This window comes from Mycobacterium neumannii, from assembly GCF_002245615.1.
GTDB classification, from domain to species: Bacteria; Actinomycetota; Actinomycetes; order Mycobacteriales; family Mycobacteriaceae; genus Mycobacterium; species Mycobacterium neumannii_A.
In genome coordinates this window covers 1-56,995 of record NZ_NKCO01000031.1, presented here as the reverse complement: position 1 = coordinate 56,995, position 56,995 = coordinate 1, and the positions used below count along the sequence as shown (strand labels likewise).

Here is a 56,995-nt window from a genome sequence, read left to right as displayed (position 1 = left end):
CAATCCAGCAGACCCCGCTACCGCGCGGGAGCGGTTCCGCCAGGCGGTCAGCATGGACCCCGGGATGTGCGACGCCTGGCTGGGGCTCATCGCCACCGGCGATCACTCCAGCCAGACACTGCGCCACGCCCACGAAACCAGCGCCACCGTGCACCGCGAGACGCGGCGCCTGGGTCTGCAGGACACTGCTCTGGAGGCCTCGGTGCCCTCGCCGGGCTTCATCGAGGTGTTCCCCTACACCGCGGCGACGATCACCCTGGCCTACATCGCGGCGCTGCTGAGCGAGAAGGACTACGACGCCGCCGAGAAGCTGCTGGAGTCCTACGACACCGCCCGCGAACCCACGCAGACGCCCATCTGGCGCTGCCTGGGCACCACCTTGCACTACGTCACCCAGCGCTGGACCGACGTGCTGGACTGGGCCGACCGGCCGGTTGCCGGGACCCTGAGGGCCGTGGACGCCGCCACCGACCTGATGGCCGGGCTCGCTCACGTCAGTCTCGGCGAGTTCGATGCCGGCCTAGTCGTGCTCAAGGGCGTCCCCGCCGATCAAGTCAGCCCGCACGCCGCCGCCCTGGCGGCCCTCTACCGCGGCTTCGCGCTGCGTCTGTTGGGCCGGGAGGACGACGCCCGCGTCGAGTTTGGCAGGGCCAGCGTCGGCGGGCGCATTCTCCCCGAGGCCTCCTCGGCTCTGGCCGACCCCACCTTCGGACCCAGGACCACCACCGCGCAGGCCATCACTGCCCGGACCAGCCGCTGGGATCCGGAGTCCGGGCCGACCACCGAGGAGCTGCGCCAAGCCGAGCAGGCTCAGGCTGCTGAAGCCGTCCTCGAGAAGGCCGAGCGGGACCTACAGTCCTTCATCGGCCTGGGCAAGGTGAAGGCCCACGTCTACAAGCTTAAGAACGTGCAGATTTACGACCGGGCGATGGCCGCGCGCGGCGAGGGAGTCGGGCAGCGCAACGCGCTGCACATGACCCTCGTCGGTCCCCCGGGAACGGCCAAGACTTCTATCGCGCGGGTCATGGGTGAGATGTATTTCGGCCTGGGCATCCTGGACTCTCCAGACTTCATCGAAGTCTCCCGTCCGGACCTCGTTGGCGGCGTCATCGGCGAAACCGAGGTCAAGACCCGCCAGTATTTGGAGAAGGCCAAGGGCCGCGTCTTGTTCGTCGATGAGGCCCCTGACCTGTACAAAGCCGACAACGAGCGTGATTTCGGGCGTATCGCACTCGACATCATCATGAAGTTCGCCGAGGACCACCGCGACGACACCATGATCGCCCTGGCCGGCTACGCCAACGGTATGAACCGGCTGCTCTCGGCCAACCCCGGTCTGCGGTCGCGGTTTCCCACCCAACTGGAGTTCAGCTCCTACAGCGCTGAGGAGTTGGGCCAGATCGCGGCGATGTTCGCCGAGAACTTCCGGGTACTGGTGCATCCCGGCGCGGCCGCCGCCTTTGACCGGTACACGAGCTGGCTCACCGCAACCTCGACCAACAATCCCGAGAACCCGGCGGAAATGCTCGTCGACATCGCGGGCAACGGCCGCTACGTGCGCAACGTGGTGTCCGAGGCGGTGGAGAGGATGAAGGCGCGGATCGTTTCCGACCCGTCGATCGACTTGGCTACCGCTGACTCGGATCTGCTGCGGACCGTCGTGGAGGCCGATATGACCGACGCTCTGCGCGAGGTCCTCATCAGTGCAGGAATCCAGACCCGCGAGCAAGGGTAACCGTGGCACGCGATGCGGAAGTTGCCGCGCTGAGGGCCGTCGAGGACGCCTACCAACGGTGGACGGTCATTAGTGATCAGCTGCACCGGGAGGTCGGCGAAGCCGCCGAGCGTCACGCCGGCGCACCGGTGGAGTCATTGCGCGCCGATTTCAACGCCCAGCTCGCCGTGACCCGCGCGGTGGCCGCTTTCGCCCGCACGTGTGCCCAGGCCGGGCCCGATGTCGACGGGCTGCCCGGCGCAGCCTTCGTCCAGGCTCTTCACCATGTGGGGAACCAACCTGGTCTCGATCAGGCCTTGGTGGAGCTGACCCACCAGTGGCAGTCCTGGCTGGCAGACATCGGCAGATGGATGCCGAAGACCGACAGCCCGCCGCCGGCCCGGCCCACCTCGCCGGAACGCAGCAGAGTCTTGGCCGCAGTGAACGATTGGTGGGGCTTTGCTGCCGATCGGCTGCATGAACAGCTTGTCGACTCGCTGACCGCCCAGGGGCACCGCGTCGCCGAATCGCTGACCACCGGCTCTGACGGCGAGCTGGTTCAGTCAGCACACGTGATGTTCGAGCCGGACCGGTCAAGCGAGGCCTCCGGCGCGCCCAAACGCGGGGCGCGAGCGCGTTTGCACGCACTGTTCGGGCCTCACAGAAGGCGCTGAGGGCCACGGATGATTGGGAAGGCAGCACCGGACACGCCCCGCCTCACCGGCCGGGCCACCCCATCAGTAGGCGATGCTGTGTCTATGTTTGCGGTGGGCTCGCTGGTGGCGGGGTATCGGATTGAGCAGGTCCTGGCCACCGGCGCCACGGGGACGGTGTATGTGGCGAAGAATCCGACCTTGCCGCGGCGCGACGCGCTCAAGGTGCTCAGCGCCGACCTCTCCGGTGACGAGGCCTTCCGTGAGCGGTTCGTGCGCGAAGCCGATATCGCCTCGCTGCTGGACCACCCGAACATCGTGTCGATCCATAACCGCGGCGAAGCCGAGAACGGCCAGCTGTGGATCGCAATGCAGTACGTCGCCGGCACCGATGCGGAGGCTGCGCTGCAGGCCGGGACCATGACCGCTGCACGCGCTGTCCGCATCGCCGGCGAGGTCGCCAAGGCACTGGACTACGCCCACCAGCGCAACGTGGTTCATCACGACGTCAAACCGGGGAACGTACTGCTCGCTCACGGGTCGCCGGACGATGAGCAGGTGCTGCTCAGTGATTTCGGGGTGGCGAGGGCAGCAGGTGGCCCAGACGATGGCAGCGACGACTCAACGCTGGCGGTGACACTGGCCTATGCCGCTCCTGAGGTCATCACCGGCGACGCGATCGACGGCCGAGCTGACATCTACTCACTGGCCTGCACGCTGTTCCGTCTGCTGACCGGCAAGCAGCCGTTTTACAACGCTGAGGGAACAACCGCCCTGGCGCTCGCGCACCTGCACCAGCCCCCGCCCCGGATCTCCGATCATCTGCCAGAGGCGACCCGCCAAATGGATGTGGTCATGGCCAGGGCGCTGGCCAAGAATCCGGCCGACCGTTTCAACTCGGCACGCGAGTTCGCCGCGGCCGCGGCGGCGGCCGCGGGCTCGCTCACCGAGCGCCCCGTGCTGCCGGCGGCCCGGCCCGCCTCTCCATCGAATCGATTGCAGCCCAACAGACCTGAACTGGCGAGAAGCTTCGACGAGGCAATACGGGTGACGCCTACGCCACGCAAGCCTCGCGTGCAGCGTCCGCTGGTCATCCTGTGGTCGATCGTCGCCGTGGTAGTCACGATCGCCGCCGTGCTGTGGACGATTCTGATTTCGCGCTGGACGGGATCGGATGCGCCGGAGGCGGCGGCCCCGGCGACGTCGACCCCGGCCACGTCGTCAGCGACCGCCGCGGCGGCGGCGCTTGCTGAGCTGCTTCCGCCGGGTTATCCGCCCGGCAGGTGTACACCTGCGCCGACTGACGCGGACGTGACCGCGGCGATGTCGTGCGGCCCCAACACCGATCCTGGCGGCCCTACCACGTCGAGCTACACGCTCAGCGGGGATGCCGCTGCTCTGGAAGCGTCTTTCACCGACACCGTGAATCGGTCTACTCCCCGGATCTGTCCGCCCAACATTCAGTCTCCGGGGCCATGGCGGCGCAACGACAGTCCCACGGTGGTGCGCGGCACGGTCTTCTGCGGGCTCCAGGCCAACCAGCCTGTCGTGGTCTGGACCGAGGACGACGAGCTGTTACTCAGTGTTGTTCGAGCCGAGACGCCTGGGGCCACCCTAGAAGGGCTCTACGCCTGGTGGTCCTCGCACTCTTAGCGGTGCTCTCGGCGGTGTTCAACTGGGCAGAATCCTCACTTGAACACGACCCGTGCTGTTACCTATGCCGACGCCTTTGACGTCCGCTGGCGCCGCCTGCGAGTCTCAATCGCTCCGTCGTAGATTTCGAGGAAGACACTCCAGTCGGGGATCTGGACTCGCCGCCCGGCGGTGCCGCGCAGCAGCAGCTGGGCCTCTTCGAGACTCTGGGGGAGCAACTCCTGCCAGTCGATGATCGAGCCCAGTTGTGAGGACTGCGAACGACTTCCGCCGTTGGGCTCATACGACTCGGTGCGCCGCGTCCCCAAGCCCTGCCAGTGTGAAGCCTGTTCGAGGAGATGGCGTTCGTGAGCGCCGTACATCACCACGGTGCCCGGGAAGATGTCGCGCAGCGCGTCGGCGTATTTCGGGCCAAACACAACGTCGAAGTGGCTGGAGGCCTGCACGGTGGCCATGATGTTGACGCCCAAACCGGCGGACTCGCCGACGTAGTTGAGCAGCGCCGGCAGCGGGCAGGAGTTGCACACTTCGTCGAGTTGGAGCAGCAGCCGGTGTTCGAGCTGGTGCTGGGCCGTGCGCTTGCGGAAGTGTCGGATGATGGAGTCGATAAGTGCCACGGCTGCGCCAGCAACGGTGCCGGTGTTGGGGGCGATGACAAACAAGCTCGCGTCAGGGTCATCCAGCATCGAGACATCGAACGATTCGATGCTGAGTTCGTCGACACCGCTAAGGCGGTCTAGATGCTCGGTGGTGCTCAGCCCGAGACGCACCCACGGCGTCACCGCTTTGGACACGGTGATCGCCACACTGTCCCGCATGCGGCTGTTGAAGGTCAGCACGCGCTGCATTGGGTCGGACAGCATCGGGTGCGGGCACAGCGCGGCGGCGGTCATCCACGATGGAGTGGCGTGCAGCGACAACTGTGTGGTGGCACCGCCGTCTTCGTCGTCCTCGATGCCGAGGTTCTCGACGGCTTCGAGCACCCAGGGCATGCCCTGGCTGTTGCCCTGCGGGCTGGCCGCATAGAGCAGGCAGGCCAAGGGGCGGCTGGCAGTGGACTCCCACAGTCCGCCGGCGGCTACCGTTTGTCCGCTTGACGCACCGCCGAACCCCACACCGGAGGTCGCGAGCATGGTTTCCGCGACGGTCAGCGCTTCATCGGCGGACGTGATGGACATGGTGGGGTCACTGACCATGGAGCGCACGCCCTCGGGCCAGACGAGGGTCTTTTCCGGCCGCAAGTCGATGACGCCGGTGGGCCCCAGGCCGCGGCGCATCAACACCAGCTCGGCGAGGTCCTCCTTACTGGAGACGGAGACGAGCGGGCCGGGGTGCAGCACCGCGGCCGGGGCCAGCAGGCGCCGTGTCTTACCGGTTCGAGTGGGTGCGCTGATCGCCAGATGTGGAGCGCCCTGAACCTTTTCGTACTGTTCGTTGTCGTTGACGACAAGTCCGCAGTAGGGGCTGTACGGCTCGGGGTGCTTGCTCATGCGGTTCATCGTCGCGGGGATCGTGCGCGCCAGTCCACCACCAGAGCCGGATTGGCCCCTAAGTTGGATGACAGCAGCAAGAAGGAGTGACGCCAGATGAGCAGCCATCGTGGGACAGCGGTCCGCGAAAAGAGCGCGGGGGCGCTGGGCGCCTTAGTTCCGGCCGAGGAGAACGGCACCGATGCAGGCGGGCAGCCGACACCTCACCCGGCAACGCTCTACTTCGCGGCGCGACTGCGTGAGCTGATGGACGGGCTGGCTGTCCGCAGTCTGGAGACCGGCCGGACGCGCAAGCTGACAGTACGACGGTTGCAGCAGCTGCTGCATGAGCAGGCACCTGAGTTGGCGGTTTCGCAGACGCACATGTACCGCTACGTGCACGGTGAGGCCAGACCGAGTGTGCCTCTGGTCTACGAGCTGGCGGTGCTTTTTGGGGTCGCGCCGACCTACTTCCTTCCAGACGACCTGCTGCCCGAAGATTGAGCGGTCCACGGGGATAGCTGGTTTAGAGGCTTAGGTCGTCGTCATCGAGAGCCTGCCCGCGCTCGCCGTGATGGAAGGCCTGCCCGCGCTCGTCGTGATCGAGAGCTTGCTGTCCGCGCTCGTCGATCGTGTTGGCCGGCACGTTCCAGCCCAATGCGATCTGACGGCGCTGAGCCGCTCGAACGGCGCGCGCGGCGTTGTCGTACTGGGTGAGGACCTGGCGCCACTCGTCGCCTAGTTGGGTGCGGCCGAGACGGTCGGCCAGCGTGACCGCCGGCACCGGGTCAAGCAGCGGGTCGGCAGGTGCGGACGGCGCGGTCGTGAGGGTGGTGCTCCACGGCAACGCATGGGTGAGCAGCCGCAGCGCTGAGGAGCCTGCGCCGCGGCTGGCTTCCGGGTCGAGCAGGATGACCCGAGCGTTGGACGCGGCGGCGTGACGGGCGATATCTGCGAGCTGCTGGGGGTCTGCAGCGGCTGGGTCATCGACGACGACGATGGCTCCCGGTGGTAGTGCCCACTGCTGGCCGCTGACGTGCTGGTGCGCGTGGCTGACCGTGGTGATGGTGTCGGCCAACTCCGCGTCGCGAGCGGGTGCCGCTCCGGTGTCCGTGGTCGAGAGCCACAGCACCTTGCGGTCGTTAGCGTTAGCGGTGTTGCGCAGTGTGTAGAGCGACGCCGCGGTTTCGCCGTCGGTGATGTCGGCCCGGACGACGCTGATCCGATAAGGCTGTGCGGCAAGCGCTTTGAGTCGCTCCGCGTTGTGCGGCTCGTGGCCTGCCAAGGCCGCCGCGGGGATGACGAGGGGCGTGCGGCTGGGGTCGACGTCGCTTGCGACTTGGAGTAGGGCCACCTCCGAGCGCGCCGTTTCGAGCAAGCGGTCGAGTGTGTCGGAGGTCGCGGTCTGGGCGGCGGCGAAGGCGGTCGCGACGTCGCGCTCAGCGCGCTCGAGGTCGCGGCGCAGCACCTGCCGCCGGTCGCGCAGCTGCGCGCGGGCGGCCAGGTCCGCGCGCTCGGCGTCGCCTCGCGCTTTGGCGATGTCGTGCTCGGTGACGATCTTGTGTCCGCCGGCGGCCGCGGTGCGCGCGGCCTGCGCCTGGGCGAGGGCCTGCTGGAATTGCATCGAGGGCGGCTCGTCCGGCAGTAGCTCGGTGTAGAATGCGACATCTTGTCGGGCAGAGGCAATGTCGAGCGCGTCGGCGTCGGGGTTGGCCTGCAGGAGTGCGAGCTGAGTGCGGGCATGCTCGACCATGCGCAGTTTGTCGTTGTAGACGGCATCGGCGTCGGACCACTGCTCCATCACCGCGGTCACTGCGTGGGCATAGGGTCGGTCGGCGTCGACCTGGCGGCGCATCCTTAACAGCTCGTCGGCTGCGCCGCGCAGAGCCGGGCCGTTTCCTGCTCGAATTTCTGCGTCGAGGGATTTGATGGCGGCGCTGACGTCGCGGTATTCCTCTTGCAGGGTGGTAATCCATTCCATGGTGATGCCCAATTCCGGTATGGGGCGGTTTGCTGTGAGGTCTTCGAATTGCAGGTCTCCGAATTCCTCGGACGCGTATTCAGATAGGTCCTCGGGCGGGGCGATGTCGAAGTAGTCGTCGAAGGGCGGGGCCTCGTCGACCTCGGCGAAGGGGCTTTCCGGGTCGGGCGGAAAGAGTGCTTCCTCGTCGGGGTGGAGCGGAGCGTCCTGCGGCGTGGGTAGGTCGTCGACGTCGATGCCTAGACGCGCTTGCAGCCGGTGGGTGAAGGCGTCGACGGTGTAGGTGATCAGGCGGGCGTAGTCGCCCGGCGGGATCCGGTGGTCGGCGTCGGTGGCGTCGGCGAGGTGTTCGGCAGCGACATGGAGCAGGTCGCGTGGGGTCCAGGTGTTCGGGTCGGCGGCGCTGATGGCGGCGACGAGGCCGGGCCAGGCCGGATCTGAGGTGATGGTTTCAGCCAGCGCCGTTCCGAATACGACATCGATATCTGTGACCCACGGTGGGCGTAGCCGCGAGTGCGTGGTGGCCAGGGTCGCGGTCGGGGACAGGGCTCCCGCGATGCGCCACCACAGCGCGGCGGCGGGCAGCTCGTCGGGCAGTGGTCCCTGGCGGGCGGCGGTGGTGATGATCTGGCGTAGGTCGGGGGTGGTGCGGGTGGCCTGGGCGAGCTGGGCGGCCAGTTGTGGCCAGTAGGCATCGGCGCGTAGGCGGGGGTCGATGGCGTCGATGAGGTCGTTCCAGCGGGTGGTGTCTGCACTGCGGCGGCCGATGTCGGCGGCGGCGTAGCGCTGCAGGGTGGCCTGCATGTCGCGGGTCCGCACGGGGTATTGGCGCGCACCGGTGAGGCGGGTGTCGGTGTCCTCGACGCCCGTGGCGGCGCGGAAGACGGCGATTTCAGCGGTCAGTGCCGGATTGACGGTGATCAAGGGGCGTGCCCAGGCGGGGGCGGTCGCGTTGGTCCAGGCCCGTGCGCGGTCGCGGATCTGGTCGGCCAACCCCTCGACCAGCTGTTCACGGCGGGTCAGGTACGCGCCCCAATGCGGGTCATTGGCCAGCGCGGGCGGGATGCCGGGAAGCCAGCGCAGCACCCCGATGCCGGCGGAATGTGTACCGGCGGGGTCGATGCGGTGATCGAGAACCGCGGCGGGGTCAGCGGCGTCGTCGACGCTGCCTTTGGCCAACGCGTCGGTCAGCAGTTGGCGAGGATCGGCGCCACCGATGGCCAGGACGGAGAGGTTGCGCCGTAGCACCGGCCAGGCTTCGCGCTGGCTGAGCCGGGGGATCACGTCGTCGGCGATGGCATCCAACCGGTCCCGAGCACCGGCGCCCAGTTGATTTTCGGCCGCGACACCCAAGGCGTCGTAGAACATGTCGGCCGCAGCCTGCAGTCGGGTCGCCGGGTCCTCGGCGCGGCGGGCTTCGGTGGTGGCCGACACCTGTGCGCCGTCGCGGGCCAGGGTGCGGGTCAGGACGTCGACGGCGGTGTCAGGGTGGGTTGCCTTGGGGGAGAGCAGTCGGTGCGGATCGCCTTCGGCAGTGGACAGGTACAGGTGGTTTTCGTCGGTGGCGCGCGTCATCGCGACGTAGAGGTGCTGGCGGGTCAGCATGTCGGAGCCGACGATGTGGCAGGTGCCCTTGGTGTCGCGCCGTCCTGCGGTCAGGCCTTGGGCGGAGTCAATGGTGGCGGCGTAGCCCAGCGTGACGTGTTCGGCGATGTAGTCGGCGGGCAGCGTGACGATGCGTCCGCTGCGTAGGTGGCGTGCTTTTACGCTGCCATCGGTGAGAACTTCGGTGATGGTGTAGCGGTAACCGTTGCGCACGAAATCGTTGCGCCCGATGGTGATCCGGCGGTTGTTTTTGCGGGTGCGGATGGTGTCTCCGACGTTGGCGTGCAGGTGATCGGCCAGCATCACGCTGGCCGAGTCGGCAGCCTCGGGATCGGCGGCCAAGCGGTCGGCGCGGGCGCGGGCGTTGAGTTCGTTGATGACGTCGTTGGTCGGGGCGAGCAGGATGGAGTCCCCGCCCGCCGCGAGGTCGGCCCGCCATGCCTGATAGGCCATGTCGGCGGCAGTCTCGTCGGTGCCGACATGGATGCGATGGTGGTCGATGTAGAAGCCGATGCCGGCCGGGTCGGCGTCGTGCAGCGCGAGCCCGGCGGCGGCTTCGGCGGGGGACTTGAATCGCACGACTTCGCTTAAGGTGAGCGCGTCGGTGGCTTCGGCGATGTCACGCAGAACACCGCCGGCGGAGATGGACGACAGCTGCCCGTCGTCACCGACCAGACGCACGCTCGCGCCTTTACGTAGCGCGTCGGCAATCATGGCGTCCAGGCCCGCGGTGGCGGCCTTGCCGGCCTCGTCAACGACGATGAGAGTGACGGGGCCTACGTGGGTGAACCAGTCGGGCACACCGGATATCGCGGCCTTGTTTGGATCGGCGGACCAGACGTACTTGTCGAGCGTGTCGGTGGTGGCGCCCAGGTCTTCTCCAAGCACGATGGCCGCGTCGGCGGTGGGGGCCAAGCCGATCACGTGTCCGCCCGAGCTGCGCCACGCATGGGCCAACGCCGCCATGGCCGTGGTCTTGCCGGTTCCCGCTGGCGCCAGCGCCAGTGCGACACGGCGTCCGGAGGTCGCCATCTCTGATACCAAGGCTGCCTGGCCGGGGTTGAGCGTGCGTCCTCGCGCGGCTGAATCTGCGAGCGCCAGTTCGACATCGGCGGCGGTGGTGGCGCGTCCGTCGCAGCGCTGCACCGCGTCCAGAATGCGCCGCTCGGCAGCGAGGGTGTCGCGACTGGTGTAGAGCGCCACACCGTGGCGGGAGTAGACGCTGGCACCGTCGCGGCGACGCAGCGCGACAGGCTCGCTCAACTCGGCGTCGGTGACGCGAGCGTGGGGCACCGAAAAGGCCTCACCGAGCGCGGTATCGGTGAGCCGTTCGATCAGTGCGACATCGTGCGCCACGTCGTGGTTTCGAGCGATGCGCAGCGCCTCGGCGCGCACGTGGTGCCGCTGCCAGGTGGAGCGGGCTTCTGACACCGTGGCGACGAGTTCGCCAGCACGCGACGCCACCCATTCCTCGTCGATGACGGGTGCGGTGCGGGTTCGGTTGGGGCCGGCCAGGACACCGGCCAGCATGCTGTGCAGCCCGTCGCGTCCAAGGACCTCCACGGCTTGCGTGCGCCACACGTCGCGCTGCTCGGCCAGCGAGCGCGGTTCGTGCTTTGCTTCGCGCGATTCGAGCGTCGCCTGCTGGGCCAACGCGATGATTTCGGTGTTGGTCGGTTCGCGTCCGTGATCGGCCTGAAACTGCTTGGACAGCTCGGCGGTGCGCGCCTTGATTGCGGCCCGCCGGCTCGACCACCGGGACATCAGTTCTGCTGACATTCCGTCGATCTCTCGGACCGGCCGTTTCCCTCGTCCGCGGGACTGTTCGACGAACGGCACGCCCAGGGTGGCGATCATGTGCGCTTCCAGGCGGGTGTTGTACAACTCCGACGCTGCGACGGTCACACGGTGCAGCGGTTGGCCATCCAGGGCGAGCCATCGACGCACGCCGTTGGCGTCGATGTGGGACACCTTGTTCGAGATCGCGACGTGGGTATGCAGGTCGGGGTCACCGGCACGAGAATCGCGGTGGGTGAACGCTGCGGCGATGAGCCCTTCGGTGTCGACCTGGGCGACTCCGCCAGCGCCGGTGCGGGTGAAAGTGGCTTGATCTTGCAGCCACTCCAGCACGTCGGCGACCGCTGCATCGTGGGCGGCCTCAATCTGCTCAGCCACCGGCAGCGGAGCGATGGCCCATAGTGCGGACACGGATTTCACCGGTGAGAACGTCAGGTCATATCCGGCGACAGCGGTCGTGCGCGCACGGGTGTTACGCGCGATGAACCCCGACAGTTCCCGGTCATCAGCGGGCGGGCGGCCGTACTCCTCGCCGAACAGCTCCAGGGCCACGCGGGTGCGGATCTGGGCGCGAATGTCGGGGGCGATCGTGGCGTTCCAATGCGCGCCGGTTTCGGCGTTGTGATCGCGGAAGGCCACCGCCAAACGGCGCGCGAACTCCGGCTCGCCGTCGCGGACCAGAAACTTGCGCCCAAGGCGGCTGGCCGCATGCTGAGTGCCCATGCTTCGGCCGGCGACGTAGCTGTCGATGCGCTCGGCGTTGGGGTGCAGACCTTCCCCATAGAGGGCGCGCATCTGCGCCTCACTGACGCCGGATCCCTCGTCAACAGTCCAAATCTCCTCGCGCACTGCGGGTGTGACTTCGCAGCGGCCGGTATCAGAGAGGCCGGCCAGGCCGCGCCCCATCCACCGACCGGGCGATTCGCCTTTGGCCGAGTAGTAGTCGGCCAGCGTGGAGCGGCCCCGCTCGGTGCTGTCGGCGGCAGCGACCTGCCGCACCAGGTACAGGTATCCGTCCCCGGCGGTCAGCTTGTGCAGCGTCATCACCATGACGCGCACACAGGGGTCCGCATGGCCCGGACAGTACGAAGTTTCCTGCGGAAAATTCCACGACCATCCCGGGGGTTCTTAGAAAAGTCTTAGATTCGAGGTACTGGCGCAGGGGTCGTATTCATTCGGGGTGAATACGCCCTCACGCTGGTCGGCATGTAGCGCCGGGTATTGCTCTGTTCGCTTCTCACCTCTCCTGGACCAGCACGTGAGGTGCGTCCTTCATGCCTCCTGCGTTGGTCTGACCACGTCGCGGGTTTGTTGCTTTGGTGGGCCACCAGCTGGCTTCGCGTAGGAGTGTGGCGATGGCGGGCACGGTGAGGGTGCGCACGAGGAAGGTGTCGAGCAGCAGCCCGAAGCCGATGATGAGGCCGGCTTGGATCATGATGGCGACTGAGCCGACCATGAGGCCGAACATGCTGGCGGCGAATATCAGGCCAGCGGAGGTGATGACGGCTCCGGTGTTTGCCACGGTGCGCAGGACGCCGACGCGGATGTTGGTTCCGGATTCTTCGCGGAGCCGTGAGACGAGCAGCATGTTGTAGTCGGCGCCGACGGCGACGAGGATGATGAACGCCAGCAGCGGTACGGGCCAGGCGATTTCGTGGCCCAGTCCCCATTGGAAGACCACAACGCCGATGCCGAGCGAGGCGAGGTAGTTCAGCACGACGGTGCCTAGTAGGTAGAGGGGTGCCAGGAGTGCGCGCAGCAGTAGGACCAGGATGACGCCGACGATGATTATGGTGGCGATGGCCAGTTGTGCGAAGTCGGCCCATAGGAGTCGTTGGATATCGGAGTTGACGGCGGGGAAGCCGGCGACGGACACGGTGGCGTCGGCGAGTGACGTGTTGGGTCGTGCGGTGTTGGCGGTGTCGGTGATGCGGCTGGCGAGGTCCATCGCCTCAACGCTGTATGGGTCGTGGCTGCTTTCGATCATGAACCGCGCTGTTTTGCCGTCCGGTGAGAGGAATTGTTCGGCGACGTCGGTGAATTGCCGGTTCTCGAATGCGTTGGCGGGCAGGTAGAAACCGCTCGAGGAGTCGGAGTCGGCCGCTGCGCGTGAAGAGTTTTGCAGTTGGGTGGCAATCTGGCTCATGCCGGACAGCATTTCGATGTTGCTGTCGGCGAGGGTGCGGACGCCGGTGGCGAGTGCTTGGGCGCCGGAGGCCAGCTGTCCGATTCCGTCCTGCAATCGGCGGAGGTTGGTGGCCAGGTCGGCGGGGTCACCGAGGGCTCCGAATGCCTTGTCCAGCGAGGCGACTGCGTTCTCGACGTTGGCGAGGGTGCCACCGACTGTGGCATTGGTGGCGGGATCGTAGCGGTCCCCGAGGTCGGCGATCTGGGTGAAGAATCCGCTGTCGCGCAGAGTGACCAGGATCTTCACCTGGTCGCGGATTTGGGCGCATTGCGGGGTGGTGGCACACCACGGTGAGGTGTTGAGGGCGCCGACGAGTGGGTCGAGCTGGGTGATTGCGTTTTGGGCTTGGTTGGCCAGCGGTCGTAGTCCTGGGCCGGATTGGATGGCTTGGTCGACGGCGGGGGCAGTGGCGGAAAGCTGTTGCAGCAGTGGCCGGAATTGGTTGACCTGAGTTCCTGCGGATTGGGCTTGGGTGAGGATTCCGGCCAGTGGTGTGAGGGCGGTGCGCACGGTGCTGTCGAGTTGGGCGAGGCCGTCGGCGAGCTGGTCGGCGCCGCCGGTGAGTTTGGCGAGGTCGTCTTTGCGTGAGTTGCCCTCGGCGACCGCGCCGGCCATTTTGTCGCCGATCTGGCCGTTCTGCCAGGCCAGTTCTGCTTGGTCGAGGCGCTCTCCGGTGGGGCGGGTGACTCCGGAAACTTTGGTGACGCCGGGGATCTGGGAGACGCGGGAGGCCATCTCGTCGAGGTCGGCCAGTCCTTTCCCGGTCCGCATGTCGGTCGGGTTTTCCACGACGAGGAATTCGCTGATGACGACGTCTTTGCGGAAGTGGCGGTCCAGCAGGTGGTAGCCCTGGTTGCTGGCCGTGGTGTCTGGTTGTCCCTTGCGGTCGTCGTAGCTGATTTTGATGGTTGCAGCGGCTGCTGATAGGGCGAGCAGGATGACCAGGCTGACGATCAGTAGTGGCACGGGACGGCGGACCACGGCGACGGCGACGCTGTTCCAGTAGCGGCGGGTGCGGTCGGGTTTGGGTTCACCGATGCCGCGTTTGGCGGCTAGCGACAGCACGGGTGGCAGCAGGGTGACGGTGGCCAGAAATCCGAACAGCACGGCGATGGCGCACGCGGGGCCTAGGGCGGCGAAGACGCTGAGCCGCGCGAAGACCATGGCCAGGAACGCGAGTGCGACGGTGGCGGCGGAGGCGAGGATGACACGCCCGATGCTGGCGGTGGCGTGGATGATGGCCTGATCGGCGGGTACTTGGGCGCGGCGCTGCTCGTGGTATCGGCTGATCAGGAACACGGTGTAGTCGGTTCCGGCGCCGAGCAGGATCGCCGTCATGAAGGCGACGGTGAACTGGGAGACCGGCATGCCCATCTCGCCGAGGGCGGACAGCACGCCGCGCCCGACCGCCAGGCTCAACCCGATTACCAGCAGCGGTAACAGCGCGGTGAACACCGACCGGTAGACGATCAGCAGGATCAGGGCGATCACGCCCGCGGTAGCGATTGAGATCAGCAGCAGGTCGTGCTCGGCCGAGGCGATCATGTCGCTGAAGGTCGCCGGTGGTCCCGTCACTTGCACGGTCGTGGTCGAGCCGGTGAACACCTCCGCGGCGATGTCGCGCACCGCGTTGACGGATTCTGCGGCCGTGGGGTCTCCGAGGGTGCCGGCGACGCCGACGGGCAGGTACCAGGCTTTGCGGTCGACGCTGACCGCCTGGGCTTCGGTAATCGGATCGGCCAGTAGGTCCTGCACCAGCAGGACGTGGTCGCCTTCGGTCTGCAACCGGCTCACGAGTTCGCCGTAGCGCTGCCGTGCAGTCGGAGTCAAGCCATTGGGGTCTTCCATGGCGACAAACACCATGGTTTTCGAGCCTTCTTCGCCGAACGCGGCGCTCATGCGGTCAACCGTCTGCAAGGACGGCGCATCGCGAGGAATGAGGTCCACCGACTGTTGGCGCACCACGGTTTCCAGCTGGGGAAACAGCAGCGCGAGAACCACCGCGGCGCCCAGCCATACCCCGATGACCAGCGCTTTGTGCCGGAGGGTGAATCGGGCTAGCGCTGCCAACCGTTCGCTGTACTCGCGAGTGTCGGCCGGGTCGGGGGATCCGTTGGCGCGCCGACCAGAACGCGTGGCCTGGCTTGGGGAATCTGCAGTGCCGTCGGTCACTAGACCTCCACTGGTCGCGAATGGTAGCGATACTGTCGGTATCGCTACGCTACCGCATGTAGTGCACGTGGTGGCGGCCGCTATCGAGTAGGCCCGCGGCCGCGGTCACAGTAGGCAGAGGAATGGTCGAACACTCAATTGGCTTCTGGAAGCCAAGGCCGACGCTGTTCAGTCGACGACACTGGCCTTGGATGTCGTTCAGGGCCTTGCTGTTGCTGGTCCTCGACGTTGACATCGAATGCACGGACGGCCACATCGCGTAGCGGGGCCGCGGGCCGCTACCTGTGGGGTCGGGCTTCGGTTGTGGCCGACTGGTCCGAGTTCTGCAGCAGCACGTAATCGCCGAGGCTGCCCAGGAAACCTGCGCAGTGCTGAACGAGTTCATCGGTGGTGAACTCGAGTTCTCCGTCGAGTCGGCGGCGCAAGACTTCGAATAGCCCTCCCACGCCCAAGGTCGAAGCCAAATGGGCAACCCCAACGGCGGAGTCGGCGATGTCGAGGTGGAGTCTGGCTTCGCGCAAGACGAGGTCGGTGAAACCCGCCATCAGTTCGCTGCGTAGCTCTCGGAGCAGCGGCTCGGTTGCAGATTCCACGAACAGGATCCGACCCAGCCGAGGGTCGTTGTCGATCATGCTGACCAGCCTGCGGATCGGCGCGTACGCCAGCACCTCCGGTGGCTCGCCGGCATCGGGGATCGCGTCGACTATCACCTCCTGGAAGGTGGCATAGAGCTGCTGGTAGACAGCCCGCAGGAGGGCGTCTCGGCCGGAGAAGTGCTGGTAGAAGTAGCGTGACGTGACGCCTGATTCAGCGCAGACGGCAGTCACAGTGGCGGCGGCAACACCGCGCGTGCCGATCAACTCGGTTGCGGCCTCGATGAGACGGGTGCGCCGGTTCCGGTGACGCTCCTCGGCGGACATCCCGCTATACACCCGCGCCGAAACCACGTGGATAGCTTGCCATCTAATTCTGACAAGGCTTAGAGTCAGATTGCCAGCGTGCCTTTGACGAACGGGAGAACAACATGAGCGACGATTCGTCCACACGGCCCACCACGCGGGTCGTCCCGAAGCCCCGCCGTGTTCGATTCGACATGCCTGCCGGGACCAGTCGGCAGCACTTCGTCGATGGCGACTTGGTGATGAGCCACTTTGTGTCCACCTTGTCGGCCACGTTCCCCGAAGGGGAAGACTTCTTCATCCGGTCAGTCCGCGAGTACCGGGACCACATCAGCGACGCTGACCTCAAGGAGGCGGTCAAGGGATTCATTGCACAAGAGGCCACCCACCGACACCAGCATCAGCTGCTCAACGATCGGCTCCAAGCGATGGGCTATCCCACCGAGGGGATCGATCGGCATATCAAGAAGTTGGTTGGCCGACTTGAGAAGCGTTTTTCTCCCACGATGCGCCTGGCTGTGACGGCCGCCCTGGAGCACTATACGGCGACATTCGCCGAAATCATTCTCACCAGCGACGAAGCTCAAGAACTCATCGGCTACACCGAAGTGCGGCCTATTCTGCTCTGGCACGCACTGGAAGAATGCGAGCACAAGGCCGTCGCTTTCGATGTCTATGAGACGGTCGGTGGAAGCGAACGCACCAGGGTCTGGGGGATGCGGATCGCCAGCCTCCTCTTGTTCAGCGAGTTGGTCATCCAGACCACCCGCTCTCTGGCCGGTGACCGTGCCGCCTACAACCCGGTGCGGTTGCTGCGCAGCCTTCGAGCCTTCCGGCATAACCCGCTATTCAGCTCAGCAGCAATTGAGCGCTTTCGTTCCTACACCCGCGGCGGATTTCATCCCGACGACTGGGACAGCGCAGAAATCCTCGAACGCTGGACCAAGGAACTCTTCGACGCCGATGGTGGCCAACAAGTGCGTAGCAGCGTCTAGCTCGACCAGAGCCTGTCGCGGTCTATTCGGCGTGCCGAAAGGCGTTGTGAGGGCCTCCTCTTAGTCATAGGCAGCGTTTCAATAACCTTGGTGGGGCCCACTTTTACTGGCCGCTCGACGCTGCCCGATCACGGCGGGGGCTGGAGGATGCTTCGGCCGAGGAACTCGGTGACGGCGGAGCTGAAGGCGTCGTTGTCGTCGCCGGCGATCATGTGTCCGGTACCGGATACGTCGACGGTCTCGGCGTGGGGAACCAGTTGCTGGAACTCGTCGACGGTGGCTTGGGAGACCACGTCGGACAACAGGCCCCTTACGAGAAGTGTTGGGGCGCTGACCCGTCGGGCTCCGTCGATCAGCAGGTGGCTGATCGCGTCGAATTGCTCCGTTCCCGTGGTCGATTCGTCGCGGAGGAAGTCGAAGTTGGAGTGAATGAATGCCGGGTCCCACCGCCAGATCCAGCGGCCGTCGTGACGCTGCCGTAGCACCTTGCGCAGGCCGTCGACGTTGGCCGGGCGCGAGCGATGGGGGTTGTACGCGGCGATCACCTCGGCGGCGTCGGTGAGGGTGCCAAAGCCGTCGGGATGTGCGGCCATGAACGTCACTACGCGACGAGCGCCCTGGAATTCAAGCCGCGGGGTGACGTCGACCAGGACAACCGCCGCCCACAACGCCCCGGATGTCAACAGATGCGTGCCGAGCACGGTCATGCCCCCAAGGGATGCACCTACGACGGCAGGGGCGATATCCGCGCTGAAGTGCTCACGCACGGCGAGCAGATCGGTCGCGAGTCGCTCGAGGTCGTACCTGCCGGCGGGGTCCCAGTCGCTGTCGCCGTGACCGCGGGTGTCGTAGGCGACGACTGTGTATCCGCATGCGTGGAGGCGACGCGCTGAAGTGCTCCACGCGTGCCGGTTCTGGCCGCCGCCGTGCAGGAGCAGCACGACGGGACGGGCGTCATCGTGGTCGTAGCAGTCGGCGGCCAGGGTGATCCCGTCCTGGGTTCGGACCCGATGCTGCACGGCGGAGGTCATGACAAATTCCTGGCGAGATCGGAGTCCGCCCGAAGTGTGCGACCGGCTACAAGCGCCTTCATTGTGCGTTGCCCGCGGCGTTCACGATCGTGACCGTGCCCTGGGCTACGCAGACGGCTTTGTCGCCGTTGCTGATGTCGATGCGCGCTACTCCGCTGCGCTTGCCCAGTGACACGATGTCGGTGACGGCGACACACACACCGGTGGACACGGGTCGCAGCAGGTTCAGCTTGAATTCGGTGGTGGCGACCCATGATCCGGCCGGAATGACGGGGTAGAACACGACTCCGAGACAGTGGTCGACCATCGCCGATAGACATCCGCCGTGCAGGGTGCCAAAGGGTGTGAGCAGTTCGGCGCGGGTTTCCATCTCTGCCACCAGCCGACCGGCGGCGAGTTCGGTGTGCCGAAAGTTCAGGAACGTCGACAGTCCACCGGCTGTGGTCGCCGATCTGAGCAGCTGGTCGGCGATCTGCTCATCGAAGTGCGCGAATGTCATTGCCACCACCATGCCCCTTTCTCCTGTCCGGCCATGGGTTCAATCACCGTTCGAGCCTGCGAATCGTTTGAGCATGTCGCCGAATGCGCCGAGGTCGACGGCGCGGCGGAGTGCTCGACATCGACGGCGATGAACCTGGCCGTCGCGGTGAAGCACACGACGCGTCGTCGAAGAGGGGCACGGGCTAGACCGGTGTGGTCCAAGTGATGGGCAGCGATGTGTAGCCCCGGATCGGCCCGGACCGCAGCCGCCGCGCCGATTCAAGATCGACCTCCCAGTCAGGCACCCGGTCCAACAATGCATCCAGAGCGATGCGGGCCTCCATCCGCGCCAGCGCCGCACCCAGACAGAAGTGAATGCCGCGACCGAAGGCGACCTGGTGCTCACTGGTGCGCTCGATGTCGAACACGTCCGGATCGGGGAAGGCACGCTCGTCGCGGTTGGCCGACCCGAACAACAGCAGCACCTTCTCACCTTGACGCATCGTCGTGTCGTGCAGGGTGACGTCGCGGGTCAGGGTTCGTGAAAGTCCCTGTGCAGGTGAGTCGTAACGCAGCAACTCTTCCACCGCAGGCCCCAACAGTGTTCGATCGGCGGCTAGGCGTCGGCGGGTTTGCCGATGCTGGGCCAGCACGACCGCGGAGTTCCCCAGCAGATTGGTGGTGGTCTCGTAGCCCGCGACGAGCAGCAGCGCGCAGAAGCCGAGGACTTCCTCGTCGGTCAGTCCGATCCCGTCGACTGTGGCGTTGGCCAACGCCGACATCAGGTCCTCGCGGGGGTTCTTGCGGCGGTCGGCGAGGAAGTCGGTGAAGTAGGCGTAGATCGCGGCGGCGGCGGTCAGTGCGTCGGTGGTTTGTCCGTGGTTGACGTCGACCTGGACCAGTTGGCTCGACCACAATCGGAACTGATCACGATCGGTGGCGGGAACGCCCAGCAGATCGGCGATCACCGCGGCGGGCAGGATCGCGGCGAAGTCGGTCACGAAGTCCGCCGATCCGGAACCCTCGTCGAGGCGCTCGAACAACTCCGCGGCCATCTGTGTGATGGCGCCCTGCAGCCCGGCCACCCGCCGGGGAGTGAACGCCCGGCTGACCAGGGCACGCAACTGGTCGTGGCGCGGAGGGTCCATCACGATCATCATCGGCAGGAACGAACCGATGAAGTCCGATCCCGGCGGGGTGGGGAAGATGCCGTCCACCGAGGAGTACGTGCCGTGATCCAGTGCTGCGGCCTGGACATCGGCGTGGCGGCTCAACACCCAGGTATGGGATTCCTCGGCGCGGTACACCGGAGCCGCGTCACGCAATAACCGATACGTCGGATAGGGGTCGTTGAGGATCGAGGCGTCGAACGGGTCGTAACGAATCTGCACCGAGACCACAAGACCTCCTACCACCAAAGTAACGACGGTTTAGACTGGCAGTCTAAACCGGCCGAACGGGACAGGTGGGGCAAATGCGCAAGATTCCACGTCAGATCTCTGACCGGCTTCCCGCCGCGGCGGACTTGTTCGCCGAGAAGGGGCTCAACGACTCCAAGATCGAAGACGTCGCCGCGGTGACCGGTGTGCCGAAAGCGACGCTGTACTACTACTTCGCCGGCAAAGAGGACATCCTTGCCTTCCTGCTCGAAGACCTCCTCAAGGACATCTCCGATGCCGTGACCGCGATCGTGCACACCGACGGCTCCGGTGCCGAACGCCTCGCACTTGTCATCCGCGCACAACTGCGGGCAATGGCGCAGCGGCCAGCGGTATGCCGGGCACTCATCGGCGAACTGGGACGAGCGGCCCGCATGCCTGCCATCGCCGAGATGATCAATACCGCCTACCAACAACCCGTTGAAACTCTGCTCATCGAAGGAGCCCGCGACGGATCCCTCGTCGCCCAGCCCGATGCACGATCGACGTCCATTGCGCTGTTCGGCGCGGTCACCATCAATGCACTCATGTACCTGGTCACCGAGAACCACCTCGACGAGACGGTGGTCGCCAGCACCCTCAGCGCCGTCATGTTCGACGGCCTGCGCCCGCGCACAGGAGACCAGTCATGAGCACCTACGGCCTGTCGGTTCTCGGCGCGGATTTGAAGTCACTGGCCCAGACCGCCCAGGCCGCCGACGCGGCCGGGTTCGACGCCGTATGGGCCTCGGAGTTCTACTCCCGGTCCGGATCGATCTCCATGGCCGCGATGGCCAACAGCACACAGAACTGCCGGATCGGTTCCTCCATTCTCTACGGCGTCGGCCGAAGCCCCCTGGTGCTGGCCACCGAGGCGCGTGATCTCGACGAACTCTCCAACGGACGGCTGGTACTCGGAATCGGCAACGGCACCAAACGGATGATGAGCGACTGGCACGGCGTGCCCGACACCTCCGCGCCCGCGCTGCGGATGGAAGAACTCGTGATGCTGCTGCGCCGGATCTGGAACCTGCATGAAGGGCCGATCCATCACGAGGGCCGTTTCTACAGAATGAATCTCACCCCGACCGGCGACGTGGGACCCCCCAGCCGGCCGATCCCGATCGTCACTGCCGGTGTCCGGCCCCGGATGTGCGAGGCGGCCGGGCGGGTGGCCGACGGCCTGGCCGGACATCCCCTGTTCACCACCACCTACGTCGAGGAGATCGTCCGGCCCGCTATCGCCCGGGGTGCCGCGCACACCGGCCGCGACCCCAATGACGTGGAAATCATTTCCATGGTGATGTGCGCCATCCACGACGACGCCGAGGTCGCCAGGCGCGAACTGGCGCAGCAGATTGCGTTCTACTCCTCGGTCAAATCCTACGAGACGGTACTCGATGTGAACGGATTCGCCAGCGAAGGCCGAACCATCCGGGAAGCATTCGCCCAGCGCGATTTCCCGGCGATGTTCGCCGCGGTGTCCGACGAGATGATCGACACCATGGGCGTCGCCGGGACGGCACACGAAGTCCGTGAACAACTGAGACGCTACGACGGCGTCCTCGACCACATCATGCTGTATTCACCATCGGTCGGCATCGCTGCGGAACGCGTGCAGCAAAACCTCGACAGCATCATCGGGGAATGCTCGCCCGCCTCGATGTCGCCAGGGCAGTCCGGTCCACGTTCAACCTGATCCACGCATTGCCGCCCACGTCGACCCGTCGCCGCGTCCGCGGCCGCATCAGTGGCTCTGCCGCGCCGACCCCGCCGATGATTGCGTGGCGCTGTTGACGATGTTGGCGTCGTCGGTGTCGGGGAGGTCATGGCGGACCACGCGAACCCGTCCTTGAGGTAGGCAGGCCATGTAGCCGTGGCGCATGCCATAGAGCTCCCACGCTGTCTGTTCAGTGTCGGGATCGACATCGATGCGATGTCCGCGCGAGAAGCTCAGGTGTAGTCCTCCATCGTCGCTAGAACAGGCCTGGGTGCACACTGCGCCGGCGAGGTTCAGCAGTGGGCGTTCGTGGGTCGCGATCCTGAGGGGGTCAATGCGCACCGCCTCGATGGGGTAGGTGCCGACGGCCGGAAGGGTCAATAGCAGGGGGCAGGAGATGACGATTTCGTTGTAGTCATCGAAATCCAGAACCAGGCCGCCATGCAGCGAGAGGCGTTGTACGACAAGGTTTTCGATCCATTGGGTGTACATGGCAGTCTCTTTTCGACGCATCGTTGAGCCGTATCCCCAAAGAGTACGCTAAGTAGCGCTGCGATACCAGTAGTATCGTTATCGGTTGGCGGTGGGCCGAGCAGCGTTGGTCACGACGCGCCTGGTGGCTCGGTCAATGCGCTCGCGGGTGTCGGCGGCTGTCGCGCGGTCGCCGCTGAAGGCCACGAGGTTGGCCAACCAGATGTCGGAGATGACCCCAGCGACGTGCAGATCGGCGGGGGTGGGTTCGCCGCCCCTGAGCGTGCGGGCTAGCAGGATCTGGATCTCATCGGCCGCGCGGTCGAGTTCCGCGGCGGCGCGGGTGTCTGCGACGGCGAAGGCCCGTGTCATGGCCGTCGTCAGCCATGGGTCGCGCTGCCAGCGGTCATGCAGATGTGCGGTGAGCCGTTCGAGCCGTTCCAGCGGTGTGCCCTCACCACCCGCCCAGTCGCCGGCCGAGTCGAGTCGACGGAACTCGCGCGTCAGCGCTGCTACCAGCAAGTGGGTTTTCGCCGGGAAATAGCGGTAAAGCGTGCCGACGGCGATGCCGACCCGCTCGGCAACCGTCCGCATCTGAACCGCCTCGTAACCACCGGCCGCGGCCACGGCCAAAGCTGCATCCAGAATCGTTTCCCGGCGCCGTGCGGAGGCGCGTGAACGCGACGCGTTAGCGGCCCGCTTCTCTGCAGCGACCGAGTTCGCTTCCGAAGGCAGGGTTTTCCCGCGGCTGCGCGCCTGAGGGAAAGTCATGACGGCCCCGGGTCCAGACCGCCGCGGCGCGAGAACTGCTCCAGAAGATCGCCGAAAGCGCTGACATCGCCGTGTGCGGCGAAGTGCTCAGGGCTGACGACAATGAACACTGCACTGGCGGTGAAGCGGGCGATCCCACCCTCACCCGTGCCTGTCGCCGTGACATGCAGCGCCCGCCCTTCACGAGAGACGATGTGGGCAGTAATCCGGTGGGTCTGATGCAGCGGCACCGGCCGCAAATATTCGACCGTCAGGGTGCGGGTCACCGCCGGGGTGCCGGCGATCCACAACGTGAAGCCCAGGACGTCATCACATGCGGCGGCCACTGCCCCGCCGTGAGCCAGGCCCGGGGCCCCGATATGCCGCTCGTCGAACCTCACATCGGTGTACACCGCGTCGCCGCTGCGATGCACCACTAGCCGCAGTCCGTGAGGGTTGTCCGGGCCGCAACCCATGCAGGTCGTGGTGTGCGAGGGCAGCCGCTCCGGCGGCAACACGCTTTTGGGCACCATCACCCCCCAATACGATCGGTTTCGCTGCGCTACCGTTAGTACCACACTGCTAGACTGCCAGGACAACATCGCGTGAAAATCGACCGCCCGAGGTGAATGAGTGAGCAACAGTCAGTCAGCGCCAGTCCCTGACGATGACGTGGACCCGCGGCGCATCCGGTCACGCACCCGGCTGCTGGATGCTGCGGCAACGCTACTGAGCACCGGTGGGGTGGAAGCGGTCACTATCGATGCCGTCACCAAAGCATCCAAAGTGGCCCGAACCACGCTGTACCGCCACTTCCACAGTTCGTCGCATCTGCTCGCAGCCACGTTCGAACGCCTACTTCCGCAAGTGACCACTCCGGCACCGACCAGCGGACCCCTCCGTGAGCAGCTGATCGAATTGCTCAGCCGCCAAGCCGCACTCTTCAACGACGCACCGCTGCATGTCACGACACTCGCGTGGCTCTCATTGGGGCCCACCGGCTCCACTAACGAAGCGGATGAGCGCCACACATCCGGGGCGCTACGGGCCCGAGTCGTTGACCAGTACCGTCAACCATTTGACGCCATACTCACCAGCCCGAGAGCACAAGCCGAACTCGACGACTTCGACCGGGAACTGGCCCTCTGCCAACTCGTCGGACCACTCGCCTTCGCCCGAATGACCGGGCTTCGCACCATCACTCACAATGACTGCGCGAACATCGTCGATGACTTCCTCGCCGCCCACCGCAAGACCGATAGCGACGCCAAAGAGTCGAAGATCGCCACCAAGAAGACGGGCCGCCCCGCGCGCTTAGCTCGCTAGGCACAACGAAATCACAGCGTCCAGCCGGCTGGTCTTCGGGCCCTTTTCGCCTTCTCGCAAATCGCGTCGGCGATGGCATCGAAGGACCGTTCGTCGCCATCATCGGCGAGGCCGTGCGCGCAGATTCCATGGGCATCCGCGTGACGATTCGTGCCGGCAAAGTGAGTGCACCACCTCAGTGTTCGGACCGCCGTTTCCCGCGTTGAGAACTCTTCCCCCTACGTCCGTGAGGTGTCTCGCGGGCAACCCCTCGCATCCGCGGTCTCGCAATCCTTGGGACGCGGGGTGTCTGCGCCGCGGATCTTTATCCGGATATCGTCCGTCGTTAAGTGATCGTGCTTATTGGCAGAGGGGTCGAATTCCGAGTGGGGTGAATGCCCAAATCAGAGGTCTGTTCGAGGGCGAGTTTGTTCGCTGCGTCGCAAGCGCTGGCTGTCGGTGTCTCTTGATAAGACTGTTGCGAGCTGACTGCGTACCTGTGGTCAACAGGCAGGAGGATCCGATGTACTTCAAGGTCACGGTCACTGGTGACGCCAACCGCTATCCCACGTGGGCCTTGTACGGCGACAACCATGAGATGGTCGCCTGGGCAGGCGAAGGCTTCGAATCGCAAGCCAACGCCACCAGAGCGGCAAATGCCTTCAAGTCCGGCGGGTCCGCAGCACGGTATGAGACATTCCAGGACGTCGGCGGAAGCTGGCGGTGGCGCGCATGGCGGTCGAGTGACAAAGTTGCCGCCTCAGGTGAGTCGTTCGCCAGCTCTTACAACGCGGAGCGCGCCGCCGAGAACGTGCGGGCGAACGCGCCGTATGCGACTGGGCCCTGAGCTGCGTACATGGGTGACAATGACGATCTGAAGTTGAATCCACGGTTCCTGCGGCGAGCAGCGGAACAGGTGCGCGACTTTGAGCGGGCGTTCAGCGCCCTGCTCGAGCTGTGTCAGTTCACCGCTGGGCTTCGGGCGATGGCTGGTCCCGACCTGCCTGACGAGGTACTTGCCGGCTACGCCAGTCTGCCCGCCGTGACACCGAGATCTGATGTGTCAGACGACGAATGGGTGGCGGCGAAGGGCCGCTGCTCACGGACAGCTGGCCGTATTGCGCATCTTCCCGACATCACCGGTGTGCGGATATCCCGCCCGGGATTCGGCGGTCCGGTTAACCCGTTCGAGATGTGGATAACTGTCACCCAGCCGCACTCGCTCGTACAGCCGGACGACATCCTCGCCGCGTCCGAACACACCATCGGCATCCTTGAATCGATGGTCGACCGTGTCGATGTCACCGGCGACATCAGCATCGAGGATATGCACCCTTTGGTCTGGGGCGCGGCTCGAGGCCAATGGCGCATCGAGTTGTACCGCGAAGCGGTGTCATCCGCCGTGGGCGCTGTCATCGACCACGTCCGCCAGCTCACCGGAAGGACTGACCTCGACGACAAGGACGTTTTCACGCAGGCCTTCTCGCAGAGTCCACCCAAGGCTGGTGCTCCGCGATTGCGCTGGCTCGGAGGTAATCAAGACCAGACCGTCATATCGATGAACCGCGGCTTGTTGAGTTTCTCGACGGGCGTCCATGCTGCGATCCGAAACCCAACCACCCACGACCGGACGCAGCTATCGGCGCAGGAGGCCGCCGAGAGGCTCGCCGCTTTAAGCCTTCTGGCGACTTGGGTGGAGAAGTGCAGGCTCGACAGCGTCGACGCCACGCAGTGAACAATCACTCGCGAGAACTCAAGCGCTGGAACCGCCGCCGCGAAATCCATCTGAGGCACAGCGATACGGTCAGCGGGCTCTTTCGGCGATGTAGGCGGTCCAGTCGCGGGCAGCAAGTCTGGCCCAGTCGGCGGCGTTTTTGTCGGTGAGCCCGAGCAGTTCGGCCAGGACTGGTGCGGGCATGTCGCCGGAGAGGTGGAAGAGGGTCGCTTTGCGGTTCTCGTAGGGCTTGATCCCGATGGCGACGAGCTGGGAGCGGATGTTCTCGGTGGCGAGGTGCGCTGCAGGGTTGCCGCCGCGGAACAGCCAGCCGGTTCCGCGTGAGGCGTAGAGGCTTTTGCCGCGGTGCTCGAGGTGCTCACGGATGAGGTCGTCGAGGAGCGGCGGCATCTGGACTGGAATCTTGCTGAAGGTGACGTGCACGGCCCGGTCGTCGGTGATCGCGACCTGACTGGTGCGCATGGCGACGATGCGTGAAAGCGGCTGTGCGAACAGCAATGTGAGCAGGCCCGCAATTCGTGTATAACGGCGCACGGTCGTGTCGTGCAGCAGACGCTCTACGGCCGCCCACCGCTGCGTATCGGAGACGGTTACTGAGGGCGGTGACTGCGGGACGTCGGGGACTCGGAGTTTGGTGTTGGTGCGGGATTGGCGTAGCCAGACGATGAAGGCGTACTCATGGTTCAGCATCCTGCCGACGTGTTCTTGGTAGCGCTCCAACAGATCCTGGGTCGCGGTCGCCGCACTGGCGTCATGGCGGGCGAGGAAGCCCACGAACTCGATCGCGACGCGGATGCGCCGTCGACACGCATCGGCCATCGACTTGGTCAACCGGTCTTCACGGGCGGCCTTGCGCATTCCTCGCAGCACCTGCCAGTGCGCGAATCGGCGAATCAAGGCGGCGTCCTCGGCGGGCAGTTCGGCGACGATGTCTTCGATCCAGGGCAGCATCCGTTCGATGCGGATGTCGAACGGTTCCAGGACACCGACCGCGACGAGAAGACTGCGAAGGTAGTCGTGGGCACGATCCGAGGGCAGGGTGCGGAAGGTGTCGTGGCTGATGTCGACCGCGCCGCAAGCCATCTGCCCGAGAAGTTGGGGGCCGATGCCAGGTTTCTTGCGCAGCCACCACAGCCCTGTTTGTGGGCGTTCGGAGTTCACCAGCTCGTCGAAGACCGGCCGCAATTGGCGGTGAATCTGGCCGGTCGTCGGGTCGGCGAGCAAGTCGCTGAGGCGTTCACGCAGGAAGCATCGCGCGCACCGATTGTGCCCGTAGGGATGGTCTTCGCGCCCGCATTCGCGGCACCCGAAGATCGACTCGACACCGGCACATGACGCGCACACCACCGTCTCGCCGCGTCGCCATGCCAGCGGCCGCACGACATGGCAGCCCGGACAGGTTTCGGGGTGGTAGTGCCGCCTGCGACGGCAGCCGACACAAATGCGACACCCATGCGTCAGCCGGGTCAGGTAGTTGGTGCTTGCGCACTCCCAGCAGGCTCGTCGATTCACTCGTTGTCGCCGGGGCGGCGGATCCTGGCGCGGATCGGCCGCAGGTCGCCGATCCCGGACCCGCTGTCGTTGACTGCGGGTGCCTCGCGGATCTGTTCTTGGGCGAGCTCGAACAGATCGTTGGGGGTGCACGCCAGGATGTCGCACAGCGCCGCCAGCAGGTCGAGATTGATGCGCTGTGGAGGCTTGGTAGCGATCCGGTGAACCATCTGTCGGGAGATCTCCACGCCACGTTCGTGCAGCGGTGCGACGAGGTCGGTGGTGGCGAACATGCCGTTCTCGGCCATCAGGCGGCGCAGGTTCCACCGGAGGACGGTTCTAGTGCTCATCCTGGCTCCCTTCAGTCGTCGCGGATCCGTAGACGCGGCGCAGCGCCGCCTGCAACGTTTTGGTCTTGAAGTCGTTGGACACCGAGGTGTAAATCGCGGTGGTCGAGGCGTAAGAATGTCCGACCTGCTCGGTAACGAACCGTTCCGGGTAACCGAACTCGATCAGGTGGGTCACATAGGAGTGCCGCAGGCAGTGCAGGGTGAGGTCTTGAGGCAGACCGGCCTGCGCCCGCAAGTAGGCGAATCGCTTGTCCATTTGCTTGGTCGCCACCCGCTGCCGACGCTCAGTCAGCCACAACTCTTGACGGCTGCCGGGACTCAGAAGCGGCCGGGCTTGATCGACCCATTGGCGCAGTCCGTCGATCACCCAGTCGAACTCGGGAACGGCCAGCACCGTGCGACGCCGAGGGGCGCTGCCGCGGCTGGACTTGGCATACCGGACGTGGACGGCGCCGAACGTTCCCCACGCCGGCATCCGCGGGTTGGGACGCAGGTCGGCCACGTCGAGGTAGCACAGCTCTCGACGGCGTAACCCGAAGGCGTAGGCCGTCTTGATCATCTGCGCGTCGCGCAACGCCGCCAACGCGCCTTTGCGACCCGAACGCGCAATGATGTCCACTCGATCGGCAAGGAACGCGAACAACGTTTCCACCTCGTCGTAGGTGAACGGCCGGCGGGCGGGCTTGCCCTCGTATTCGACCAGATGCGCCGCGGTGTTGAAGTCATGGCAGACCTGCGACGGGATCCTTTCGAACCGCTGCTCGCACTGCGAGATCCAGCCATAACGGCCATCGAGTAGGTAGTCACAAAACAACCGCAGCGTCATGTGGTAGCCGCGAATTGTCGAGGGCGCCTTGCGGTTGTTTCCCGACATCAGAGCCGCCGTGAAGTCCTCGACATCGCCGGCCGTCCAATCCCACGGATGCGTCTCGGCGAACGCAGCGAACCGTCGCACGAACGCCAATCGCGATTCGATCGTGGCCTCGGCAAGCAGCCGGGACTTCTGCTGGCGTCGCCACCCCGACAGCATCGCTTCAAAGACCGCGGACGGTTCATCAAGATGGACCACGCCCGCGGCGAGAACGAGGTGCGCCGAACCTGGAACGCTCAACTGAAGGCCTCCAGACGGTCAACTCACAGTTGTCAATGTCAACGGCAAGTTACCACGATCTGGGCCGAAATCGCTCATCAGCACAAACGGGAAATGGTTCAATGGCGGCTTGGCGGCTCTCGCCCCAAGCGCCACCCGCGTGCGTCAACTTTAAGTTGATTGGCGATCTTCTGGACCTGAGTGCAAGAGGTGTGTGGTCTGTGGTGGGGCTACGGAAGGGGGTCATGGGGCTGGGAGCTGAGTGGGCGGTGCGCGGTGGTGAGGGACGCGGGCTGTGGGCGCGGAGGAAGTGAGTGGTGGTGGACGGATGTGGTGAAGGCGAAAAAATTGGTGGGAGGCGAATGTGGCTGCGGTGGTGGCCGGTCGCCGGTGAACCTTCTACTGTCGGCGACCATGACAGCAGCAACGTCCAAGGTGGAAGCCCGGCGCCGGGCACGCGAAGCGACCCGACGCGCCAACGAGGAACGCGCCGCGCGGGATAAGGCGAACATCGATGACGCCGCGGACTTTCTCGTCGCGGTCGGCAAGGTCGCCGAAGTCGAAACGTGGAAGAAGGAGCGCCTGGCCCAGCTGCGCGCGCAGGTCGACGCAGAAGCGGCCAAGCGGGTGGCCGGTCATCGGGCCAAGGCCGGCGCGGCGGTTGCACGTATGCAGGGCCGTGGTGAGACGCTGACGACCATCGCCGCACGGACCGACGTCGGAATCGGGATCGTTCGCACCATGGCACGGCATGCTCCGAAATCCGAGAAGCGGACTGCCGGGAATGGTTCGCATGCACTAGGTCTGGAGGCTGTGTCTGACCCGACCGCCCAGGGGGTTGACCCCTACGCCGGTCAGCCTCCGGTGGACGCAGCATCGGCGTGATGCACTGCGCAACGGTGCGACGAAGGCGGCTGTGCACGCCGGTGTGCGCGGCCAGGCCGCGTGGGTCGGCGGGTGCGTGGGCCGTCATGGAGGTTCGCCGTGACGGCGGTTGGGCCGCTGACGCACACGCCGGTCGCGCCCCTGGTGCTGCGCGCCGGCCTGTGTGTCCGGCTACACCAGGTCTGCCCAGCACGGTGGGGAGCGCTCGACGTGGCGGGGGCTGCGCAGCGGTAACGGGAACACCCGGGCGCAGGGTGACAGCACGAGTGGAGCGGGCCGCGGCGGCTGCGCTGAATGTCAGTGCCGGCGGATAGGTTCAACGGCCATGAGAAGCGCGGGACAGCTGGTGGTTGAGCGGCGTGTGCACGCTGCCGAGATCGCGCGCTTTCACAGCCATGTTGTCTGCGGGCCAACGGCTTCGGATTGCAACATCTGGACCGGCGCGATCGGCGCCGATGGCTACGGCCGGTTCTACTTGACTCGCGAGGGATCAGGGCTGTGCGTTCGCCCGCACCGCTACGCGTTGGCGATCGTGTCCGGTGTGGTGGCCGCTGGCGTGCTTGGGCTCCACGAATGCGACAACCCGGTGTGCGTCAAGATCGCGGCGGCGACAGATCCCCATCAGCACGTCGTGTCCGGCTCCCAAGGAGACAACATGGAGCGCATGGCGCGGATGCGTCGTGGCGGCGGCCGGTATGCGGTGCGACGCTTCGATAGTCGCGGTATTCGACGGGAACGGTCGGTGGCGCTGCGGGAAGCGGTGCGCCACGGTTGGGATGCGGATGCGGTGCAGGCGGCGCTCCTTGGTGATCAGGCGACGCTGTGGTGATGTCTGCCCAAGCCCCCTCGGGCCCGGTGCGCGTGGGGCCGGGTGTGGCGAGCTGGGCGGCCTGGCGCGCGGTGTCGCAGCGCCGAGCTGGAGGGCGCAAAGGGTGTGCGGCGGTGGTGTCGCGCGCGGGCGCTTAGCCGCGCTGCAGCAGTACCGCGTCGCGTGACGGTCGCACCGTGTTGGCGTCGAACCACAGCGGCAGCGCAGAGACGCCGGCTGTGCGGGCCCAGCAGATGCGGTGCTGCCCGATCGTTTCTCGGTGGCCGTGACCGTTGACGTAGATGCGCAGCGAGTCGCTGTAGCTCAGCAGCGCCAATGTCAGACGCCGGTCGGCGGGAACAAGGTTGGCGAAGGCCGCGTGGCTGCGGGCGGCGTGCGCGATGGTGGCGGTGTCGGCGCTGGCGGGGAAGGGCTCGAGGAAGGTGGTGACTGCGGGTAGCACCGTGGTCCAGTCTCCCGAGTGGACATCACAGAGTCGACGGCGCGCGGAGATGGCGTCGCTGGTGAACAGTGCGCGGTAACCGTCTTGCCCGGGGTGCTCGCCGAAGGTGCGGATGACCGACTCCAGTGCGAGGGGGCAGTTGGAGCGCGTGCCGTCGTGGTGGGGCCGCTCTCCCATGGTGTGCGGATAGGGCAGCTCGACGACGGGGGTCAGGTAGTAGGGCACGACTCGGTACCTGGGCTAGGGCGCCAGCAGCGTGGAGCGGCGCGTGAACTGTGCCGGGCCGCCAACTTCGAACGGCAGCACGTCAACGCCGAAGTACTTCCCGACCAACATGGGGTCGTCGTACCCGAGATCACCGTGCACGCTCTGCAGGTACTCCATGGCCTTCTCACAGGCGAGGCGGGCGGCTTGGTCGGCGGTTGCGGCGATGGCGGTCGCCTCGACGGCGGTCCGGACGTTGGCGAGGAAGACGGTTGCCATGGTGGGTCGTCTACGAGGCGAGCGCGTGGATGGGGCGGGCGGCGGCGAAGACGGTCTTGAGGTCGCGGCGGGCATCGAGTTCGGAGTAGGGCTCGATGGTGGCAACGCCGACGATGCGGGGCCGCGCCTCGGCGAGGGACAGCAGTTCGAACGCCGTGTGGGTGGCGCTGAGCTGTGTCGGCCGGTGGTAGTAGTCCGCGAGCACCAGGTACGCGTGTAAGGCGGCCTGGGCGGCTTCTGGGGTGTCGTGCTGGGTGCTTACGTCGCGGCCGTGCTCGTCGATGGTCAGCGTGTACATGGGGGCTCCTGAGCGGGCGAGGATGGCTGGGGGTCGGTGTGGGCTATGCGGCGGCGCGGGCGAGGGCCTTGACCCGATCGGGCCGGAAGCCCGACCAGTGGTCGTCGCCGGCCACGACGACGGGGGCCTGGAGGTAACCCAGGGCCATCACGAAGTCACGGGCTTCGGGGTCGGTGCTGATGTCCACAACGTCGTAGGCGATGCCCTGCTTGTCGAGCGCCTTGTAGGTGGCGCTGCACTGGACGCAGGCGGGCTTGGTGTAGACGGTGACCGTGGCGGTGGTGCTCATTTCGCGCTCCTAATTGGTGGGCAATTTCGGGTTCTTTCTATACCACTCATTCTAATTGCTGCGGGCCTTTTCGGCAACGGAATAAGCAATATTAATGCGGTCAATTATGGCGCCAATCTGGCGTTTCAGTAACCGCGTTGATAATGGCACTAGGGGCGGCGCATTTATTGCACTAGGGGCCATTCCCGCATTTCCCTTTTCTCGGCATTTTGCTTCTGGACAGGAACGCGAATGGCCCCGGGGAGCAGAACTCCTCGGGGCCATTCGTCGGCTGTTAGTCCTCCTTGCACGCCTGTCGGTACACCGCGTCGGCTTTGCGCTTGCCGAGGATCACCTGCTCGATGTCACTGAGGGTGTAGCCGTTGTCCTCCAGGAATCGCAGGTAGGTCTTGGTGATGTCCTGGGGGCCGCGCCAGGCGTCCTTGGCGGTCCGGGCCTCGGTGGTGGCGAGGACCATGCCGAGCAGGATGATCTGTGCGCGGCCGTCGCCGGTGGCGGGGAGTTTGGCGACCGCCATCTTCGGGGTCTCGTTGTCGGCCAGGCCGAGCAGCTCGGGGGCGAGCTTCTGTCCGTGGTAGTCGTTGAACAGATCCGGTCGGGTGACGAGCGCTTCGGCGAGGTAGAGGGCCGCGCCTTTGGGGGCGGTCTTGCGGGACAGGAGCTTGTCGCGCACCCACTCGCGGCGCACGATCGCCGCAGCTTCGCCGAGCTTGTTGAGCGCGATCAATTTGCGTCGCTCGGCGCGCTCCTTTTCGGCCTCCTCCTGGCGGGCTCGCTCCCGCTCGACCGCTCCCTCGGGGTCGCTGGCATCGGCCAGGCGGTCGGCGTCGAAGCCGTACTGGCGTGCCGCCCAGTCGGGCATGGTGACCCCGGCTCCGCGCGGGTTGCAGCAGTAGTACTCGGGGCTCCACGCGGTGGTCTCGGTGACTGTCCGGATGTGCCGGTAGCCCTCGTCCGGCTCCAGGCTGGGATCGTCGGCGGTGGCGAAGTCGATGTCGCGCTCATCGACCGGTTCGCCAGTTTCGACGTCGAGGAAAACCTCCTCGCTGTCGAGCACGACGGCCCAGTGCTGGGGCTCCATCGCCGCGATCGTCTCGCGGGTGAGGTGCTCGCCCTGGGCATCCCGCAGGTAGTTGGTCGGAATGTAGGCCTTATCGCCCCAGCCGGGACGGCGGTCGAGCACGGTGTAGCCCTTCGCGGTGAACAGCGCTGCCGTCTCCTCGTAGCGCCGCCGGTCCTCCCGCTCGGCGCGCAGCTGAGCAACCCTGTGGTCGAACTGATCGGTACCGGCGACCTTGATCAGCTCGGCCTGGGCAGCGTCATCCCCGTCGAACTCCACGAAACTGGTGGCCTCCATCAAGTTGAGCTGCCCGGTGTCCAGGGCGCTCATGGCCGTCTGAGAGTCGATAGCGACCTTGGCAGCGGCCACAGCGTCTTTGGTGGTCGACAGTTCCTTGGCAACCTTGGTGGGGGAGACCCCCTCCAGGAGAAGCTGGTTGATGCCCCGCGCCCGTTCGGCCTCGGTCAGTTTGGCGCGGTGGTCGTTGAGCACGATCTGCTCGATGACGCGGTGGGTGCGCAGTGCGGCCTCGTCGCCTTCGGCGGGGTGGACGTACACGGGGATGGTGGGCACGCCCAGCTGGCGCGCAGCTTGCGTGCGGCGCTGCCCATCTCGCAGGGCCACACTGCCGTCTGCCAGGCGCACCGCCGTCACCGGCGCGAGAACTCCGTGCGCCTCGATGGAGGCCAGGAAATCGCGATCCAGACGGGGATCTAGGCGAACGTTCTCGCCGATTTCGATGGTGGTCGGGTCCAGGTGAAGCAGCTCGGGAGTGGTGGTGGTTGTCATCAGGTGCCCTTTCTCGGTTTTTCGAACCTGTTGCCTATAGGCTACACCATGATGTAGCCTATAGGCAACATATTGGTTCGACGAGGAGCACTGAAATCCGATGGCCCTGAACGACGACCAGCTACCCGGCATCATCGAAACTGACTGCGAGACAACGACTGTGATGAGCTACGGCATGGGCGTCGACTCGACCGTTATGGTGACACTTCACTGCTGTCGCAGAGGTCCCTAGCCAACGCCAGCTTCGCTGTGTTTGGCGTGTTCAGATCCCGGAGGATCTCAACCTTGCTCATGTACAAGACGTCACCGGTGAGAGCGCTCGGCGCACCTGGGCTCGGCGGTGACGAAGCCCAGGTGCTGCGTCGTGCCGGTGTAGGCGACGGGCTGCCGTTCCTACTCGGCCCCGACGGCTCGTACGACCTGGAGTTGAACCGGTTCGTGCGCGAGTTGGACGGGTGGGGTGTGCGCTCGGAACACACGAGAGAGGCGTACGCGCGTGATCTGATGTTGTTCGGCCGCTTCCTCCACGAGCACCGTGGTGGACGGTCCATCTGGGACGCCGGCCAGGACGATCTGCGCGCCTACAAGCGGGCGCGGCGGCGGACCAAGGGCTTCACGGTGTCCGCGTCGACCTGGAACAGGTTCATCGCGGCGCTAGACAAGTGGGTCAAGTGGGCGATACACGAGGAGCTGATCGAGGCCCAGCCGTTCCGCATGGTGGAGAAGACGGTGTTGACGCCCCGCGGGCTGGTACGGGTGCTGTTCAATGCCGAGCGCGAGGTCGAGGACAGCGCCGGGCCGGTGCGGTTCCTGGCCTACGAGGACTACCTGGTGTGGCGGGACGTCGGGTTGCGTGGCCAACTACCCGACGGCTCGCCGGACCCGAGTTGGCGCGGTCGGCACGGCGAGCGCAACGCGGTGTTCGCCGACCTGTTGGTCTGCACCGGGATGCGGCTGAGAGAGGCGTCGAGCCTCCTGGTCACCGAGGTACCGCCGCTGGCGCAGCGGCGGCTGACCGGAGACCTGAACCTGCCCGCGACGATCACCAAGCGCAGCCGGCCGAGGACGGTTTTCGTGTCGCGCCGCGTGCTGCGCGACCTGCACCACTACGTCGACATCGAACGCGACGAACTGGTCGAGCGCCGCCGGGCGGCCGGGGCTTACGGGTGTACGGACGCCTGGATGGGAGTTCGCTCCGCCGGCAAGACTGCGCTGACGCTCGTCGAGGATGGCCGCTCGCGGCCGTACTCGCGGGTGACGATCGAGGAACGGCAGCGACTGTGCCGGGTCGGCGACGACGGTCCGGGTGGTCCGTTGTGGCTGTGGCTCGGTGAGGACGGCTTGCCGCTGTCGCGGTCGACGTGGCAGGCGGTGTTTCGGCGAGCCAACGAACGGTGCGCCCGGTTCGGCCTGGACCTGGTGGTCCATCCGCACGCCCTGCGTCACACATTCGCCGTGCACATGCTCGGGCTGCTGCTGCGCCAGACCGTCCGCGCGTTGCGCATGGAGCCCGGCGAGACCCTGATGAGCCAGCAGGTGAAACGGCTGCTGGTCGGCGACCCGCTGCGCAAGTTGCAGCTACTGCTCGGCCATCGCCAGCGCGAGACGGTCTTCGTCTACCTCGACGTCCTGGACGAGGCGCAGGAGATCGTGCTGTCCGCGCTGCGCGAATGGGATGAACAAGCCGAAGCGCTGAGCAGGGTCCGGCTTGAGGATGGTGCTGCCGCGTGAACCGCACCGAGGGTGCCGGCTCCGGTCGCCGTGGCCGCTGGGCGGCTTTCCCGACCGAGGAGCAGATGCCCGCGCAACCCGCTCCTGTCCCGGACATCGGTCCGCTGGTGCTCCGGCTGCACCTGGATGGCGCCGACCGCACGTTCGACATGTCCGCGTGGCCATGCCCGCGGTTGACCCGCCAGCTTGCCGCGACGCTGCGCACGGTGGCCGCCGACGGACCCGAATCGAGTTACCAGGCGTTCAAGGTGAACCTGTTCTCGGTGCGGAAGTTCGTGCGGTTCATCACTGGAGCCGAACCGCAGAACGCCACCGAGGTCGAGTTCAGTGACCTGGAGGCCGAGCACATCGACGCGTTCGAGCAGGCGCTGATCGCCGAGTACGGACCGGACAGTGACCAGCCGCGCATCAGCATCGGTGTGGTGGTCCGGCTGCTCCGCGTGGCGTTCGACGCCAGCCCCACGACGTTCGATCCCGACCTGGCTATCCGGCTGAGGTTCCTCGGACGGGAAACCCGTGCCCGTCAGACGAGACCCTTGGATGCCTACCCGCAGAACGTGTTCGAGGCGATCAGGAACGCCGCGCTGGCGGATGTCCGCGCGATCGCGCGCCGAATACAGGATGGCGAAGCCCGAGCCGCGACGGGCCAGGACCCGAACGTCGGCGGTTGGGATGTGATCGAGAACGTGCTGTGGCACATCGCCCGTCACGGGCCTGTCACGATGCAGTTCCTGCGGCCCCTGGTCGGCAAGAGGCTGGGCAACGGGCGCCCGCTCAACGCGGCGCTCATCCTCACTCGGGAGGACAACGTCGTGTTCCTGATCCTGCTGATCTGCATGACCGGGCTTGAGCCGGAGTGCGCCAAGCGGTTGCAGGCCGACTGCTTGACCAACCCGGCCCGCGGGTTCGTGAGTGTCAACTATGTCAAGCGGCGCGCGCACGGTCGCCGGATCTCTAAGTCCATGCGGGTCAGCGATGGCGGTGCCCTGCACCATCCCGGCGGTCTGATCCGACTGGCGCTGCGGCTCACCGCGCGAGCCCGCGAGTTTAGTGGCAGCACCGATTTGTGGGTCGACTACGGAGACAAGGGCCTGCGGGACTCCTTCCCGCTCGGCGGGCAGGGTCCTTGGGGTCACGTGGACAACTGGCAGAAACGACACGGCATCGACCAGATGACCGACGCTGACGGAACGCCGGTGCGGCTGGATCTGCGGCGGCTGCGCAAGACCTACAAGTCCCAGCAATACCTCAAAGCCACCGGCGTGCTCGCCGACTTCACCCAGGGCCACACCGCCGACGTCGCCGCAAACCACTACGCAAACATCCCCGCCCACGACGAGCTGCACGACCAAGCCGTGGAGAACGGCCTGCGCGAAGCGCTGGACGTCGCGCTGCCGCCGCCGGTGGTACTCGACGAGGACGGCACCCGCCTCGATGCCGGAGAAGGGGACCTGCCACCCGAGCAGGTGCAGGCGCTGCTGTCGCGCGAGAGCGACGTGTTCCTGGCCTCCTGCCGCGACTTCTACGACTCGCCTTTCGGGGCGAAGGGCAAGCCGTGCCCGGTGTCGTTGTGGGGCTGCCTGGAGTGCCCGAACGCGGTGTTCACCACCCGGCACCTGCCGCAGGTTCTGACCTTCCTGGACTTCATCGAGCGCCAGCGGGAGGAGTACCCCGTCAGCGAGTGGAACGTGCGCTACGGCCTGGCGTGGGACCGGATCGTGCGCGGCATCCGGGCCAAGTTCCGAGACGAGCAGATCACCACCGCCCAGACGATCGCCGAAAGCGGTGGGGCACGGTTGCTGCTGCCGCCCGAGTTCTGGGAGGCCGTCGCGTGACCCGCGCCCCCGCACCGCGCCCGTCCGCCGCGCCGGAGCCATCGGCCGATCCCTGGGTGCTGCCCGAGTCCTTGACCACCGAGACAACTGGCCGCGGCCCCCGGTTCAGCGACGACATCTGGGATTTCCGACCGTTCGCGCCCCGCAGCAACGGCTACCTCCGGCTGGACTTCACCGAGCTGCCCGACGAGATCGCGATGCTCACGGCCAAGGAGTTCATCTACTCCCGCATCCACCGCGTGGTCCCGCTGTCCTACGGATCGCGGACCGCCCGACCGATGAAAATCACCAACACCTACAAGGACTTCATTATCGTGCGTCAACTGTTTACCGAGCTCGGCAAGCAGGGCGTGACGCGCTTGGCGCAGGCCCGCCAATCCCACCTGGACGCGACCGCACGCGTCTGGCGTGAGACCTGTGTGCCAAACACGCTGGCTGTCCGGATCGGCGTCATCCAGCACCTGGAGGCGCACAGCCCGTACCTGACCGCGGACCGCCTCACCGTCGTGCCCTGGAAGGGCCGCCCGGCCACCCAGGTCGCCGGGCGGCGACCGGACGAGGAGAACAGCACCCCGCGCATCCCCGAGCCGATCATGGCTCCACTGCTGCGCGCCGCCCTGTTCTACGTCCAGACCGCCAGCCGGGACCTCCTGGCCGCCCAGCGGGAAATCGCCGACCTGGAGCAGGCCCGAGCAGGCGGCCGGTGCCGGCATGGCGAGGCTGTCACCAAGATCGAGGCGTTCCTGGACCGCCGCCGTCAGGAGGGGCGAGGTGTTCCCGCACTGCCGCTGTACTGCCTGGCCCAGCGCCCGACCGCGCCGGTTGTCGACGGCGTCGTGCAAGCCCCGAACGCCGCTCTCGTCGCCCTGATGAGCGGAACCAACAGCTTCCAGGGGCATCCGACACGGCTGATGGAGCAGATCGGCGCCGAGATCGGCTACGAAGAGGGTGGTCTGGACACGCCGATCTCGACGTGGCCGGACACCGGGCGACCCTGGCGAGGGCGGCTGAATCACCGCAGCCTGCATGACGAACTGCACCACCTGCGCACCGCCTGCTGGGTGCTGGTGGCTTACTTGTCAGGACTTCGGGACATGGAAGTCCTGGAGCTGGCGCGGGACTGCGCTGTCACCACCACCACCGCCGTTGACGGCCGGACCCGCTACAAGCTGCGCGGCCGGGTCTTCAAGGGCCGCAAGCTCACCGGTGACGAGGCCGAGTGGGTCGTGCTCGACGCCGTTCACGAGGCGATCGACGTCCTGCTGCAGATCAACGACGACCCCACGCATCTGTTCGGTTACCGGCTCTGGCCCGCCAGCAAGCCACGGCTGGCGAACAAGCTCACCGAGCGCCTCGGTGGTTTCCGGGACCACGTCAACGAGCTGTTCGGTACCCAATCGTCCGACGGGGTGGCCGAACCGTTCGTCCCCGCCGACGGGGAACAGCAGTGGGTGTTCACCACCCGGCAGTTCCGGCGGAGTCTGGCCTGGCATATCGCACACCAGCCCTTCGGTGTGGTCGCCGGTGCCCGGCAGTACCACCACGCCAAGGTGACCATGTTCGAGGGCTATGCCGGGACCTCAGCCTCTGGGTTCGCCGCCGAGGTCGCCGCCGAGGAGGCGGTCGCCATGCTCGACTACGTGGAGGATCTTTACCGGGATTGGAACACCGGCGCCCAGTCCGGCGGTGGGGCGGCCGAGCGGATCAACGCCGAGTTCCAGCGCATTCGGCGCGAGCTGGGTGATCTCCCCGGCGTCGTGTCCGACGAGCTGCGGCTGCGGACGATGCTTCGGCATCTCACCAAGACGCTGCATCCCGGCGTGCTCAACGACTGCTTCTTCAACGCGGCGACCGCGGTCTGTGTCAAGCGAGCCAAGGTCGTCGGGCAGCCCGTTCCGCAGCACAACATGTGCCTGCGCTGTCCGAACGCCCGACGGTCCACAGTGCACCGGCCCCGGCTGGCCGCCGCCCGCAATCAGGCCCTGGATCTCCAGGCGTCCTGCGAGAAAGCCGGTCCGGTCCCGAAACTCCAGCAGGTCGCGCTCACCGGCTACATCACCGAGCTCGACCAGCTCATCGGTGATCTCGACAGCGAGGAGGCGCAGGCGTGACCCGCGTCGCTACCCAAGTCCGCCTGGAGCAGGCGCTGACCCGGCTGCTCGCCGGTCAGCCGACTGTGACCGACGGCGAGCTGACGGTCTCCAACCTGTGCCGGGAAGCCGGTGTGGGCCGCGACTCGTTCTACCGCTCGCCTCCGGAGTTCAAGGACGCCGTTGTTGCGGCACAAGCGAATCGAGAAGCCCAGCAACCTGAACTCGTCGCGCTGCGCGAGGAGATCACCGCCCTCAAGCGGGAACGCAAACAGACCGCCAGCGACCACGCCGCCACCGTGCGGGAACTGGAGGAGACGATCAGGGTCTACGCCAACCAGATCCAGGTCCTCGCCCTGCGCAACTCGGAGTTGGAGGACCAGATCCGACATCTGGCGCACCACGATCCCGACGTGATCTCGCTTCACACCCGGAGGTGACCCCCGTCCACCGACGCTGTGACACCGAGAGCGGCCGGGCGGTTTCTAGATGGCGAGCTGTTCGAGGGCGGCGAGGTACGCCTCGGTGTAGGTCGGGAATTGGGCGACGCCGTCGAGCAGGGTGTCGATGGAGATCTGGGCGCGGATGGCGAGGGCGGCGGTGTGGATCCATTCCCCGGCTTGGGGTGCGATGGCCCAGGCCCCGATGAGCGTCCGCTGGGTGCGGTCGGCGATGAGACCGAGGGTGCCGTCGGGGTCGGTTTCGTAAGTCCAGGGTCGCGCGATCGAGTCGGCGAGGTCGAGTTCGGTGGTGGCGATGTCGAGGCCACGCTGGCGGGCTTGGTCGGTGGTCAGGCCGACAGCGGCGATCTCGGGTTGGGCGAACACGACGCGGGGGATGCCGCTGTAGGTGGTTTGGCGGGGTGTGCCGAGGATGTTGTCGGCCACGACCCGTCCTTGGTACATGGCGACGTGGGTGAACAGCGCGACCCCGGTGACGTCGCCGAGCGCCCAGAGGCCGGCGGTGACGCGGCAGTGCTCGTCGACCTCCAGCGCGCCGCGCGGGTCCGGTGTGACCCCGACAGTCTCCAGGCCGAGCCCGTGGGTGCGGGGGCGGCGTCCGGTGCCGAGCACGACGACGTCGGTGCGCACGGTGGTGCCGTCGTCGAGGTCGATCACCGTATCGGCGCCGTCGCGGCGCGCGGCGGTGGCCTGCCGGCCGAGACGGACGTCGATGCCGTCGGCGCGCAGGTGGGTGGCGACGATGTCCCCGACACGGGGGTCTTCCCGGTCCAGCAGCCGGTCGCCGCGCTGGATCAGGGTGACCCGAGCGCCCATGCGAGCGAGGAATTGGCCGAGTTCGATCCCGACGGCGCTGCCGCCGATCATCACGATCCGCTCGGGGATCTCGCGCAGGGTGGTAGCTTCCCGGTTGGTCCATACGCTGACCTCGTCCAGGCCCTCGATGGGTGGGTGGATCGCGTCGGAGCCGGTGGCGATCACCACGTGCTCGGCGGTGAGTTCCCGGCCACCGGCCCGTACCCGCCACGGGTCCCGGCCCACCAGGGCTGCGGTGGCCTTGATAACCGTGACGCCCTGCTTCTCGTATCCGGTGACCTGCTCTGTGTCGTCGAGGTGGCGGATCATGTAGTCGCGGTAGTCTCGCAGTGCCGCCCAGTTCTGCGCCGGAGTGGACAGGCCGGCCGCGTGGGCGGCTTCGGCGCGGGCCTCGGGTGGGCGCAGCAAGGTTTTGGACGGGATACACGCCCAGTAGGCGCACTCCCCGCCGATCAGTTCCTGCTCGATCAACGCGACCCGCCGTCCGCCCGCGTGCAGGCGCGAGGCGGCGGTCTCGCCGCCCGGTCCGGCGCCGATCACGATTACATCGAAGTCCGTACTCACAGTGGCTGTCCCTTCTCGGTGATGGCGGTTCGGGCGGCGCAGGTGGGCGTCAGCAGCACCCGCCGGGCTCGGGCTCCTCGGATTGAGCGGCGTCCAGCTGCCGGCCGAGTTGATAAGCGTCGGCGACTGGGAGGACCGATCCGCCGGGGTGCTCAGCGAGCCAGGGCGCCGCGGCGTCGGCGTCGGCGAAGAAGTGCACGTGGTTGCAGAAGGAAGCCCGTACGGAGACCAAGTCGTCAGGCGTGACGATGGAGACCATCGCGGTCTGGGGCTCGACATCCCTGACTCGGTCGGGCTCGACGGTGAGCCGTATCGGGGCACCGGTGCTGTGGCAGGGGGATTCAACCTGGGCGGATTGGCCGAGGGTGGCGGGGAAGATGAGGGTGTCCAGGGCACACCAGGTGTAGAGCTGGTGGCCGTCGACGGTGAAACGGTGCGGGGTCGGGCGCAGCGTGATGCCGTAGCCGACGATCCGTCCGGCGTCGTCGTATTCGGTGTCGCGCAGTCGGCCCACCGCCTGCGCAACCTCGTCACCGGCGCGGCCGGTGGCGGCCGCGAGGTCGGCAATCGTGAGGGGTTCGCCGCGGGCCAGTTGCCGCAACAGCGGCTGCCATAGCCATCCGGCCGGGCTGTCCTGGCGGGAGAAGACACTATCCATAGTGGACACCACGGTGTCCAGGTCATTCGTCATCGGGATTGTCCTTCCGAGAGCAGGGTTTCAGGAGGCGCAGCAGGAGAGTTTGGACACGTCGCGGGTGAAGGTTTGGGCGGCGAGTTTGATGCCCTCCGCCATCGTCAGATAGGGGCACCACAGGTCGGCCATCTCGTGCACCGTCATCTGGTTTGCCAGCGCATAGACAGCGGTGGCGATGACGTCCCCGGCGCCCGCGGCGAGCACGTGCGCGCCGAGCAGCCGCCCGGAGCCTTGTTCGGCGACGAGCTTGATCGCGCCGCGGGTGTCGCGGTTGACCAGCGCCCGCGGCACGTACTCCAGCGGCAGCACCCGGCACTTACAGGCGTAGCCCTGCTCCACCGCTTGGACGTCGGTCAGCCCGGCGGAGGCGAGACTGGGCGTGGTGAAGGTGACCGCGGGCAGGTGATGGTAGTCCAGGGTGCGCCCGGCGTCGCCGAAGGCGTTGTCGACCACGACGCTGCCATGGGCCCCGGCGACGTAGACGTACTGCGGGTGCCCGGTGACGTCCCCGGCCGCCCAGACGCGCGGGTTGTCGGTGCGCAGATACTCGTCGACGACCACCTCCCCGCGATGCCCGGTCTTCACGCCCACCGCGTCGAGATTGAGCCCGGCGGTGACCGGGTTCCGCCCAGTCGCGAGCAGCAGCCGCTGCCCAGTCACCCGCTGCCCACCGGCGGTGACGACGACGCCCGAACCATCGGCCTCAACCTCAGTGGCGCGCTCGGCGATCACGGCGATGCCGTCGTCAGCGAACACCCCGGCCAGCAGGCCGGCGAGTTCCGGTTCGGTGTGCGGGGCGAATCGGCCCACGATGCTCACTCGGACGCCGAGGTGGGCGAACAGTTGCGCCTGCTCCAGCCCGACGTAGCCGCCGCCGACGACGACCAACGACTCGGGCAGTTCGGTCTGCTCCATCGCGGTGGTCGAGGTCAGGTAGTCCACCCGGTCGGCTCCGTCGAGGCCGTCGGTACGCGGGGTGGAGCCGGTGGCGATCAGGTAGTGCTCGGCCTCGACCCGGACGTGGCCGCCGTCATGCAGGTTCACCTCCAGCGCCGGTCCCTCGATGAACCGGGCCTCGCCGGGCAGGATCTCCCACCCGTACTCGGCGGCCAGGTCGACGTACTTCTCCGCCCGCAACCCTGCCACCAGCGTGTCCTTGCCACCGATCAGCGCGGCGGCGTCCACCGGGCCCGCGCTGGTGGAAATCCCCGGAAAGTGCTGGTCCAGCGCCACATGGCGGGCCTCGGCCGCGGCCAGCAGTGCCTTCGACGGCACACAGCCGACGTTGACGCACGTCCCGCCAACGGTGCCGCGCTCGATCATCACCACGCTCTTGCCCTTGCCGCGGGCCGCGATCGCCGCCGCGAACGCACCCCCACCCGAACCGATCACCGCCAAGTCGTACCGCACCAGCGATCTCCTCCCACTGACATATTCGTCTTCCCGGATGCATAGATGCTAACCTAAGATTCGTACATCCGGATACGACAGACACTCGATGTGAGGACGGCGACCGTGGCCGACGCTTCCGAACGCAGCAGCACGCTGCTGCCCACCGAGCCGAACGGGGTGGAGATGATGGCGAAATTCTTCCGCGCCCTCGGCGACCCCGCCCGGCTGCGGCTGCTGGAGTTCCTGCTGCACGAGGAACACGCCGTGGGCGAATGCGTCACGCACATCGGCCTGTCCCAGGGCCGGGTGTCCAGTCACTTGGCCTGCCTGTCCGACTGCGGCTACGTGCAGCTGCGCCGCCAAGGCCGCTTCGCCTACTACCGGGTCACCGACCCCCGCGTCGCGGAACTGGTGCTGCTGGCGCGCTCGCTGGCCGCGGACAACGCCGCCGCCCTCGCCGCGTGCATGCGCATCACCGCCCCGAACGCCTGACCAGCCGAGGAGACCGCCTCCATGTCGACCAACCCCGGCTCCGAGAGCAAGCGCACCGCGCTCGCCGCCGCCGGTTTCCTCCTGGTCCCCATCGTGTGTTGCGGCCTGCCGGTGCTGATCGCCGCCGGAGCCCTTGGCGCGGTGGGCTCGGTACTGGGCAACCCCTGGGTCATCGGCACCGCCGTCGTGGTGGTCCTCGCCGCGGTGACGCGGTTCGCGCGCCGGCGCGTCACCCGACACGGCGCCACCCGAGACAACTCGTGCTGCCCGCCCGTGCCACCCGCCCGCGACCAGCCCGATCGGCCACACGAGTCCTCCCACCCCAACCAGGAGTCCTGACCCATGCCTGACGCACCCGCCCCGACCGGACCTGCCGCGCCGCGCTCTCGTCGACGACTCGTCACGATCGCGCTGACCGTTATCGCCGTCGTCGGGATCTCCGTCGTGCTGTATTCGGCGTTTTCCCCGTCGAGCAAGCAGACCGCGTCCCCACCCGCTGCCGACGGCAGCGCAAAGGCCGGGACCACTGCCGCTGCGGGAGCGTTCACCGCCCGAACCCTGCAGGGCGTGCAGGTCGCGGTGCCCGGCTCGCGGCCCAGCGTGCTGTTCTTCTTCTCCGTCGGGTGCGGCGGTTGCGGTCCGGCCACCCACACCCTCGCCCAGGTCCAGCAGGCGGTCGGCACGAAGGCGAACTTCGTCGCCGTCGACATCGGCCCCGGCGAAACCGAGCAGGACATCACAGACTTCCTCACCGCCAACCAGGCCACCAGCCTTGCCTACGCCAGCGACAGCAACGCCACCCTGATCAGCGCCTACCAGGTCACTCAGCTGTCCACCGCCGTCGTGCTGGACGCCTCCGGCAAACCGGTGTTCCGCGCTGTCGAGCCCACCGCCGATCAGATCCGTGCCGAACTGGCCAAGGTGAGCGCGTGATCGGCCCGCTGTTGGCGCTCGCCTTCGGCGCCGGGATGCTCGCCCCGGTCAACCCCTGCGGCTTCGCCGTACTGCCCGCCTTCCTCGCCTACGCCGTCGACACCGGCGACGGCCAGGCGGACGCGCGGCCCGGCGCTTTGTCCCGGCTGGCCGGTGGCCTGCGCGCCGGGCTCGCGCTGACCGCCGGGTTCGCCGGCACCTTCACCGCCATCGGACTACTACTGGCCCTCGGCTTGCGTTCCCTGACCGGTGTCATCCCGTGGCTGGCCGCCGCGCTCGGCGCGATCCTGGCCGTGGGCGGCCTGGCCATGGTCGCCGGCGGACACCTGCCGCTGCGGCTACCCACCCGCCGTTCCGGCACCCCGCGGCAGGGGCCCAGAGGCATGGTGGCCTTCGGCGCCGGGTACGCACTGGCCTCCGCCTCCTGCACGCTCGCGGTGCTGCTCGCGGTCGTCACCCAAGCCCTGGCCAGCACCAACATCTCCGGCGTCCTGGTCGTATTCGCCGCCTACGCCGCCGGCTCCGCCACCCTGCTGCTGTCCCTCGCGCTATTCGCCGCATTCGCCAGCGGCCTGATCAACCGGTTCCTCCGACGGCTGCTGCCCCACATGAACCGCATCACCGGCGCCGTGCTTGCCCTTTCCGGCGGCTACCTACTCCTTTACTGGCTGCCACAACTACTCGGCGGGCACCCCGGCATCGGCGCACTCACCGGCGTCGTCGGCACCGTGTCAGCCTGGATCACCGGACACCAACTTGCGATCGCCATCACCGCACTCGGCCTCATCCTCGTCACCGCGATCGCCACCCTCACCCGCCGCGAACGCCGCCACACCACCACCGACACCGCCGACGACTGCTGCGCACCCAGGCCACAGCCCGAAGAAAATGCGGACCAGGTAGGAGGACCCGGCAGCAGGTGACCTGCCTGCCGGGATCCAACTGGCACGCGGGCCTCTACGATGCGAGCCCGAGGCGGCCGGATTGTCCCCATGGGAGTCCGGCAGGCGGCAAAGCCTTGCTGTAGAAGCAAACCACCACAGTCGACGACGCAGGGCTGCGGACTCTGCATGCCTCCATCTTCACGGAGAATTGCGCAAGCATCGCCCCGCACCACGCCGCCGGTTGCTGAACCGTCGGCATCCGCGAACGCATCGCCCAGCGGGGCGGCGTCTGGCACAACACAGTCTTTTATCGAACGCCGCTCAGCCGTCCGATGATCGGTCGGCCCAGTCTGACTGGACATTTGCCGCAACGAGTGGCCATTCCGCAAAGGCTCGGCTACCGCCAGTTCGCAACGCGGCCATCAAGAGTTCAGTGAGACATGAGGGTCCTTGAGCGGCTACTTCACCGTTCGATGATCGGGCAGATCGATCTGTTCGGTTCCGACTCGGTATCGGCTGCCACGGCGGTGTCCCGACTGGCGGTGAGGCTCGCACGCAGCGCCAGCAATTCGGTAATGGTGTTGTCGATCTCCGCGATCCGGGCGTCGAGTAGATCCCGTACGGCTCCGCACGGGGTGGGACCGGCGCGGCGGAGGGTGAGGATGGTGCCGATGTCGTCCAGGGGGAGGTCCAGGTCGCGGGCGCGGCGGATGAAGGTGAGGGTGTCGACGTCGTCCTGGTTGTAAAGGCGGTACCCGGCCGCAGTGCGCTGGGCGGGCGGCAGCAGGCCGCGCTCCTCATACAAGCGCACGGCCTTACGGGTGAGCCCGGCCGCCTGGGCGGCCCGCCCGACGGTCATCGCCTGGGCCATCGTCTGCCTCCTTCGCGTCCCGGCCGCTCGCCTTGACCTTCACCTGGGGTGAAGGTTTTAGCGTCTCCAGTGTAGGACCGGAAACCGAAGGGAGGCGCAGGTCATGGCAATAGTCGAGTGCGAGGTGTACCGGCGCCCGGACCCGGAGCGCGGATGTGAGATGACCGTCACCAAGGGCGCCGTCCCAGGCCACGGTCGCGACCGCAACCCCACCTGTTGCTGCGGGCACACCATGGAGAAAGTCCGCTGAGCCGCGGCCAGCCAGGACGTGCGGGCACCGGGCTGCGCCAGGTGTTCTCCCATCCTGGTTACCGCCGGTTGTGGGCGGCGCGCACCGCTTCTGCCTGGGGTGACGCGTTCGCCACCGTGGCGTTGGGCCTGCTGGTGTGGGACCGCACCGGCTCCGGGCTCGGTGTGGCCGGGGTGATCGTCGCGGAGATCGTCCCGGTGCTGCTGCTGGCACCGTTCGCTGGGGTGGCAGTCGACTGGTTCTCGCCGGTGCGGGTCATGGTGGTTGCCGACTTGGCGCGCGTGCTGGTGGCTGCGGGGCTACCGCTGGTCGCCGGCTCGGTGCCGGGCATCTACGCGGTGGCGTTCGCCATGTCCGCAGCGTCGGCGTTGTTCAATCCGGCCGCCAGTGCCGCGCTGCCCGCGCTGGTGAACGAGGAGGAGTTGATCGCCGGGAACTCGGGGATCTGGACCGCCGCGGTGCTCTCCCAGATCGTGCTCGCCCCGGCTGCGGGTGCCGTGGTCGCGACCGTCGGCTATGGCCTGGCGTTCTGGGTGAACGCAGCGAGCTTCGCCGTCTCGGCGCTGCTGCTGTCCCGCCTGCACCTGCTGCGCCCGGCAGCCGATGCGGCCCGTGCCGCCTGGTGGCATCAGGCCCGAGACGGCATCAGGGTGCTGGCCGGGCACCGGGTGCTGCGAGCCTTGGCCGCTGGTCAGGCCCTGGCGGCGTTGTCGGCCGGAGCGACCAGTGCCCTGCTGGTTGTGTTGATCCGCGAGCGCCTGGGCAGGGGCCCCGCCGGATACGGAATCGCGCTGGCCTGCATCGGCGTGGGCGCCGCAGCAGGCCCGTTACTGCTGACCCGGCTGATCACCGATCCTCGCAAACCCGCGTTCATTTTCGGACCCTATCTGTTGCGCGCCGCCGTAGATGCCGTCCTTGCGAGTGTCCGCGTCCCGGTGGTGGCGTTGGGCAGCCTGGCCGGCTACGGCGGGGGCACCTCTGCCGGCGCAGTCACCTTCAACTCGCTGCTGCAGGCCGAAACCCCACCCGCCGCACGCGGCCGGGTCTTCGCCGCCTTCGATCTGATCTGGCAACTCGGCCGCCTGGCCTCCCTCGGGCTGGGTGGGTGGCTGGCTGATGCGGCAGGGATCACCGCCGTCTACGCCGCAGGGGCTGCACTGCTCGTCGCTGCCGCTCTGATCGGCCGAGCCGGTCTGACCGACCATCGCCACCACCAAGAGAAGAGGCGCTGACGCGAGGACTTCGGCGCCGGCGACGACGCTCGGCCACTGGCATCAGTCCGACGAACAGAGCTCCGACTCCGCAGCGATCACCAGGGGCCGGCTGGAAAATCGCCATTCACACCAGGCCCGCCCTTGGAGAATCCCGAGGTAGGTTCCACCGAGGCGCCGCCGCCCTGCGACACCGTTCCTTCTGCGACAGCTTGACTGTTTACATAAGCACGGCGATCTTGCTGCGCTGGCTGACCGACCCGTCAAGTCGGGACTTCGCTCTCAGCGATTTGATCGTCATCACCGCCCACACTGGGGATGAGTTCGAGCAGACTCTGCGCGATGTCGAAGAGGTCGTGCTGCCCGCGCTCCGCCGCCATGGTGTGCGGTTCATCCAGGTCGCCGCACGCAGCGCAAGACGACCGCCGGCGGGGAGGGGGTCGTTGTGCTCGACGACTCCACCACACCGCAGCGGCTGTACGTCGATGGCTACAAGCTCTCGGACGAAATGCTCTCGGCCGGAACGCTTCCCCAACTCGGGGGAGCCCGCATGTGCTCGGTCCACGCCAAGGGGAACTGCCTGGATCCGATCATCGCGTCGGTGACCGCAGGTCGTCGGTATCGCCACGTGCTGGGATTCGAAGCCGGTGAGCGGGCCCGCGCTACCAAGGATGCGGTGTTCAACACCGAACGCCGGACAGGGTGGTACCCGCTCCTGGAGTGGGGTTGGGATCGGACCCGGTGCACAGACTTCATCGCTGAGGTGACCGGGCGCCGGTGGTCAAAATCGGCGTGTGGCTTCTGCCCCTTCGCAATGGCCACGGCCTCAGGTCGGCACGCCCTCGTCGAGCGCTACCGCCGCGAACCACATGCCGGCGCCCAGGCGCTGTTCCTCGAGTTCGTTGCCCGCAGCCTGAACGAACGACAGACCCTCATCGCCGGTGGGTCGGCGGCCGAACTGGTGGACGCCGCCGGTCTGACCGAGGTTCAGGCGCACTACGAGGCACTGTTGGCTGACAAGCCTCACGCCGTCTACGAGGTTCGCCGGCTGACGCGCCGTTCGTCCAAGCGGACCGATGGTCGCGGCATCACCGCGCGTTCGGTACGCGCGGTGGCGCACGGTACGCGGGAGCAGATGACGAGGCAGCTGGCGGCTCAGCCCGGCGACCGCCACGACGGGCCGGACGGCATCACGCGTCACGTATTGCGGGCCCGCGGTACCGAATTGCCCTCCCTGGAACACTTCTACGTCGTCTGCCCGGCAGTGGTGGAGGACAAAGCGCGGCCCGGCTTCGACGAATGGTGGCAGGAGGCGACCAGCGATGCTGTTCTGTTCTGAGCTCAACTCACCCCACCGCGACGGTGTAGCCTATGGGCAACGTCACCGGAGGGAGCTGGCCATGGACGCCGACACGTCCGCAGACGACGGTTCCGCGATCCTGGCGGCGCTGGGTGCCGCGATCCGAGAGCACCGGACCGCGGCGGGTCTGACGCAGGCGCAGCTCGCCGAACGGGCGGGTATCGGCCGGCCGCATCTCAATCACATCGAGGGTGGGCGTAAGAGCCCGACTGTCGTGGTGCTGGTTCACCTCGCTCGCGGCCTGGGCGTCGACCCCGCGGCCCTCCTACAGACCCAGGGTGCGGCTCAGTAAGGCGATACGCCGAAGGTGCGTGAGGCCTCGATGCGCTGAATCAACTCGGCGGTGTCGGCGTGATCGGGGCGACCAGCGTTGTCGGTGCCGGTCTGGATGAGAGCGACCAGTTCTCCGCTGGCGCGAAGCTCATAGCGCGGCAAGTCGGATGTCTCAACCGTCCGTGCATCGTCGATGGCGTCCAGCGTGGCGGCCAAGACCGCCGTCACGGCGACTTCGTGGTCCTGGGCCGACCCGATCATCGTGTCGACTCTGCGCGCGGTCGTGGTCGTCAGGGTCCAGTGCGCGGTCATGGCGCTGCCTCCTTGCGTGGGGGATACCTCGGCCACAGTGTGCGCTACCAAACAGCAAAAACCGGGTCTGCCTTCCACTGCTGTGGATAAACAGACCCGGCTCTTGGCAGGCTGTGGATAACCCTTAGCCGCTGGGCGGGGCGTAGTCCCGGTCACGGGGATCGGCGGCGAAGTCGGGCCCATCCAAGAAGATCTGCACACCGGTGCGGTGCGCTGTCGTCAGCAGGTCCACGGTGCTGACGGCTCCGGCCTGATCGAGCACCTGGAAAGTAATCGGTCCCATATGCAGATCGAGCCACCGCAGTTGGCGCGAACGGTCACGCGATAGCTCCTGGCGGGGCACCACGGCGTAGGCGGGGCGGCGCATCCAGTCGACGGAAACGGTCGGCACGGCGAAGGGCTCGTCCGCCGGTACCGGCGCCGGGATCGAACGCGGGATGAGCGTCATCGCCGCCCGGGCTGCGCAGAACCCTTCCAGCACCCGCTGGACGGCCTGGGCCGAGAACATCGTCATCAGCAGGCCGCCCCACTGCAACCGCAGGCGGGCCTCTGGGGAGCAGGCGTGGAAGACAGCGACGTCTCCGCTCTGGTCGCCTTGGATGCGGACCATCGTGTGGGTTAGCAGCGCGGCGGGGGTGACATGGGTGTCGGTGGCGCGAGACTTCATCGGACTGCCTTTCGGTTGATGTTGCTTATAAGCAACAGTCTATCGTGTAATCCGTTGTCGTGCAACATGTTTGATGAACCAGCATGCGCGTGTTGGCTTGCTCCAATCACCGCTCTGATCAGGGCCTTTCGTTTCCTGCCCCTCGACATCCGCTGCCGCGGAGCAAAGGGGAGCTGCCCAGACCGAGGTGGCGGCAAGTCGTGACCCGAGCTGAGCCGGGCCTGCATGCAACCAGACCCCGGTGCACGTGAGCGGCCGCCGGCGAACCTGGAAGCCTGGCCCCCGCCGGAACCATTTTTCGGCGAAGTTGCTCGCGGTGGTGGACTCCGCTTCACGTTGCTCCGTACGGTCCGTCACATGACAGCTTCACTCTCCGGCGGCCTAGACGACGCCGAAAACGATTTGCGCACAGCGCAGTTTGAGACCGACTGGCACCGGCAGGGCCAGTACGCCCGCTCGGCTGCCGACACTGCCGCGCAAGTGGCCGTCGACAGCACGACCAGCGACGCCGACCGGGCCCGGGCTGTGGCGGTGATGGACACCGCCCTCGCGCTGGCAGCGCGCAGCCTGCTGCGCGAAGCGCAGTCGACGCTTGCAGATGCGCGCGGCCACGCTGACCCGCAGCGCCGGCGAGAACTGGCACGGTCGGCCGTGAGTAAGGCCCGTCAGGTCGCCCGTCACCGCGATGCCACCGAGGACGAGCGCGCCGAGGCTCGACAGATCATCGGCCACGGACGGATGCTCGCAACAACGGTGGGCGCTTCGGTGCGGCGCCAGCAGCGCGTGGAGCGTGAGCAGGAACAACCCGGCATCGCGATCTAAGCGCGGTCCGGGCCGCGCGGCCACATCAGGGCGGTGCGTACGCTCGCCCGCGTGAGCAGGGACATCGAAGCGACGCCGCACCCGCGGTTTCCGGTACGCCTCACCGCTGAGTGCGTGGGCTGGGCTCGCACTGCCCACTACGTGACCACCGTGGCTGAGGATGGCGATGTTCAGCTGCGCTCGGAGGCGGGTGCCCCTACGCGGTACTTCATCCGGCGCCGCGGACCGGACCGACTCGAACTCACCCAGCTCGACGACGACGCCGAGCACCCGCTGCTGTTCGTGGCCGACACCGAAGTGCTGGAAAGACATTTGATCGGCCTGTTCGCCGATGACATCCGCGAGGATCTCGACTTGCCGCTCCTCGAAATAGGCTGGACTGTCGACGATTTGGCCAGAGGCTACGAGGTCAGCGAGATGGAGCGGGGCTACCGCACGCTCAAACGGGTGGGTGGGGGACCGGTCGCCGCGGCACCGGATCCCACCTTGAGCCTGCTCGCGCTGGTGCCACTGTCGCACTACCTGCAATGGTCGATTGCCGACCTCAAGCGCTCGTTTCTCAGTCCGACCGGCAGCCCGCTGCTGCGCCGCGGCGGCTACGCGGCACCTTAGCTGCCACTCGGCCACCCGATTATCGCCGCCATCTCACGATGTGGACACTTTGGAGGTCAATGCCGCTGCGGTGGTGGACGCCTCACACTCCGCGTTTATACGGTCCGGGCTGAAATAGCTTGATAGGTCCTGCAACACGCTGGGGAGCGTGCTGCATCGGAGGCCGGGGGCGGCATGCAACACACGCGACACGCGCGATGCGGCCACCCCGGCATGCCTGACGGCGTCCCATCTCATGGCACACCAGCTCTGCGGCTTTCTCCGCCGCGCCGTCAGCGACCGTCGCCCACTTCGGGCGACGCAACGATTCGCATCGGCAAATCACTCACCACAGGCACAGGAAGCTGACCACCATCCATGGAAATCTCCACTCGCCCGCACTGGACAGCAGGGACCGCGGTGACCGCAGCGGCCATCACCCTCGCCCCGCTGATTGCAGGGCCCTCCGCTCTGCACGCCCCGACCCTGCCCATATCACTACCACCGGCGGTATCCGTGTCGCAGGTACAGCTCGCGGCCGTCATCAGCCCGACCGACATCGACAACCTGGTCGACAGGTTGAACTCGGCCCTCGCCTCGGTGTCCTCGACCGTTACCGCCGCGGTGGCGATGCCCGCCAACAGTCTGACCTCGGTACTGGACTCCGCTGTCTCGGTGAACAATTCGCTGTGGGACGGCCTGATCGATGCCACCGATAACCGGTCCCTCGTTGACCTGCTCAACGCATTGCGGGCGACGTCCTCGGGGAGCCTGTCCCGGCTGTCGACCACAGTGGGCGATACCGGGGCCGCTGTGGTGCTCACGACCGGGGAAGTCACCGACTTGCTGGCCTCGGCGCTGACCGGCTCTCTGAGCACCGCATTGCACGCGGTCGCCACCATTGTGAACAATCCGCTGGCGCTGGCAAGCTACACCGGCCTTCTCAACGCGCCCCTCGACATCGCAGGACTGGTCGTGAACAACGGACTGTCGCTGGTCGACAGCGTGGGATCGGGCGCGCTGTCGGTGACTAGCACCCTGGTTACCGGGGTGACGTTCCAGATCGACAACATTCTCCGCGGCGTGAACGGACTGATTGACGCGGCCAAGGGCGCGGTGCCCGGCGTGGCACTGCTCGACGGCGTACTGACCGCAGTGCAGGGGATCGTGTCAGCGCCGGTGACCGCAGCGCTGGCGGGGGTCGACGGCGTGGCCGGCACGCTTACTTCCGCCGCATCCCGCGTTCTGAGCAAGCTCGCCGGTGGCGCATCTGAGATCGGCGCAGCCTGGCTCGGGGATGGCACGGCCAGCGGAGCCCTCCAGGAGGCGATCAACGCGATCGGCGCAGCTCCACTGAGTGCGGCGAGCTACACCCGTGCGCTCGGCGTGGTGGTCAGCGCTGGGATCAGCTCCGTGCGGTCGGTCGCGAGCGCCGGAGCCAGCCTGCTGTCGGTGCCATTCACCGCAGGCGCAGACCTCACGTCAACGGCTTCAGCCATGATCACCCGGTTCACTGACGGGGTGGCCACAGCCGCATCAGGCATCCTGCACGCAGCGGGTCTACCGTCCTTCGTCTCCTCGCTGCCGCACGCCCTGGCGACGACCATCAACATCACCGTGCGCGCTGTGAGCTTCGGAGTCTCAACGGGACTCAACGCCGTCGCTGCCGTGCTCGACATCGGCTCGGCGATAGCGGGCTCCTCGACTCCTACGCTGTCGCGCGAAGCGTCTAGCCGCGTGCTCATCGACGTCCCAACCCTCACCGCCAGCAGTGCGGGACCGACCGCCGGGGCGGAGGAGCCAAGCCCGGAAGCCGACACCGCGCCCTCACCGATGGCGGGGGAGGGACACCCTGCGACGGTCGCGGAGGAAGCACCTCTTGCCAGCGCAGGTGCGCCGGAAGCACCGCACGCGGACATGGCCGTCTCGTTGCCGGCGGTGGACGGTACACCCGTGGAAGTGGAGCAAGAGCTCGGCGACGCGGACACGGGGCAGTTGACGTCTCTTACCGGCACATCCTCGGCCGGAGACCCATCGCCTCAGGGCAGCGCCGCGCTGGACCCAGACACCAGTGACGGCGAGGCGCTGACCCGGCCGACCGCACACAGCGCAGCGTCCGAGGGTGATGATGCCGCCACGACCCGCCCGACAGCCCGGCCTGCGAAAGACGCCGACAATGCCTCGCCCGGTGACCGGGCCGACACGCATGGCCGGCATGCCTCCGGCGAGACCGCATCGGATTCTTCGGGCACGGCTACCGGACGGCACCGCAGTGACTCGCCGTCCTCCGCGTCGAACTCGCAGAAGCCCTCGAACAGCCGCGTCGGATCCGACAACGACCGCGCAGGAAAGGGCGAAGCCGCCGCCTGACGCCCAGCGCCGGTCATCCGTTAAATCGTTACTTATCAACGAAATATCGCAAAGAAGGGAACAGGTATGAACATTCAGTACACGAAGGACGATCGGCGGAGCATGCGCCGGCTCCTGGAGAACGAGGTGCTCATCCGGGCCCTGCAGCAAGCGCGGGACGGGATTCTCTCCCCGCAGTGGCGCGACACCTTGGAAGAGAACGGCGCCTTAGCGGATGCGCCCGATTTTCAGGGGGTCCACGGTGCAGTCATTGCCACCATCCAAGCGATGCCACTGGCCGCCTGGGAACCCGGAGTCAACTCGGAAACTCGGTCAGCTCTGGATCGGTGGTATCACGACGCGTCGGACGAACTCGGCAAGTCCTATGAACACCGCCTCCGCACACATGCCCGCACCGCCGCGATCGGCATCCAGGTGCAGAACTTGAAGCTGCTCAGCTGCAGCCTCCGAGCGCAAGACCCAGCACCAGCACTCCGAATGGATGTCCCCATAGTCGACGATGTGCAGGGAAAAGCATTGCGGGAACTCGAATCAGAGTTCATCGTCAAACGAGACACCCTCCTTGCCTCCTACCTTGCTGCGCTGGCGACCACCGGAATGGAAGTCGACTGGCGGTCGTGGTTCGAAGAGCGGATCGCGTCCTGGGAAGACCGGACGGCTGCCGACCTCGCCCGCATTTCACTGCATGCCAGGGTTTTTGAACAGATTCCGGCATACTGGTGACTCGCCCTACCGCGTGGTAGCCGACTCCCTATTGCAGTTGGTCGGGCATGCCGACATCGGCAATACGGCTCTCGCGCAATCCTTTCCAGGAGGCATGCCGCAAGCCTCCGGGGCTGTTGTACTCCCGGAAAGCCACTTCACCGACATACCGGGGACGAACCCAGGTGACCCCTCCGATCGCGGGTGCATCCGGCACCGGAGCGGCTTCCTGGGCAAGGCCGTCGAGAAGGCTATAGAGGCGCCGGCGCTCGGTGTCGCTGAACCCGGAGCCGACCTGGCCTACGAGAACGAGTTGACCATCCTCGCGGCGGCCGGCGAGCAAAAGGGATCCGACGCGCCCCGATCGAGTCGGTCCAGTGGGCGGCCACCAGCCGACGATCACCAGCTCGCAACTGCGCCGTACCGGCGACTTGATCCACGCAGAGGATCGTCCTGAGACATATGGCGAATTCAGGCGTTTGGCGACGACTCCCTCGACGCCATTTTCAGCGGCCGCCGCGAGCATGTCGACGGGCTTTGCATCGTCCCAGTACGGGGGGATCATCAACGGGTATCCCTGGGGCAGCGCACTCAGCATCTGGCGGCGCTCAACATAGGGACGGTCGGTGAGGTCGTCGTTGCCGCTGGCGAGTAAATCGAAAGCGAAGAACATCACCGGCACCTGCTCCAACAGGCTGCGGGTGGGACGTCGACGCATCGGCCACCGCTGCTGGAGCCTGGAGAACGACGGGCGGCCGAGCTGGTCCAGGGCGACTATTTCGCCGTCGAGCAGCAGACGTTGCCCACCGGTCACCTCAGTGATTTTGGCGAGTTCGGGAAAGGTGGAGGTGATGTCGGCTGCGTTGCGGGAGAACACTTTTACTGCGAATGGCTCGATGATGCAGCGGCCGCGGAACCCGTCCCACTTGTATTCCACAGCCCAGCCGTCGCCCGATGGCGGAGGCCCCAGGGTGGCCAGCATCGGGTCGGGCAATCGCAGCGGCCGAGCAGAGGACATGTGTGCAGATAGCGTACCGGCGCCCGGTCGTGCCAGTCGGCCGCCGAGCGATCCGTTCCACCTCCACCTACGGTGCATCTGTCGGGCACTAGAACCACCCAAGTTTGGTGATGACGCCCGCGGCGGCCATGGCGGCCGAAGCGCCACCTGCTGCCCACCGCCATTTAGCCGGACGGTACGGCGGCTGGGTCGCCAGCAGCAGCCGGTACCGCAGTGTCACCATCCAGCCCGCGCGAGCCACCCGCTCGAACTCGCTCGGCTCGTTGTCATGCTTCGCCATGCACGCATGCTGCGCCGAATCGACACCGAAATTCTCCCCAGGAGAGGGTAGCTGCTGGCGGGTGTCAGGGTAGCCAGTGGCGGCTCGTACATTAACCTTTTACATGTCCATGTACTATCCGCCAGCACAGACCCCGCCAGGACATACCCTATGAGTTCTCGACGCCTCCAGCTCGGCATCGGCATGGACGCCGTGCGAGCCGCCACCGGTTGCGTCCAGCAGAGTGGTGTACGAGTCGGACCTGATCGGCGGTACCGGCGTGTCGTAGCCGAGTGATTGAAGGTCATCGCGTGATTCTTCGAGGGACCGTCCAAAGTCACTCGAGCAAAGGAAT

Annotated in this window: 54 protein-coding genes (1 of these 54 cut by a window edge); 28 read left to right on the top strand and 26 right to left on the bottom strand. The window is 66.8% G+C overall.

The window, feature by feature from the left end; genetic code table 11:
- The 3 genes from CEX88_RS24060 to CEX88_RS24050 form a co-directional block, all read left to right on the top strand.
- A protein-coding gene (locus CEX88_RS24060; protein ID WP_094295411.1) for an AAA family ATPase crosses the window boundary here: on the top strand, positions 1-1,735 show its 3' portion. Its footprint begins 56 nt before the window's first position; 1,735 of the gene's 1,791 nt are visible here — the last part of the coding sequence; its start codon lies beyond the left edge, outside the window; it ends in the stop codon at positions 1,733-1,735.
- A 2-nt stretch (positions 1,736-1,737) separates the two neighbouring features.
- The gene (locus CEX88_RS24055) at positions 1,738-2,388 is read left to right on the top strand and encodes a hypothetical protein (RefSeq protein ID WP_094295410.1); all 651 of its coding nucleotides are present in this window, start codon (positions 1,738-1,740) and stop codon (positions 2,386-2,388) included.
- A gap of 84 nt (positions 2,389-2,472) precedes the next feature.
- Positions 2,473-4,020: a serine/threonine-protein kinase gene (locus CEX88_RS24050; RefSeq protein ID WP_094295409.1), complete on the top strand. Its 1,548-nt coding sequence runs from the start codon at positions 2,473-2,475 to the stop codon at positions 4,018-4,020.
- A gap of 62 nt (positions 4,021-4,082) precedes the next feature.
- On the opposite strand, the gene CEX88_RS24045 is transcribed toward CEX88_RS24050, so the two are convergent.
- The gene (locus CEX88_RS24045) at positions 4,083-5,510 is read right to left on the bottom strand and encodes a type IV secretory system conjugative DNA transfer family protein (protein ID WP_094295414.1); all 1,428 of its coding nucleotides are present in this window, start codon (positions 5,508-5,510) and stop codon (positions 4,083-4,085) included.
- A 96-nt stretch (positions 5,511-5,606) separates the two neighbouring features.
- Here CEX88_RS24045 and CEX88_RS24040 point away from each other — a divergent pair, with 96 nt between their 5' ends.
- Positions 5,607-5,993: a helix-turn-helix domain-containing protein gene (locus CEX88_RS24040; protein ID WP_094295408.1), complete on the top strand. Its 387-nt coding sequence runs from the start codon at positions 5,607-5,609 to the stop codon at positions 5,991-5,993.
- A gap of 22 nt (positions 5,994-6,015) precedes the next feature.
- Here CEX88_RS24040 and mobF read toward each other — a convergent pair whose 3' ends face one another.
- The 3 genes from mobF to CEX88_RS24025 all read right to left on the bottom strand — a co-directional run bounded on the left by mobF (position 6,016) and on the right by CEX88_RS24025 (position 16,179).
- A complete protein-coding gene (gene mobF / locus CEX88_RS24035) occupies positions 6,016-11,922 on the bottom strand; it encodes a MobF family relaxase (protein ID WP_094295407.1) in 5,907 nt (1,968 codons plus the stop codon).
- Between the two features lie 187 nt (positions 11,923-12,109).
- Positions 12,110-15,232, bottom strand: a complete 3,123-nt coding sequence (locus CEX88_RS24030; RefSeq protein WP_013470990.1) for an MMPL/RND family transporter — start codon at positions 15,230-15,232, stop codon at positions 12,110-12,112.
- Between the two features lie 278 nt (positions 15,233-15,510).
- Positions 15,511-16,179, bottom strand: a complete 669-nt coding sequence (locus CEX88_RS24025; protein ID WP_476638877.1) for a TetR/AcrR family transcriptional regulator — start codon at positions 16,177-16,179, stop codon at positions 15,511-15,513.
- A gap of 77 nt (positions 16,180-16,256) precedes the next feature.
- On the opposite strand from CEX88_RS24025, the gene CEX88_RS24020 reads away from it, so the two are divergent.
- On the top strand, positions 16,257-17,126 hold the full coding sequence (locus tag CEX88_RS24020; RefSeq protein WP_013470992.1) for a metal-dependent hydrolase: 870 nt from the start codon (positions 16,257-16,259) through the stop codon (positions 17,124-17,126).
- 128 nt (positions 17,127-17,254) lie between these two features.
- On the opposite strand, the gene CEX88_RS24015 is transcribed toward CEX88_RS24020, so the two are convergent.
- From CEX88_RS24015 to CEX88_RS24005, 3 genes are all read right to left on the bottom strand, one after another.
- Positions 17,255-18,157 carry an alpha/beta fold hydrolase gene (locus tag CEX88_RS24015; RefSeq protein WP_013470993.1) on the bottom strand — a complete coding sequence of 301 codons (903 nt, stop codon included), beginning with the start codon at positions 18,155-18,157 and terminating at the stop codon, positions 17,255-17,257.
- Between the two features lie 58 nt (positions 18,158-18,215).
- Complete coding sequence (locus CEX88_RS24010) at positions 18,216-18,656, bottom strand: PaaI family thioesterase (protein WP_030133884.1); 441 nt, start codon at positions 18,654-18,656, stop codon at positions 18,216-18,218.
- Between the two features lie 184 nt (positions 18,657-18,840).
- A complete protein-coding gene (locus CEX88_RS24005) occupies positions 18,841-20,037 on the bottom strand; it encodes a cytochrome P450 (protein WP_032698085.1) in 1,197 nt (398 codons plus the stop codon).
- A 74-nt stretch (positions 20,038-20,111) separates the two neighbouring features.
- Between CEX88_RS24005 and CEX88_RS24000 the strand changes: the two genes are divergently transcribed.
- Together CEX88_RS24000 and CEX88_RS23995 are read left to right on the top strand one after the other, a co-directional pair.
- Positions 20,112-20,708: a TetR/AcrR family transcriptional regulator gene (locus tag CEX88_RS24000; RefSeq protein ID WP_013470996.1), complete on the top strand. Its 597-nt coding sequence runs from the start codon at positions 20,112-20,114 to the stop codon at positions 20,706-20,708.
- Positions 20,705-21,754, top strand: coding sequence for an LLM class flavin-dependent oxidoreductase (locus CEX88_RS23995; RefSeq protein WP_013470997.1), 1,050 nt, complete (start codon positions 20,705-20,707; stop codon positions 21,752-21,754). The genes CEX88_RS24000 and CEX88_RS23995 overlap by 4 nt, the downstream gene beginning before the upstream one ends.
- A 48-nt stretch (positions 21,755-21,802) precedes the next feature.
- Here CEX88_RS23995 and CEX88_RS23990 read toward each other — a convergent pair whose 3' ends face one another.
- The 3 genes from CEX88_RS23990 to CEX88_RS23980 all read right to left on the bottom strand — a co-directional run bounded on the left by CEX88_RS23990 (position 21,803) and on the right by CEX88_RS23980 (position 23,529).
- The gene (locus CEX88_RS23990; RefSeq protein ID WP_013470998.1) at positions 21,803-22,267 is read right to left on the bottom strand and encodes a DUF6188 family protein; all 465 of its coding nucleotides are present in this window, start codon (positions 22,265-22,267) and stop codon (positions 21,803-21,805) included.
- 78 nt (positions 22,268-22,345) lie between these two features.
- Positions 22,346-23,017: a TetR family transcriptional regulator gene (locus CEX88_RS23985; RefSeq protein ID WP_013470999.1), complete on the bottom strand. Its 672-nt coding sequence runs from the start codon at positions 23,015-23,017 to the stop codon at positions 22,346-22,348.
- The gene (locus CEX88_RS23980; RefSeq protein ID WP_013471000.1) at positions 23,014-23,529 is read right to left on the bottom strand and encodes a PaaI family thioesterase; all 516 of its coding nucleotides are present in this window, start codon (positions 23,527-23,529) and stop codon (positions 23,014-23,016) included. Before CEX88_RS23980 ends, CEX88_RS23985 begins: the two co-directional genes overlap by 4 nt.
- Positions 23,530-23,629: 100 nt before the next feature.
- Here CEX88_RS23980 and CEX88_RS23975 point away from each other — a divergent pair, with 100 nt between their 5' ends.
- The 3 genes from CEX88_RS23975 (at position 23,630) to CEX88_RS23965 (ending at position 26,036) form a co-directional block, all read left to right on the top strand.
- Complete coding sequence (locus CEX88_RS23975) at positions 23,630-24,322, top strand: TetR/AcrR family transcriptional regulator (RefSeq protein WP_013471001.1); 693 nt, start codon at positions 23,630-23,632, stop codon at positions 24,320-24,322.
- Positions 24,323-24,800: 478 nt separating this feature from the next.
- The gene (locus CEX88_RS23970; protein WP_231744957.1) at positions 24,801-25,148 is read left to right on the top strand and encodes a YegP family protein; all 348 of its coding nucleotides are present in this window, start codon (positions 24,801-24,803) and stop codon (positions 25,146-25,148) included.
- A 9-nt stretch (positions 25,149-25,157) separates the two neighbouring features.
- On the top strand, positions 25,158-26,036 hold the full coding sequence (locus tag CEX88_RS23965; RefSeq protein ID WP_050597092.1) for a TIGR02391 family protein: 879 nt from the start codon (positions 25,158-25,160) through the stop codon (positions 26,034-26,036).
- A gap of 69 nt (positions 26,037-26,105) precedes the next feature.
- On the opposite strand, the gene CEX88_RS23960 is transcribed toward CEX88_RS23965, so the two are convergent.
- The 3 genes from CEX88_RS23960 to CEX88_RS23950 form a co-directional block, all read right to left on the bottom strand.
- On the bottom strand, positions 26,106-27,416 hold the full coding sequence (locus CEX88_RS23960; protein ID WP_030133892.1) for a hypothetical protein: 1,311 nt from the start codon (positions 27,414-27,416) through the stop codon (positions 26,106-26,108).
- Positions 27,417-27,544: 128 nt separating this feature from the next.
- On the bottom strand, positions 27,545-27,877 hold the full coding sequence (locus CEX88_RS23955; RefSeq protein WP_030133893.1) for a helix-turn-helix domain-containing protein: 333 nt from the start codon (positions 27,875-27,877) through the stop codon (positions 27,545-27,547).
- Positions 27,867-28,988, bottom strand: coding sequence for a tyrosine-type recombinase/integrase (locus tag CEX88_RS23950; RefSeq protein ID WP_030133894.1), 1,122 nt, complete (start codon positions 28,986-28,988; stop codon positions 27,867-27,869). The genes CEX88_RS23955 and CEX88_RS23950 overlap by 11 nt, the downstream gene beginning before the upstream one ends.
- Before the next feature lie 393 nt (positions 28,989-29,381).
- Between CEX88_RS23950 and CEX88_RS23945 the strand changes: the two genes are divergently transcribed.
- Entirely contained in the window at positions 29,382-29,852 is a 471-nt protein-coding gene (locus tag CEX88_RS23945) for a hypothetical protein (RefSeq protein WP_202931626.1), read from the top strand.
- Between the two features lie 325 nt (positions 29,853-30,177).
- Positions 30,178-30,681: a hypothetical protein gene (locus CEX88_RS23940; RefSeq protein ID WP_094295404.1), complete on the top strand. Its 504-nt coding sequence runs from the start codon at positions 30,178-30,180 to the stop codon at positions 30,679-30,681.
- A 133-nt stretch (positions 30,682-30,814) separates the two neighbouring features.
- On the opposite strand, the gene CEX88_RS23935 is transcribed toward CEX88_RS23940, so the two are convergent.
- The 5 genes from CEX88_RS23935 to CEX88_RS23915 all read right to left on the bottom strand — a co-directional run bounded on the left by CEX88_RS23935 (position 30,815) and on the right by CEX88_RS23915 (position 34,042).
- The gene (locus CEX88_RS23935) at positions 30,815-31,348 is read right to left on the bottom strand and encodes a hypothetical protein (RefSeq protein WP_094295403.1); all 534 of its coding nucleotides are present in this window, start codon (positions 31,346-31,348) and stop codon (positions 30,815-30,817) included.
- Between the two features lie 15 nt (positions 31,349-31,363).
- Positions 31,364-31,606 (bottom strand): hypothetical protein, encoded by a 243-nt coding sequence (locus CEX88_RS23930; protein WP_094295402.1) that lies wholly within the window; start codon positions 31,604-31,606, stop codon positions 31,364-31,366.
- Between the two features lie 10 nt (positions 31,607-31,616).
- On the bottom strand, positions 31,617-31,904 hold the full coding sequence (locus CEX88_RS23925; RefSeq protein ID WP_094295401.1) for a hypothetical protein: 288 nt from the start codon (positions 31,902-31,904) through the stop codon (positions 31,617-31,619).
- A gap of 43 nt (positions 31,905-31,947) precedes the next feature.
- Positions 31,948-32,193 carry a redoxin NrdH gene (locus CEX88_RS23920; protein ID WP_094295400.1) on the bottom strand — a complete coding sequence of 82 codons (246 nt, stop codon included), beginning with the start codon at positions 32,191-32,193 and terminating at the stop codon, positions 31,948-31,950.
- Positions 32,194-32,467: 274 nt separating this feature from the next.
- Entirely contained in the window at positions 32,468-34,042 is a 1,575-nt protein-coding gene (locus CEX88_RS23915) for a ParB/RepB/Spo0J family partition protein (RefSeq protein WP_094295399.1), read from the bottom strand.
- A gap of 291 nt (positions 34,043-34,333) precedes the next feature.
- On the opposite strand from CEX88_RS23915, the gene CEX88_RS23910 reads away from it, so the two are divergent.
- The 4 genes from CEX88_RS23910 to CEX88_RS23895 are packed head-to-tail and all read left to right on the top strand — an operon-like array spanning position 34,334 to position 40,138.
- Positions 34,334-35,773 (top strand): tyrosine-type recombinase/integrase, encoded by a 1,440-nt coding sequence (locus CEX88_RS23910; RefSeq protein ID WP_014805453.1) that lies wholly within the window; start codon positions 34,334-34,336, stop codon positions 35,771-35,773.
- A complete protein-coding gene (locus tag CEX88_RS23905; protein WP_041783812.1) occupies positions 35,770-37,608 on the top strand; it encodes a hypothetical protein in 1,839 nt (612 codons plus the stop codon). The genes CEX88_RS23910 and CEX88_RS23905 overlap by 4 nt, the downstream gene beginning before the upstream one ends.
- Positions 37,605-39,719 (top strand): hypothetical protein, encoded by a 2,115-nt coding sequence (locus tag CEX88_RS26550; RefSeq protein ID WP_014805451.1) that lies wholly within the window; start codon positions 37,605-37,607, stop codon positions 39,717-39,719. Before CEX88_RS23905 ends, CEX88_RS26550 begins: the two co-directional genes overlap by 4 nt.
- Entirely contained in the window at positions 39,716-40,138 is a 423-nt protein-coding gene (locus CEX88_RS23895; RefSeq protein ID WP_014805450.1) for a hypothetical protein, read from the top strand. The genes CEX88_RS26550 and CEX88_RS23895 overlap by 4 nt, the downstream gene beginning before the upstream one ends.
- Positions 40,139-40,183: 45 nt before the next feature.
- Here CEX88_RS23895 and CEX88_RS23890 read toward each other — a convergent pair whose 3' ends face one another.
- Genes CEX88_RS23890 through merA form a run of 3 tightly spaced genes read right to left on the bottom strand, consistent with a single transcriptional unit; the run spans position 40,184 to position 43,643 of the window.
- Positions 40,184-41,539, bottom strand: coding sequence for a dihydrolipoyl dehydrogenase family protein (locus CEX88_RS23890; RefSeq protein ID WP_014805449.1), 1,356 nt, complete (start codon positions 41,537-41,539; stop codon positions 40,184-40,186).
- Positions 41,540-41,588: 49 nt separating this feature from the next.
- Complete coding sequence (merB, locus tag CEX88_RS23885) at positions 41,589-42,230, bottom strand: organomercurial lyase MerB (protein WP_014805448.1); 642 nt, start codon at positions 42,228-42,230, stop codon at positions 41,589-41,591.
- Positions 42,231-42,257: 27 nt separating this feature from the next.
- The gene (gene merA, locus CEX88_RS23880; RefSeq protein ID WP_014805447.1) at positions 42,258-43,643 is read right to left on the bottom strand and encodes a mercury(II) reductase; all 1,386 of its coding nucleotides are present in this window, start codon (positions 43,641-43,643) and stop codon (positions 42,258-42,260) included.
- Positions 43,644-43,808: 165 nt separating this feature from the next.
- Between merA and CEX88_RS23875 the strand changes: the two genes are divergently transcribed.
- From CEX88_RS23875 to CEX88_RS23860, 4 genes are read left to right on the top strand one after another with little or no spacing between them, the layout of a single operon-like run.
- Complete coding sequence (locus CEX88_RS23875; RefSeq protein WP_079633045.1) at positions 43,809-44,117, top strand: ArsR/SmtB family transcription factor; 309 nt, start codon at positions 43,809-43,811, stop codon at positions 44,115-44,117.
- A 21-nt stretch (positions 44,118-44,138) separates the two neighbouring features.
- Entirely contained in the window at positions 44,139-44,456 is a 318-nt protein-coding gene (locus CEX88_RS23870; RefSeq protein ID WP_014805445.1) for a hypothetical protein, read from the top strand.
- A 3-nt stretch (positions 44,457-44,459) separates the two neighbouring features.
- A complete protein-coding gene (locus CEX88_RS23865) occupies positions 44,460-45,050 on the top strand; it encodes a TlpA family protein disulfide reductase (protein ID WP_014805444.1) in 591 nt (196 codons plus the stop codon).
- On the top strand, positions 45,047-45,973 hold the full coding sequence (locus CEX88_RS23860) for a cytochrome c biogenesis CcdA family protein (protein WP_014805443.1): 927 nt from the start codon (positions 45,047-45,049) through the stop codon (positions 45,971-45,973). Before CEX88_RS23865 ends, CEX88_RS23860 begins: the two co-directional genes overlap by 4 nt.
- Positions 45,974-46,397: 424 nt before the next feature.
- Here the strand turns inward: CEX88_RS23860 and CEX88_RS23855 are convergent, their stop codons facing one another.
- Entirely contained in the window at positions 46,398-46,805 is a 408-nt protein-coding gene (locus tag CEX88_RS23855) for a heavy metal-responsive transcriptional regulator (RefSeq protein WP_094295398.1), read from the bottom strand.
- A 103-nt stretch (positions 46,806-46,908) separates the two neighbouring features.
- Here CEX88_RS23855 and CEX88_RS26170 point away from each other — a divergent pair, with 103 nt between their 5' ends.
- From CEX88_RS26170 to CEX88_RS23840, 4 genes are all read left to right on the top strand, one after another.
- The gene (locus tag CEX88_RS26170; RefSeq protein WP_014805441.1) at positions 46,909-47,055 is read left to right on the top strand and encodes a hypothetical protein; all 147 of its coding nucleotides are present in this window, start codon (positions 46,909-46,911) and stop codon (positions 47,053-47,055) included.
- Positions 47,056-47,096: 41 nt separating this feature from the next.
- Complete coding sequence (locus tag CEX88_RS23850) at positions 47,097-48,287, top strand: MFS transporter (protein WP_014805440.1); 1,191 nt, start codon at positions 47,097-47,099, stop codon at positions 48,285-48,287.
- A 424-nt stretch (positions 48,288-48,711) separates the two neighbouring features.
- Positions 48,712-49,605, top strand: coding sequence for a hypothetical protein (locus CEX88_RS23845; protein WP_238382181.1), 894 nt, complete (start codon positions 48,712-48,714; stop codon positions 49,603-49,605).
- Positions 49,606-49,666: 61 nt separating this feature from the next.
- Positions 49,667-49,918 (top strand): helix-turn-helix domain-containing protein, encoded by a 252-nt coding sequence (locus CEX88_RS23840; protein WP_094295397.1) that lies wholly within the window; start codon positions 49,667-49,669, stop codon positions 49,916-49,918.
- Here CEX88_RS23840 and CEX88_RS23835 read toward each other — a convergent pair.
- A complete protein-coding gene (locus CEX88_RS23835; protein ID WP_094295396.1) occupies positions 49,912-50,211 on the bottom strand; it encodes a hypothetical protein in 300 nt (99 codons plus the stop codon). The two genes, CEX88_RS23840 and CEX88_RS23835, sit on opposite strands and share 7 nt — an antisense overlap.
- Before the next feature lie 124 nt (positions 50,212-50,335).
- On the bottom strand, positions 50,336-50,878 hold the full coding sequence (locus CEX88_RS23830; protein ID WP_094295395.1) for a hypothetical protein: 543 nt from the start codon (positions 50,876-50,878) through the stop codon (positions 50,336-50,338).
- Positions 50,879-51,235: 357 nt separating this feature from the next.
- On the opposite strand from CEX88_RS23830, the gene CEX88_RS26450 reads away from it, so the two are divergent.
- The 4 genes from CEX88_RS26450 (at position 51,236) to CEX88_RS23810 (ending at position 55,384) form a co-directional block, all read left to right on the top strand.
- The gene (locus tag CEX88_RS26450; RefSeq protein WP_238382180.1) at positions 51,236-51,700 is read left to right on the top strand and encodes a hypothetical protein; all 465 of its coding nucleotides are present in this window, start codon (positions 51,236-51,238) and stop codon (positions 51,698-51,700) included.
- Positions 51,701-51,751: 51 nt separating this feature from the next.
- Complete coding sequence (locus CEX88_RS23820) at positions 51,752-52,312, top strand: Imm61 family immunity protein (RefSeq protein ID WP_238382179.1); 561 nt, start codon at positions 51,752-51,754, stop codon at positions 52,310-52,312.
- A gap of 357 nt (positions 52,313-52,669) precedes the next feature.
- A complete protein-coding gene (locus CEX88_RS23815) occupies positions 52,670-54,661 on the top strand; it encodes a hypothetical protein (RefSeq protein WP_126315854.1) in 1,992 nt (663 codons plus the stop codon).
- 66 nt (positions 54,662-54,727) lie between these two features.
- Complete coding sequence (locus CEX88_RS23810; protein ID WP_094295393.1) at positions 54,728-55,384, top strand: hypothetical protein; 657 nt, start codon at positions 54,728-54,730, stop codon at positions 55,382-55,384.
- Positions 55,385-55,412: 28 nt separating this feature from the next.
- Here CEX88_RS23810 and ligD read toward each other — a convergent pair whose 3' ends face one another.
- The gene (gene ligD / locus CEX88_RS23805) at positions 55,413-56,381 is read right to left on the bottom strand and encodes a non-homologous end-joining DNA ligase (RefSeq protein ID WP_094295392.1); all 969 of its coding nucleotides are present in this window, start codon (positions 56,379-56,381) and stop codon (positions 55,413-55,415) included.
- A gap of 88 nt (positions 56,382-56,469) precedes the next feature.
- Positions 56,470-56,661 (bottom strand): hypothetical protein, encoded by a 192-nt coding sequence (locus CEX88_RS23800; protein WP_094295391.1) that lies wholly within the window; start codon positions 56,659-56,661, stop codon positions 56,470-56,472.
- Positions 56,662-56,995: the final 334 nt, after the last annotated feature.

Bases quoted from the DNA above. Each gene is read 5' to 3' on its own strand.
- CEX88_RS23840 (WP_094295397.1), top strand. From the start codon at position 49,667: ATGGACGCCGACACGTCCGCAGACGACGGTTCCGCGATCCTGGCGGCG.
- CEX88_RS26450 (WP_238382180.1), top strand. From the start codon at position 51,236: ATGACAGCTTCACTCTCCGGCGGCCTAGACGACGCCGAAAACGATTTG.
- CEX88_RS23965 (WP_050597092.1), top strand. From the start codon at position 25,158: ATGGGTGACAATGACGATCTGAAGTTGAATCCACGGTTCCTGCGGCGA.
- merB (WP_014805448.1), bottom strand. From the start codon at position 42,230: ATGACGAATGACCTGGACACCGTGGTGTCCACTATGGATAGTGTCTTC.
- CEX88_RS23830 (WP_094295395.1), bottom strand. From the start codon at position 50,878: ATGAAGTCTCGCGCCACCGACACCCATGTCACCCCCGCCGCGCTGCTA.
- CEX88_RS23870 (WP_014805445.1), top strand. From the start codon at position 44,139: ATGTCGACCAACCCCGGCTCCGAGAGCAAGCGCACCGCGCTCGCCGCC.
- CEX88_RS24020 (WP_013470992.1), top strand. From the start codon at position 16,257: ATGAGCGACGATTCGTCCACACGGCCCACCACGCGGGTCGTCCCGAAG.
- CEX88_RS23945 (WP_202931626.1), top strand. From the start codon at position 29,382: ATGACAGCAGCAACGTCCAAGGTGGAAGCCCGGCGCCGGGCACGCGAA.
- CEX88_RS23990 (WP_013470998.1), bottom strand. From the start codon at position 22,267: ATGTACACCCAATGGATCGAAAACCTTGTCGTACAACGCCTCTCGCTG.
- CEX88_RS23925 (WP_094295401.1), bottom strand. From the start codon at position 31,904: ATGTACACGCTGACCATCGACGAGCACGGCCGCGACGTAAGCACCCAG.
- CEX88_RS23855 (WP_094295398.1), bottom strand. From the start codon at position 46,805: ATGGCCCAGGCGATGACCGTCGGGCGGGCCGCCCAGGCGGCCGGGCTC.
- CEX88_RS24050 (WP_094295409.1), top strand. From the start codon at position 2,473: ATGTTTGCGGTGGGCTCGCTGGTGGCGGGGTATCGGATTGAGCAGGTC.
- CEX88_RS23815 (WP_126315854.1), top strand. From the start codon at position 52,670: ATGGAAATCTCCACTCGCCCGCACTGGACAGCAGGGACCGCGGTGACC.
- CEX88_RS24045 (WP_094295414.1), bottom strand. From the start codon at position 5,510: ATGAGCAAGCACCCCGAGCCGTACAGCCCCTACTGCGGACTTGTCGTC.
- CEX88_RS24000 (WP_013470996.1), top strand. From the start codon at position 20,112: ATGCGCAAGATTCCACGTCAGATCTCTGACCGGCTTCCCGCCGCGGCG.
- CEX88_RS26170 (WP_014805441.1), top strand. From the start codon at position 46,909: ATGGCAATAGTCGAGTGCGAGGTGTACCGGCGCCCGGACCCGGAGCGC.
- CEX88_RS24015 (WP_013470993.1), bottom strand. From the start codon at position 18,157: ATGACCTCCGCCGTGCAGCATCGGGTCCGAACCCAGGACGGGATCACC.
- CEX88_RS23835 (WP_094295396.1), bottom strand. From the start codon at position 50,211: ATGACCGCGCACTGGACCCTGACGACCACGACCGCGCGCAGAGTCGAC.
- CEX88_RS23875 (WP_079633045.1), top strand. From the start codon at position 43,809: ATGATGGCGAAATTCTTCCGCGCCCTCGGCGACCCCGCCCGGCTGCGG.
- CEX88_RS24040 (WP_094295408.1), top strand. From the start codon at position 5,607: ATGAGCAGCCATCGTGGGACAGCGGTCCGCGAAAAGAGCGCGGGGGCG.
- CEX88_RS23930 (WP_094295402.1), bottom strand. From the start codon at position 31,606: ATGGCAACCGTCTTCCTCGCCAACGTCCGGACCGCCGTCGAGGCGACC.
- CEX88_RS23915 (WP_094295399.1), bottom strand. From the start codon at position 34,042: ATGACAACCACCACCACTCCCGAGCTGCTTCACCTGGACCCGACCACC.
- CEX88_RS23980 (WP_013471000.1), bottom strand. From the start codon at position 23,529: ATGGTGCCCAAAAGCGTGTTGCCGCCGGAGCGGCTGCCCTCGCACACC.
- CEX88_RS24010 (WP_030133884.1), bottom strand. From the start codon at position 18,656: ATGACATTCGCGCACTTCGATGAGCAGATCGCCGACCAGCTGCTCAGA.
- CEX88_RS23995 (WP_013470997.1), top strand. From the start codon at position 20,705: ATGAGCACCTACGGCCTGTCGGTTCTCGGCGCGGATTTGAAGTCACTG.
- CEX88_RS23800 (WP_094295391.1), bottom strand. From the start codon at position 56,661: ATGGCGAAGCATGACAACGAGCCGAGCGAGTTCGAGCGGGTGGCTCGC.
- CEX88_RS23920 (WP_094295400.1), bottom strand. From the start codon at position 32,193: ATGAGCACCACCGCCACGGTCACCGTCTACACCAAGCCCGCCTGCGTC.
- mobF (WP_094295407.1), bottom strand. From the start codon at position 11,922: ATGGTGATGACGCTGCACAAGCTGACCGCCGGGGACGGATACCTGTAC.
- ligD (WP_094295392.1), bottom strand. From the start codon at position 56,381: ATGTCCTCTGCTCGGCCGCTGCGATTGCCCGACCCGATGCTGGCCACC.
- CEX88_RS23810 (WP_094295393.1), top strand. From the start codon at position 54,728: ATGAACATTCAGTACACGAAGGACGATCGGCGGAGCATGCGCCGGCTC.
- CEX88_RS23940 (WP_094295404.1), top strand. From the start codon at position 30,178: ATGAGAAGCGCGGGACAGCTGGTGGTTGAGCGGCGTGTGCACGCTGCC.
- CEX88_RS23955 (WP_030133893.1), bottom strand. From the start codon at position 27,877: ATGAGCACTAGAACCGTCCTCCGGTGGAACCTGCGCCGCCTGATGGCC.
- CEX88_RS23910 (WP_014805453.1), top strand. From the start codon at position 34,334: ATGTACAAGACGTCACCGGTGAGAGCGCTCGGCGCACCTGGGCTCGGC.
- CEX88_RS23865 (WP_014805444.1), top strand. From the start codon at position 44,460: ATGCCTGACGCACCCGCCCCGACCGGACCTGCCGCGCCGCGCTCTCGT.
- CEX88_RS23985 (WP_013470999.1), bottom strand. From the start codon at position 23,017: ATGACTTTCCCTCAGGCGCGCAGCCGCGGGAAAACCCTGCCTTCGGAA.